Here is a 54,795-nt window from a genome sequence, read left to right as displayed (position 1 = left end):
ACGCTGTTGAAGACGAAGAAGACGTTGCTGCGCGGGTACGGCGTGATGTTGTCGCCGGAGCCGTGCATCGCGTTGCAGTCGAACCAGGTGGCCGAGCCGGCCTGCCCCGTGAACAGCCGGATACCGCAGGCCTCAGCGAATTTCGCGAGGGCTTCCTTCGAGGGCGTGCCGGCGTCCTGCATCTGCAGGGACTTCTTGTAGTTGTCCTTCGGCGTCTCGCCCGCGCACCCCAGGAAGGTCCGGTGCGAGCCGGGCATGATCATGAGCCCGCCGTTGGTGGGGTAGTTCGGTGTCAGTGCGATCGACACCGAGACGGTCCTCATGCGCGGCAGTCCGTCCTCGGCGTGCCACGTCTCGAAGTCGGAGTGCCAGTAGAAGCCGCGGGCTCCGAAGCCGGGCTTCACGTTGATCCGGGACTGGTGCACGTAGACGTCCGAACCGAGGATCTGGCGGGCGGTCCCCACGACCCGGGGGTCCGCCGCGAGCCGGGCGAAGACCTCGCTGATCCGGTGCACTTCGAAGACCGAGCGCACCTCCTGTGACGTGCGCTCGACGATGGAGCGCTCGTCGGCGCGCAGGGCGGGGTCGGCGACCAGGCGGTCCAGCTCGCGCCGGTAGACGTCCACTTCTTCGGGCGTGATGAGCTGCTCCACTGTGTGGAAGCCGTTCTGCTCGAATCCCTCCAGTTCACGCCTCCACAGGGGCCCGGGAGTACCGGGATCGGACCATATGACGGGGTCCTTGCGGCCGATCAGGGCCTCCTGGGCGCCCCTGGTCGGGTAGACGTCCGCGATGCGCTCGGTTGTGGTGCTCATGGTGTTGCCTGCCTCTCCTCTCTCGTCTTCCTGCCGGTGTCCGCGTACCCTCGTCGGCCGTCAGACGGGGTCCGGCTCGGTGAGCAGCGGGTAGACACCCTTCTCGTCGTGGTCCTCCCGCCCCGTGACGGGCGGGTTGAAGACGCACAGGCAGCGGAAGTCCCGCTCGACGCGCAGGGTGTGCCGCTCGTGGCCGTCGAGCAGGTACATGGTTCCGGGGGTGATGCGGTACTTCTCGCCCGTCTCCTCGTCGGTGAGTTCCGCATCGCCTTCCATGCACACGACGGCCTCGACGTGGTGCGCGTACCACATCGACGTCTCCGTCCCGGCGTAGAGCACCGTCTCGTGCAGGGAGAAGCCGACGCGTTCCCGTGCGAGGACGATGCGCTTGCTCTCCCAGGTTCCGGAGGCGGCCTTCACGTGCCGCTCGGTGCCCTCGATGTCCTTGAATGAACGGACGATCACTGTGTTGTTCTGCCTTTCTGCTGCTCCTGCGGTCAGGCCGTCTCGCGGACCGAGCGCGTCAGGATCTCCAGTCCCTCGTCCAGTTCCGCGGACGAGATGGTGAGCGGCGGCAGCAGTTTCACCACCTCGCTCTCGGGGCCGGAGGTCTCGACGAGGAGGCCGTGCTCGAAGGCCCGGCCGCAGACCTCGCCCGCCCGGTTCCTGTCCTGGAACTCGATGCCCCAGACCATGCCCTTGCCCCGGTGGGTGGCGCCCAGGGCCGGGTCGGAGCAGAGCTCGCCGAGGGCCTCGTCGATCCGGTTGCCCTGGGCGAGGGTGCGCTGGCGCAGGACGCCGTCGCGCCAGTACGTCTCCAGGGCCGCGGTGGCGGTGACGAACGCCGGGTTGTTGCCGCGGAAGGTGCCGTTGTGCTCGCCGGGCTCCCAGATGTCCAGCTCCGGCTTGAACAGGCAGAGCGCCATGGGCAGTCCGTAGCCGCTGATGGACTTGGACACCGTCACGATGTCCGGTGTGATGCCCGCGTCCTCGAAGGAGAAGAAGCTTCCGGTGCGGCCGCAGCCCATCTGGACGTCGTCGACGATCAGGAGCATGTCGCGGCGCCGGCACAGGTCCGCCAACTGCTGCAGCCATTCGGGGCGGGCGACGTTCACGCCGCCTTCGCCCTGCACGGTTTCCACGATGACGGCGGCGGGCTGGTTCAAGCCGGACCCCTGGTCTTCCAGGAGGCGTTCGAACCAGATGAAGTCCGGTACCCGGCCGCCGAGGTAGTTGTCGAACGGCATGGGGGTGGTGTGTACCAGGGGGATGCCCGCTCCGGCCCGTTTGAAGGCGTTGCCGGTCACCGCGAGCGAGCCTAGGGACATGCCGTGGAAGGCGTTGGTGAAGGAGACGACCGCTTCGCGGCCCTTGACCTTCCGTGCGAGTTTCAGTGCCGACTCGACGGCGTTGGTGCCGGTCGGCCCGGGGAACATGACCTTGTACGGGAGGCCGCGGGGGGCGAGGATCGCGGACTGGAAGGCCTCCAGGAAGTCCCGCTTGGCGGTCGTCGACATGTCCAGGGCGTGGGTGATGCCGTCCCGGCCTAGGTAGTCGAGGAGTGCGCGTTTCAGTACGGGGTTGTTGTGGCCGTAGTTGAGTGACCCGGCTCCGGCGAAGAAGTCGAGGTAGTCACGGCCCCGCTCGTCGCGCAGCCGGCTGCCGCTCGCCTGCTCGAAGACGGTCGGCCAGGCCCGGCAGTAGCTGCGGACCTCCGACTCCACGGTCTCGAAGACACTCAGAAGCGGCTCTGTGATGGTCAATGCGCTCTCCAGACGTTGTGCGGCGTGGCTCCGCTCTGCGGGAGCGCCACGCGGGGTGGTGCGGTGAACGGCGAAGAAGGCCTGCGGGCCCTGATGTCAGGCGCCGGGCAGCGCTATGCGGTGGAGCACTTCGGCGGCGTGGGCGTCGCTCCCGGGGAAATGGCCGGGCTCGAAGAGCACCTCGCGGGTGAGTGAGGCGCCGTGGCGGGCGGCGTACGAGCTGAACAGCCGCTCCGAGGCGGTGTTCCCCCGCTCGATGGTCGTTTCCAGACAGCGCAGGTCGCCCTGCCGCTGCGCCTCGCGGGCGGACAGCCCGTCGAGCAGCGCTCCGGCCACTCCCCGCCCGCGCAGGGCTTCGTCGACGGCCACCTGCCAGATGAACAGGGTGCCGGGGTCCGCCGGCCGCCGGTATCCGCTGACGAATCCGACGGGCCGCCCGCGGGGGTCGCGGGCCACCGCGGAGGTGGCGGCGAAATCACGGCACCAGAGGAGGTAGCTGTACGGGGAGTTCAGGTCCAGGACTTGGGAGTCACGGGCGATACGCCAGAGGGAGGCTCCGTCTCCCACGTCAGGGCTGTCGAAACGCAACTCCACGGGAAGGTCCAGGAGGGCGCTTCGGCTGCGGGCCAGGTCTGCGGGTGCAGTGGTCATGCGGAGGGAAGTTACCCAGCACGAGCTGACATTGCATCGGGCTGGAGGGTTCCGTGCCGGCGCTGGGCGTGATAGATGGCGGAGCGCGACGAAGCCCCGAGTTCACCCGCGTCGGTGGACTGAATATGGCGATTTGGCAGGAAATATCCACCCACAGCGAGCGAATGTAACGAGACTATAACTCCTTCCGATGGGCCGGAACTGCCCTTGTAATCGTCGCCACTTCACCGAACGAAACCGTTTCACCCGCGCCGGACGGGGCAGGAGGGGCGGGCACGGTCGGCCCCCGGCCCCGGCCCCGCGGTCCTGCCGCTCAGCGCAGTACGGCCGCCAGCAGGTCGGTGCCCAGCGCCGTCAGATCGGGCAGGTTGAGGGTGTAGCGGACGTAGCGACCGTGCCGCCGGGCCGTCAGCAGGCCCGCGCGGCGCAGGACGGCGAGGTGGCGGGACACCTCCGGGGGTGAGAGTTCCCAGGTGTGGGCCAGCTCGCCGGTGGTGTGCGGGCCGCGGGCCAGGGTGCGCAGCAGCCGCAGCCGTACCGGATGGGCCAGTGCCTCCAGCCGCAGTGTGACCGTCTCCAGCGATACGGGCTCCGCTGGACCCGGCTCGGCCACGGGGTACTGCACCACCGGCTGCCACCCGGGTGCGTGCACCGCAATCAGGTGCGGGCGGCCGAAGACGCTGGGGATGAAGGTGACGCCGGTGGCGTGGGCGGCGGTCGCCTTGTCCTGCAGCTTGTCCACGATGATGCAGTCGCCGTCCGGTGCCAGGGTGACCGCGCCGGAAACCGAGGCGAGTGCCGCCCCGATGCCCTGGCGCTTCAGCAGGTCGTTCTTGACGCGCAGATCGGTGGCGAGCCGTACGGCCACGTCCGTCCAGGCCGCGTCGAAGAAGGCCTCGGCGCACTGTTCGAGGGTGTGGCGCACCCGCGCCCGCACAGCGGCCGGGTCCGCGAGCAGCCGTTCCGCGAAGGCCTCTTGGCGCGCGCCGCGGGCCTGTGCGAGGTCCAGTGCCCGCTCGCGTGCCGTCGCGTCCGTGAGCGGCGACGGCACGGCGAGGTGGACCCGGCTGCCGCCGCAGGTGGTGACGAGCGCGGCGGTCACGTACGTTTCGTCGCTGATCCGGTCCACGTCGTCCAACTCCTCGGCGAGGGTCGGCCGCGGCCGGGCGGGGAGCAGGAAGTCGGCCTGTGAGGAACGCCAGAGGAACTCCGCCTCCCGCAGCCGCTCGGCCAGCTCGGGCCGCAGCCCGGCCCAGACGTCCCCGGCCCATCCGGCGAACTGCGGATGATGCCCTGGTTCGGCCAGCACGTGCAGCATCGCGGTCAGCTCGGCCAGCGGGGAGGCGGCGAACCGCAGCCGCTCGGACGGCAGGCCGCTGATGTCGATCCTCAACGTCACCTCCTCATCATCACCGACGGGACGGCGGGCGAAGGCGTCGATTGACGGTGTCCGTCAACCCGCGCGGCCGGTGCGGCGGCCCGAACGCACCGTTGGGGCCATGACAACCATGACCAAGATCCGGCCCCGTGCCCTCGTCCGTGCCTCCGGAGGCTCCCGCTATGCCGTCGCGCTGGCCGTGGACGCGCTCGGCACCGGCCTGCTGCGGCCCTTCCTGCTGCTGTACGGGGTGACGGTGCTGAGGCTGTCCGCGCCCGCCACCGGCATCGCCATGACGGTCGGTGTCGTCGTGGGTCTGGTGTGCATGCCCGCGGTGGGCCGATGGCTGGACGGGGGCGCACGCAGCACGGTCGTGGCAGCGTCGATGCTGGTGCGGGTGCTGGGCGTGGCGCTGCTGCTGGCCGCTCCGCAGGGGCACGTCTGGCTGTTCGGGGCGGCGGCGCTGTTCCTCGGCATCGGCAACCAGGCATGGCCGGCCGCCCACGCAGCCCTCGTGGCCACGGTCGCCCACGGCCGGGAACGCGACGCCGCTCTCGCGGGAGGCCGGGCGCTGCGCAACGCCGGACTGGGCGTGGGCGCGCTCCTCGCCACCGCATGCCTGGCGGGCGGCACCACCGCTCTGCAGGCGCTGGCAGCCGTCACCGGGCTCGCCTATCTCGTCGCGGCGGGCCTGGCGTGGTCGGTCCGCCTGCACGCGCGTCCGGCCGCTGCTCCGGGCGAGGACGCGGACGCCGGGGCCGGCGCCGGGCCGGCACCCCGCATGCGGGCGCTTCTGGCCGCCAACGTGATCTATGTCTTCTGCCTCAACGTCCCCGAAATCGCGCTGCCCCTGGTCCTGGTGACTCAGCTGGACGCATCCCCGATGTGGTCGGCTGCCCTCTTCGTGGCCAACACCGTGCTGGTGGTCACCCTGCAGGTGCCGGTCACCGTCCTGATGTCCCGGTTCTCCCGGCGGAGCGTGCTGGCCCTGGCCGGCGTGGTGCTCACCGCGTCCTACCTCGGGTTCCTGGCGGCCACCTCGCTGGGACACGGCTGGGCCGCCCCGGCCGTCGCCGCGGTGTCGGTACTCTGCACCCTCGGCGAGATCATCTATGCCGGCAGCGCCACCGCGCTCGTCACCGCCCTCGCCCCGGCCCGCGTCCTGGGACGCACCCTCGCCCGCTTCGAGCTCTCCACCGGCTTCGGCCTCGCCGTCTCCCCGGCGGCCATCACCGCTCTCGCACCGCACGGCCCGGCCGCCCTCTGGGGCAGCCTCGCCGCGGCGACGCTCCTGTCCGCCTCCGCCGTTGCCGCCGAGAAGGATCAGGGGACGGGGCTCGGCGGTGGCGACGGACCCCGTGCCGCCGGCCCGTGCATGGCGCCCTCAGGGGCGGGCACCCGCGCCTCGAACGTCCCGACGGACGCGCCGCACCGCACGGTGCGGGGCTGCCGATGACACGGAAGGGGTGCGCATGTCGCACGTCGAGGAGTACGTCGAGGTCAACGTCCCCGTACGCACGGCCTACAACCAGTGGACGCAGTTCGAGGAGTTCCCCGCCTTCATGGAGGGGGTCTTGCGCATCGAGCAGCGCACGGACACGCTCACCCACTGGGTGACGAACGTCAACGGTGTGCGGCGCGAGTTCGACGCGCGGATCACCGAGCAGCTCCCGGACCGGCGCGTCGCGTGGATGACGGTCGACGGTGAGGCCCGCCAGGCCGGGCTCGTCACCTTCCAGCCGATCGACGCGACCACCACCAAGGTCGTCCTGCACATGAACTGGGTGCCCGACGGCCTGGCCGAAACGGCGGCCGACAAGCTCGGCTTCGTCAAGCGTCAGGTCGTGGGCGATCTGAAGCGGTTCAAGCTGTTCATCGAGTCGCGCGGGGTCGAGACGGGGGCCTGGCGCGGCGAGGTCTGACCGCGGCGAACGGCGTGGCCCCCCGGGCGGGGCGGGCGGGTCGGACGGGCGCATCCGGCCAGATGCGCGGACCGGGAAGGGCCGGCGGAAGGACGCGGGGGCGGACAGGGCCGATCTTCAAGGGGGTAACCCGCCTAAGCGAAGCGGAATCCTTGGGAATCTCGGCCAAGTTGCCCGTACGCCCCTCCGCGCCCCCCGCAGTGACGTTCCATCACCCCTGTACGGGGGCACCCGCGTTGGTGCTGTTGGTTCGTCTACCGAGGAGAGCGCACGATGACGAAGGTCCTCGTCCTGCACAGCGTCAGCCTGGTCAGGTCGGCACTGGCCGCCCTGCTGAGATCGGAAGGGCCCTTCGAGGTCACCTCGGCAGGCTGGCGGACCGCTGCGCGCCAGGCCGAGTCCTTACGACCGGACGTGACGGTCGTCGACCTCGACTGTCCGGGGACGACGGCCGTCCTGGCCGACGACCGGCGCGCGGACCGCCAGGTCCTCGCCTCCCCCTCCTCGGTACTGGTGCTCGCGTCGACCGGCGCGCCCGGTTCTCTGCACCGGGCCTTCCGGGCCGAGGCCCGCGGCTACGTGGACAAGGACGGCTCGCCGGGGCGCCTGGTACGGGCCGTGCGGAAGGTCGCCGCCGGGGAACGGTTCATCGACGCCTCACTGGCCTCGGCGTTCATGGAGGCCGACCCCGTACCGCTGAGCCCGCGGGAAGTCAGCGTGCTGGCCAGGGCCGCGGAGGGCGATTCCATCGCCGAGATCGCCCGTACCCTGCACCTGGCGAGCGGGACCGTACGCAACTACATGGCCGCGGCGACCCGCAAGACCGGCGCGCGCAATCTCATCGACGCGATCCGGATATCGCGGCGGGAGGGCTGGGTCTGATCCGCCGCGGACGGGGCCGAGGACCGCGTCAATCGTCCGCGGTCCCGTTCCACTTCCCCACCAGATCCCGGTACAGCGGTGACCTGGCCGGGAGTTCCGCATGGGTGCCGCACACGGCGCGGGTCCCGTCGAGGACGAGGACCCGGTCGGCGCGGGCCGCGGAGGAGACGCGGTGGGCCACGACGACGAGGGTGCCGGGACGCTCGGCGAGGGCCCGTTCGGCACGCTCCTCGGTACGCGGGTCCAGGTGGCAGGTGGCCTCGTCGAGCAGCAGCAGCGGCGCCGGCGAGAGGTAGGCGGCGGCGAGCGCGAGGTGCTGGCTCTCCCCCCGGGACAGCTGCCGGGGGGACACTTCGCCGTCCAGACCGCCCAGGCGCTCCACCAGGTCGTCCAGCCCCAGGGCGCCGACGGCGCGCCGTACCTGGGCGTCCCCGGGTACGGGAGCCCCTCCCGGCCCCGGGGACAGGTGGGTCAGGTTCTCCCGCACGGTGCCGGTGAAGACGTAGGCCTGCTGCGGCAACAGGGTCCGCCGCGGGTCCGGTCCCGTGGCACCCGGCCCCCGGCGGGCGGCCGCACCGGCGACGAGGACCGTTCCGGCGTCGGGTGACAGCATCCCGGCGAGCAGCGCGGTGAGCGTGGACTTGCCGATGCCGCTCGGCCCGACCACGGCGAGGTGCTCCCCCGGCCGCACCACCAGGTCGAGGGTGTCGAGCACGGGCACCGCGCCGGGGCCGTAGGCGAAGGTGACGCCGCGGAGCTCGGCCGCGGCGGAGGTCCGCCGACCGGTCTGGGCGTGCGGCTTCGCCGCGCGGCCGGCGTCCGGGGGGCCGGGGTCCGGGGGGCCGGCGTCCGGGGCGGGCGGCAGCGGATCACAGAAGCGTTCGAGGACCACCACCAGTCGGGTGCCGGCGGAACCCAGTGCCGTCATCAGGGAGTTGAGGGCGGGCAGCAGCGCCGTGACCACGTACGTGAGACCGCCGGCCAGCGTACCGGCGGTGATTCCCCGCCCGAGCAGCCAGGGGGTCGCGGCGACCAGTGCGATCACCGGCAGCCGGCCCGCCGTTCCCAGGGCCGCGGTGCGCAGGGCCGCCCAGCGCGCGAGTCTGCGCGTCAGCCGCTCCTGAGTGGCGATCAGGGGTTCCACCCGGGCCCGTGCCGCTGCCTGTCCACCGCAGGCGACGATGTCCCGCAGGCCCTCCCCCAGCTCCGCCACCCGGTCCGCCAGCGCCTCGTCGGTGTCCAGGGACAGCCGTTGTACGGACGCCATGGGGTGGAGCGTGGCCAGGAAGGCGGCCACGCCCAGCAGCAGCGGGGGCAGCACGATCAGCAGCAGCACGGGGGCCAGGGCTGCCATCCCCGCGAAGGCGCCCACGGCGGTGAAGACGAACGAACGCGTCGTCAGGACCAGCCCGGCGAAGGAGTCCCGGGCCATTTCCGTCTGCTGCGTGAGCCGGGACACGGCGCCCGTGCCGGGAGCGCGGGCCGGGTCGGCGACCGCGCGGTCCAGTGTCTGCCGGACCGCCCGCCGGACCAGGCCGTCGCGCAGCGGCTCGACGAGGTCCGCGAGTCCGGCGAACACACCCCGCAGCGCGAACCCGCCGAGGAGCGCTCCGGCTCCGGCCGCGGCCAGCCACGCGAGACCGGTGGCGGTGCGGCCGGCGAGGAAGCCGTCGTCGAGGGCGCGGGCCACGCCGTAGCCGCCGAGGAAGGTGTGCGCGGACTCGAGGAGCGACCATGCCGCCAGCCGTCCCGCAGCGCCCTTGCGGCCGCGCAGGAACCGGCGTCCCTCCGGGGCCACTCGGCGCCAGGCCTCGCTCTCGGTCACCGGGCCGCCTCCGCTGCCGTCTCGCTCGCCGTTTCGCTTGCCGTCTCCGCCGCCGGCCCTGTCGCAGACTCCGGCACCGCCTCCGCGCCGGCCTCGAACACCGCCCGGTAGGCGGGTTCGTGCCGCCACAGCTCGCCGTGGGTGCCCGCCGCCCGCACCCGCCCGTCCTCGAGCCACACGACGAGGTCGGCGCGGACGGCGGACGAGAGGCGGTGCGCGACCACGATCCGCGTGCCGGGCCGGATCTCGTGGGCGAGCGCCCGCTCGACCTCACGGGCCGTGACGGTGTCGAGGCTGGAGGTGGCGTCGTCCAGGACGAGGAGCCGGCCCGCACGGCAGAACGCCCTGGCCAGCCCGAGGCGTTGCACCTCGCCGCCGGACATCGGGGCGTCGGCGAGGCGGGTGCCGTACCCGTGGGGCAGCCGCCGTACGAACAGGTCGGCGCCCGCGGAGCGGGCCGCGGCGCGGACGGCTTCCGGGCCGGGATCCGGGCCCGCGCCGAACGCGATCGCGTCCTCGACCGTGTCCCCGAACAGCACGGGCCGGTCGAAGGCATACCCGACCTCCCGGCGCAGTGCTTCGGCGGTGAGCTCGCGCAGGGGTACGCCGTCCAGCAGGACCTGGCCGGCGTCGGGGTCGGTGAGCCGTCCGGCCACGGCGGCCAACAGCGTCTTGCCGGCGCCGGACCGGCCCACCACCGCCACCGTGCTGCCGCCGGGGATCACCAGGCTGATGTCGTGCAGGACCGTCGATCCGCCGCGCACGAGCCGGACGCCCCGCAGTTCCAGGGTGCCCGGACCGCCCTCCGGCAGCTGGGACCGGCCGTGGCCGAGAACGGGCAGGGCCAGGACGGCGGCGGTCCGCCGGGCGGCGGCCCGGCCCCGGACCACGGCGGCCAGCCCGCCGGTCACGGCGCCGACCCCGGCCGCGAGGGCGGCGTACCGTACGGCGGCGAGGAGGTCCCCGATCCCGATGGCCCCGGCCGACAGGCGGATGCCGCCGACGGCGAGGACCGCGTACAGGAGCATCGGCATGAGGGCCGCGGACCGGGCCGTCGTTCCGCCGTAGACCTGCCACATCCGCCTGCCCTCAGTGCCGAGCTCCGGCAGCTGGGCGAGGATCCGCGTGCGTTCGCGTGCGGCGGTTCCGGCGGCGGCGATCGTGCGCGCCCCGGCCAGTGCCTCGACGAGACGGCCGGCGGTCGCGAGCTGCACCTGCTGGTAGCGGGCGACGCTGCCGAGGGTGTCGCGGGCGAAGGCCCGCAGCAGGAGCACCAGCAGCGGAACGCCCATGAGGAAGGCGAGCGCCGTCCACAGGTCGATGAGGAAGAGTGCGGTCACCGCGCCGATCGGCGGCAGCAGTGCGGCGGCGGCGTGCGCGACGGCGGCCGGTACCTTGCCGGCCTCGGCGGCGTGTGCGGTCAGCCGCGCGGCGGTTTCGCCGGGTGCGTGGCGGGCCGCGTGGTGCGGGGCCGTCCGCAGCAGCCGGCCGAGCCCGAGCCTGCGCAGTCGGGCGGTCGAGCGGCCGTCCACCTCGCCGGTCAGCCGGGCGGCGGCGGCGTCCAGCGCCACTTCGGCCGCGATGACCGCGGCGCACAGCAGGGTCCAGGCGGGGCCGGACGGGGCTCCGCGGAGCAGCAGGTCGAGGGTGTGGCCGAGGACGGCGGGTTCGGCGAGTGCCGCCGCGGCTGCCGTGACGGTGCATCCGAGGACGGCGGCGGTGCGCCCGGCACTGTGCCGGGCCACTGCCGCGAGCGCCTGGTCGGCGCCTCGGTCCACGGCCGGCGTCTCGGCTCGGTCGACCGCCGCGTCGGGGGGCCTCATCGGCGGATGCCTCCAGGGATGGGGTGCGGGCCCGGGCGGTGAACCGCCCGGGCCCGAGGTGACCTACGTCAGTTACAGGTCGTGATGCTCAGGCTGCTGTCACCGCAGAGGAGCAGGCTGGCCCGGCTGCCGCCGCCCGTCATCGCGACCTCGGCGGTCTCTTCCTTGGGGGTCTCCATCGACTGCAGGTCAAGAAGCGTCATGTCAGATTCCTCTTCTTCTCTCGAGTGGTGCGATGGGTCACGGTCCCGGACGGGACCGGCTCGGGGGCCGCCGCGCGCTCGCGCAGCGGCGGGAGGAACGGCAGGTGCGCGCGCCCGCCGGGCGCGGCGCTGCCGAGGGCGAGGAGAGCGCCGGCCGTGCCCGTGGCGAGGTCCATGGACAGCCGCATCATCTGCTCGCCCGGGAAGGCCAGATGCCCCTGGTACGGCACGGCGTGCCGGGCCAGTGCGTCGATCTGGCGCGCGAGGGCGCCGGGCCCGGTGCCGGGGCCCGGTGTGGTGGTCCGGGCCAGGTAGAGGATCATCCCGGCGGCCCCGCGCAGCAGCCCGGGCTGTGCGTAGAAGGTCGCCTGCGCGGCCCGTACGATCTCGCGCCGGGCCTGTTCGAAGCGCTCGTCGGGACCGTGCTCCAGCCAGTCGTCGAGCACCATGCCGATGCCGACACTGCCCTCGCCGAGGTACGGCATCGTGCGCCAGCCCTCGTTCACCTGGAGGGTGCCGTACGCGCTGGTGACGCAGCGGTCGAGGTCGCGGTGGAGCGCGTGGGCGGCCTGGATCAGCAGTTCCTTGTCGCCGGTGCGTTCGTACAGCCGCACGAGGAGCAGGGCGGGGCCGGAGTTGCCGTACAGCAGTCCCGCGCGGGTGGGCCGCTGCTCGGGCCGGGTGATCAGTTCGGCGCAGCGCAGGGCCGCGGCGTGCAGCTCGCTCTCGCCGCTCGCGGTGCCGAGCGCGTCCAGGGCGAGGCCGATGCCGGCGAGGCCGCTGTGCAGGTCGGGGCCCGCGCTCTGCCAGGGCTGGTGCAGCAGTTGGCCGGCGAGGGCGAGGGCGCGTTCGTGGTGGCCGAGCCGGTGCAGCGTCCAGGCCGTGCCGGCCAGGCCGTCGTAGAAGCCGAGGGGGGTGCCGGAGAGCGGCTCGGCGGTCCGGTCGAGCAGCCACTGCTCGGCCTCGGGCCAGGGTCCGGCGCCGGTCTCGGCGAGGGCGTGGAGGACTCCGGCGATCCCGTAGCCGAAGCCGACGCCTCCCCCGGCGGTCGCGAACTGGGCGATGTCGCCGGGGACGAGGCGGTCCTCGCGCTCCGGGGTGGCGCTCGCGCGCAGCGCCGCGGCCATCGAGGTACGGGCGGCCGGCCATTGCCGTGGTTCGACGGGAAGGTAGGGCCCGGCCGGTGCGGGCAGGCGGTCGCCCGGTGCGCCCTGCGGGACGCCGGACAGGATCTCCTCGACGGCTTCGTCGAGGAACCGCCGCGGTACGGGGAACTGCTCGGCGGCGACGGCGGCCAGATGGGCGGCCTTGGTCCGGTCCAGGACGAGCAGGCTGGTCAGGGGGAGGAAGAGGGCGAGGCGCAGGCAGGCGAGGGCGTAGCGGTCGACGGAGAAGCCTCGGCGTTCGGCAGGGGCGACGAATGCCGGGTTGGCCACGGTCTGCCGCAGTCCTTCGTCGACGTGCGCGGCGGCTTCGAAGTCGAGGAGTGCGACGGAGGGTTCGCCCGTCTCGTCCTCCGCCACCATGATGTTGAAGAGGTGGAGGTCGTTGAAGACCACGCCGCGGGCGTGCACGGCGTTGACGGCCTCGGTGACGCGCCGGTGGACCGCGAGGGCCCACTCGGTGTACGAGGCGAGCTCCGCCGGGTCGGGATCCGCCTCGATCAGTGGGTGACGGCGCGCGAAGTACGTGTTGAGCGGTTTGCCTGCGAGGTGTTCCAGCACCAGGAAGTGGTGGTCGCCGACCGTGAACGCGCCCCGGACCGCCGGGACGCAGTCCAGGCCCGCCAGCCGCTCCAGCGCGGCCTGTTCGCGGTGCAGCCGGGTCACGGCGTCGGCGCCGTCGGCGGCGAGTCCGGCGTACGGCCGGGCCTCCTTGAGGACGACGGCTTCGCCGGTGCGGCTGTCCTTGCCGAGGTAGACGCCGCCGCCGTTGGAGAAGTGCAGCGCCCGCTCCACCGTGAAGGGGATGCCGGTGAGGGTGACCGCGGAGCGGGCGGCGAGGTGCGGCTCCAGGAAGTCGGGCAGTTGGAGCCACTCGGGCGGCTGGAAGGCCGGTCCGCGCCGGTCCGGTACGAGGCTCCCGTCGGGGGTCTCGATGGCCGGGACCAGTTCGCCGTGCTCGTCGTAGCAGTGCCGCAGGGTGAAGCTGCCGTAGCGCAGGTGGACCGGTCCGGCGCCCCAGCGCAGATCGCTGAGGATGTACGGACCGGCCGCTCCCCCCAGCGCGGCGTCGAGGTCCTCCGCGATCCGGCGGCACTGCTGTTCGCCGGCCGGGTACACGGTGATGAACTTCCCGCTCGCCGCGCGGTCGGCGTACTTGGCGTTGCGCAGGTGCAGCAGGTACCGGCTCGGTATGAACTTGAAGGCGATGCTCCGGGCGGTGCAGTACTCGTACACCGTCGTCAGCAGTGACTCGGCGTTGTCGAGCGTGGCCGAAACGTGGATCTTCCAGCCCTGTGCGGGCAGTTCGGCGCCGTCGGGGCGCAGTGCGAGCCAGTCGCCGCTCCGGTGCGAGCGCCACCCCGGCGGGACGGGGGCGAGCGCGGCCGGGTAGCTCTCGCCGGCCCGCCGGTACGGCGCGTCGTAGAACCAGCGGTCGGCGTCGCAGAAGGCGGCGTACCCCTTGTTCACACCTGCTCCCTCGGTCGGTGGCAGACCTGACCGTGTCACGCCCGGCGGACGCGGCGACAGTCACGGCTGTCACCGGTGCGGTGTGCAGTACTCATGAGTCACGACGACGGCCGGGGCGGCAGGCGTCCGGCGACGGCTTCCGCGGCAGGCCGCGGGGAGGGCTCGGGCAGGCCGCGGGGAGGGCGAGGGAAGGCGCGGGGGGCGGTGTGGTGTCCGCGTGCCCCCGGTGTGGCGGCGGTGTGAAGATCGGGTGGTCGCGAAGTGTCCCTTAGCGGGAATACCGGTCCAGACGGTGTCAGCCCCCTGCCGGGCACGTCCTTCGGCTACTTCTGAGTCACCCACGGGGTCATGTAGCGTCCGGAGCCGCTTGATCCGTTTCACCGTTCCAGCCCCACCGTGAGGACTCATGCCCGCCGCCTTCGACCCCACGACCACCGCTCCTACGAGACGGCGGAGCGCCGCCGCGCCATGGTCCGCCGGCGGGAAGCCAGCCCGAATACCGGCTGGAGGAGCGCTGGTCCTTTGAGATTCCGGATCAATCGCCCAGGCCACGGCCACACGTCCGCGCCCCCGTACTGGGAGGTCCCGGCACCCGCTCCGGTGGCCCCTCCCGTCGAGCCCGAGACCGTCGGACCCGAGACCGTCGAGCCGCCCTTGTCGGCCCACGAGATCGACCTCATCCGGGCCTCCGTCGCGGTGGTCGAGCCGCTCGCCGCGGACATGACGGTGTACTTCTACGCGATCCTCTTCGCCCGGTACCCCGAGGTCCGTCCGATGTTCCCGCCGGGGATGGACGCCCAGCGCGGCCGCCTGCTGCGCGCGCTGCTGCGCATCGTGGACCTCGTCGACGACCCGGAGAACCTGGTCCGCTTCTGCGGACACCTCGGTCGCGATCACCGCAAGTTCGGCACGCTCAGCGCGCACTTCCCGGCCGTCGGCGAATGCCTCCTCGCCTCCCTCGCCCGCTACGCCGGTCCCGCCTGGACCGCGGACATCGCCGCCGCCTGGACCAAGGCCTACGGCGCGGTCGCCCAGGTCATGATCAGCGCAGCCCAAGCGGACGAAGCGGTACGGCCCGCCGTGTGGCCCGCCACGATCGTGCACCACCTCGCGCGCGGACACGGCATCGCCGAGGTCACCGTGCGTCCCCACATGCCCTACGCCTACGCCGCGGGACAGTTCGTGAGCGTCGAGACCCCTTGGTGGCCGAAGCACTGGCGCTACTACTCCCCCGCCAACGCGCCGCGCGAGGACGGCACCCTGACCTTTCACGTGCGGGCGGTGACCGGCGGCTCGGTCAGCAGCGCCCTGGTCCACCGGGCGGCGGTGGGCGACGTGGTCCAGCTCGGTGCGCCGATGGGGGACATGGTGCTGGACGCCGCCGTCCACCGCGAACTGCTCTGCGTCGCCGGCGGCACCGGCCTCGCGCCGATCCGCGCACTGGTCGAAGAGGTCGCCCGGCGCGGTGGGCGCCACCAGGTGGACCTCTTCCTCGGTGCGCGCACCGGCGCCGAGCTGTACGGGGTCGACGACATGCTCCGGATGGCGCAGCGCCACCACTGGCTGACCATCAGGGGTGCGGTCTCCCACGAGTACATCCCCGGAATCCGGGGGTCCCTGCCCGAGGTGCTGGCCGAGTACGGACCGTGGTACCAGCACGACGTCTATCTCAGCGGCCCGGCCCAGATGGTCGCCTCCGCCAACGAGACGCTCACCCTCAGCGGCACCTTGCCCGAGCGGATCCACCACGACCCGTTCGAGACGCCCGTCCTGTCCATGCCCTGAGCCACTCGCTCGCCCCGTCCTGCCAGGAGAACGCCCCGTGACCTTGCCCCCGCCGCCCTTCGGATCAGCAGGCGAACACCGACTGCAGCAGCACATGGGCACCGCCGAGCGCGCCGCCCGGTTCTACGACCAGCAGGTGCGGCCCTGCCTCACCCCCGAGATGCGGGACTTCATAGGGCGCCAGGCCATGGTCTTCCTCGCCACGGCCGACGCCCATGGCGAGTGCGATGCCAGTTTCCGGGCAGGTCCGCCGGGATTCGTGCACGTCATCGACGACCACACGCTCGCCTACCCCGAATTCCGCGGGAACGGGGTGCTCGCCAGCGCCGGCAACATGACGGAGAACCCCCATCTCGGCATGCTGTTCGTGGACTTCACCCACCACCACGTGGGCCTTCACGTCAACGGCACGGCCCGGCTCTACAGCGACACGGCCCTGCGTTCCCTGCATGCCGGCCTCCCCGTCGGCACGGCGCCCGGCCGCAGCCCTGAGATGTGGGTCCACGTGAGCGTCGAAGAGGCCTACATCCACTGCTCCAAGTACATACCCCACCTGGAGCCTGCCCCCCGCCCCGCCCGACACGACGCCTCGCGTCCCAAGGACTCGAGCTACTTCACCGGCCTCGGTGCGGCGCTGGGCACCAGCCGCCCGATGTGAGCGTGCCCGGGTTTGCCTCAGACCTCGTGTGGAACCATGCAGGGACGGCTCGTCGCTGATCAACGGCAGGACGCAGCCGGCTCAGGGGTGTCGGGGGAGCTGGGGAGGAACGGCGCGTGGGGTGGAAGTACTGGCGCAAGGTCATCTTCTTCTTCTCGATATCCGCGCTGTCCGGTGCCGGCCTCGTGGCGGTCGGCACGTACGGCGAGGGGTTCGCCCGCCATGACGACAAGAGCTCGATCTACCTGGTCGGCATGTCGCTGGCCATGGTCGCGGTCCTCGGCACCTTCGTGGAGAACCACCTGGCCGAGCGGGCCCGGGCACGGGCCCGCGAACGGGCGATCAAGGCCGAGACCGAACTGACCGTGCTCTACACGGCCGTACTGCCGGCGGTCGCCGCGAGCCTCAAGTCCCAGGCTTCCCGGCACCGGGCGCTCAACCCCACGCCCGCCGCTCCGGGTACGCCGCCCGACCCGGCGCTGACCGGCGAGTTCGACAGACTGGTCGAGACGGTACTGGAGGCGGCCGTGGACCTGACCGTACCGCCGGTCACCCCGCTCTCCGGGGCGCGGGCGAGGAGCGCGTACTACGAACTGACGCCCTCGGGGGACTTCCGGCTCCGCGGGTTCCGCCCGACCAACGCCGCTCCGCCCCGCTCGGTGATCCCCGGCAACAGCACCGGCGGCACCCACATCACGACGGAGATCCTGGACGTCGACCAGGTGTGGGCCGTGGACGGGACACCGAGCCGGATCAGCCACCTGCGGCCGACGTCCGCCAACAGCTACCAGGCGGTGATCGCCGCTCCGGTCGCCGACGGCACCCGGCACTTCGGCATGCTGTCCGTGGACGCCCCCGAGCACGGCCAGTTCGACGACGACCACCGCACACTGATCGAGGCACTGGCGAAGGTGCTGGCAGCCGGCCGGGTGCCCCTCGTCCCCTGACCGGGGACCGAGCGAGAGAAGGCGGATCATGGCCTCGAATGCGGACGGCACGAACGGCGACGGCGACGGCGAAGACCCGCGCCGTGACGAGCCGAGCAGCGCGGAGATGAGCAGTTCGGAGATGAGCAGTTCGGAGCAGCCTGAGGAAGGGCCGCGCGCACCGCGGGACGTCCTCGCGATGGACGCCCGGCGCAGGCGCGCCAGGGAGAGGGCGACGCGGCGGGTCGACGGCGATCTGGCACGCGAGGAGGACGAGGCGCTGCCGCACCTGGCCGTGACCGCGCTGGCCACGTCCGCGTTCCTGGTCGTGGCCTTCGCCCTCGCGCGCCTGACCGGCGGACTGTGGTGGATCGTCCTCGTGGTAGCGGCCTCCGGAACAGGAATCACCGCTGCCGGATACGCCCGCACGGCCGCCGGCCGCCCCCTCCTCGGCGCACTGTTCCGCCGGCTGCTGCGCCGATCCGGCCGGAACCGGCGCTAGCTCCAGGGGACGGCGGCGAACACCGGGCCGCCGGCGGCCCGGTCCAGGCGGTACCGCCGGAGTTCCCGGTCGAAGCGGGCGCGGCTGCCCGGTGCGGCTCCGCGGAGGTCGGCGATCAGTGCGGCGTCCGGGACCCGCGCGGCGAGCCCGGCGACCAGCGGGTCCGTGCCGGGTCGCGCCCGGAGTTCGGCGGCGGGGTACAGGGGCAGTTCGGGGCCGTCCAGGTGCAGCAGGTCCCAGAAGTCGTCGGCGTACGGCTGGGCGCCCTCGTCGAAGCCCGTCGTATCGACGAGGTCCTCGGCGGCCCCGATCAGGCGGTCGAGCCAGTGCGGCAGCGAGTCGGCCTCCACGAAGAGTCCGCCCTCGCGGTACTGCATCAGCACCTGGCCCCACCCGCCGTCGGCTTCGATGTCGACCCAGGTGACGCCGCCACCGCCGTCGTCGGTGACCAGCCAGTGGAGGTGCGGGATGCCGTGGTCGCCGGCCTGCCGGGGGTGGCCGGTCAGTACGAACTCCACCGGCGGCACCGCGAAGCCGCCCAGGCTGCCGAGGAGTTCCCGCGCCGCGCCCGGTACCGGGACGGGCCAGCGGTCGAAGTCCGCGGGCGTCGCCCCGGGTTGTACGTCGAGGTCGAACGGGACCCGGGCGGCCAGCGCCCGGAGTCGTTGCACGAGGGCGTCACCGGAGATCACCCGGCCACGCTACCGGACCCTCCGAGGCGATCACCGGCCGCGGGCCGGCCCCCGCTCGGGAAAGGCCGAGCCGGATATTCCGTGCAGTGCGGTCAGTGGGGATGCAGACTCCCTGCATGGCGGATATGCAAGCGTTCCAGAACGAGGTCACGCGCCGAGCGGCCTGTAATCCCGACGGGCCGGCGCGCGGCCTGGCGGTGCCGCCCGGGGTACGGACGGCGGTACTGCTGGAAGGACCGAGCGACCTCGCGGCCGTCGAGGCGCTGGCCGCACGGCGCGGCCGGGACCTGGCCGCCGAGGGGGTGTGCGTGGTGCAGATGGGCGGGGCGATGAACGTGGGGCGCTACGCCCGCCTCCTCGGTCCGCCCGGGCTCGGCCTGCGCCTGGCAGGACTGTGCGACGAGCGCGAGCGTCCCTTCTTCGACCGCGGCCTGAAGCAGGCCGGGGCCCCGCACGGGGACGTGTTCGTGTGCACGGCGGATCTGGAGGACGAGCTCATCCGGGCACTGGGAACGGCGAAGGCCGAGGAGATCATCCGGGCCGAGGGCGACGACCGTGCCTGGCAGACCTTCCTGCGCCAGCCGGCGCAGCACGGCCGCACCAGGGAGCGGCAGTTGCGGCGCTTCCTCGGCACGAAGAAGGGCCGCAAGATCCGCTACGGCCACCTCCTCGTCGAGGCCCTCGACCACGCACGGGTACCGGCCCCCCTCGAGGACCTCTTCACCAGCCTGTAAGTCCCTCAGAGGACCGGCTCGCCTCGCGGCGCGGACCCGGCACCGATCAGACCAGATGGCCGGCGACGAGTTCGGCGAAGGCCTCCGGTGTCAGGACCGTGACGCCCAGTTCCCCGGCCTTGAGGGCCTTGGAGCTCGGCTTGCCGTTCGGGGACGGCGCGCAGACCAGGTAGGTGGTCTTGGAGTTGACGCTGCTGCCCGCTTTGCCGCCCGCCTTCTCGATCAGGCTGTTCATCTCGGAGCGTCCCAGTTTCTCCAGCGGGCCGCTCATCTTGCCGGTGACGACGACGGTCGCGTTCGCCAGCGGTCCTTCGCCGGCCGGCTGGACCTCCTGCGGTTCCTTCATGTTGACCCCGGCCTCGACCAGTTTCTCGATGACCGGGCCCAGGGAGGCGACCTGCTCGACGATGACGGGAGCCTTCTCCCCGCCTATGCCCTCGACCTCCTGCATGAGGGTGGCATCGGCCTGCCGGATGGCGTCCATGGTGCCGAAGTGCGCGGCGATGCGGCGGGACATGCTGCGTCCGGTGCCGAGGACGCCGAGGGCGCAGAAGATCCGGCTGAGGGGGCGGGACTTGGCGGCGGCGATCTGCTCGGCCAGCTTCGCTCCGCGCTTCGCGCTGCCGGAGGCCGCGGTGAGCTGATCCTCGGTGAGGGTGAACAGGTCCGCGACGTCCGTGACGGCGCCGGCCTCGATCAGGGCGTTGACGTACCGCTTGCCGAGGCCGTCGATGTCGAGCATGTCGCGTCCGGCCGCGTACTCGATCAGTGCGGGCAGGGCGCAGGCGGTTCCCTTCGCGCAGCGCCACCGCTCCTGGTCCTTGTTGATGTCCCCGCCGCAGTGGGGGCATGCGGTGGGCAGCGGCACCTGCTGTGCGCCGGCCGGGCGCAGGCCGGCGACGGCGGCCTGGACGCGGGGAATGATGTCGCCCGCCTTGTAGACCGTGACGGTGTCTCCGAGGTGGAGGTCGCGGCGCCGGATGTCGGCGGGGTTGTGGAGGGTGGCCCGGGTGACCGTGGAGCCGTCGATGTCCACCGGTTCCAGGATGGCCGTCGGTGCGAGCACTCCGGTGCGGCCCACGTCCCAGACCACGTCCTTCAGTACGGTCTGGCGCTCGACGGCCGGGAGTTTGAAGGCGATGGCCCAGTACGGGAACCTGCTGCCGAAACCGGCCGCAGCCTGCTCGGCCGCGTCGTTGGCCTTGATGACGACCCCGTCGATCCCGAACGGCAGGGCGGCCCGCATCGCTGCCATCGCGGCGACCTTCTGCCGTGCCTCGTCGAGGGTCGTGACCACGTGCAGGCCGGCGGGTGTGTCGGCCGTGGTCTGCACGCCGGCCCCGGCGACGGCGGCCAGGACCTCGGCGTGCGTGGCCCCGGACGGCAGGAACGCGATGTCGTCGAGCTCGACCGCTCCGTACGCCCAGAACGTCATCGCGAGCCGGTAGGGACGGTCCTTCGCGCGCAAGGTGCCGGCCGTGCCGTTGCGCGGGTTGGCGAAGACCTGCGCGCCGTGTGCCGTGCGGACCTCGTTCGCGGTCTCGAACTGCTGCTGGGTGAACAGGACCTCGCCGCGCACTTCGAACGTGGCCGGCACGGGCAGGTGCTCGGGCAGGCCCTCGAGGGTGCCGATGACGTGGCTGACGTCCTCGCCGTGGGTGCCGTTGCCGCGGGTGATGATCTGCTCCAGGCGCCCGGCGCGGTAGCGGGCTGCGACGGCCGCACCGTCCATCTTCGGCTCGACGGTGAACCCGCCGGCGGGCGCCTGTCCCAGGCGGCGCTGGAGCGAGGCGCCCCAGGCGAGCAGGCCGGCCGGGTCGAAGACGTTGTCCAGGCTGAGCAGCCGGGTGGTGTGCGCGACGTCACCCACCGGAGCGGCGCCGTCCGCGACCTGGCCGGTCGGGGAATCCTCGGCCGCTTCCTCCGGGTGCGCCTCCTCCCAGGACAGGACGGCGATCCGGAGCCGGTCGTACGTGGCGTCATCGACGGGGCTGTCACCGTCGCCGTAGTACGCCCGGGAGGCCTCGCGCAGGCGGGCGACGGCAGCCTCGTATTCCTCGCGGCTGGACATGGCGGACAGCGCCTCATCGGCGGGGATGTTCTTCATGGCCATGATCCTTGCCCAAGGGTCTGACAATGGCGGCCGGGCCGGGTCGCCGCCGGCGGTGTCAGCCGCGCGCGGCCGGTCGCGGCCGGCCCCCGGCAGCCGGGTGCAAGTTGGCCAGTACATGCCTCAACACATTGACTCTTCGTCAGTTAGCCTCTCAGGCGCCGGATATTACGGAAGATCGTTCCTAAAAGGGGGGAACTTTCACCATGCACATGCGAGTCAAGGCATTGACGACGATCGCGGCAGGGATGCTGGCCGCCGCCGGGATGGCTGCGCCCGCTGTCGCGGCGACACCGCCCGTCGACCGGCCGACCACCCAGAACTCGACGGCCGATGTGGGTATCAACCAGGTGGTCACCACCTGGACCTCCGCGAACGTCCGCAGCTGTGCGTCCACCAATTGCGGCATCGTCTACTCGGTGGGCGCCAACACCGGTCTCAACGCCTCGTGCTGGAGCCACGGCCAGTGGGTGAACCAGAACGGCGTCGCCCACGACAAGTGGGTCCGGCTCTACTCCGGCAACTGGATCTGGGGCGGCCTGCTGAAGGGGAACGAGACGGGCGGCGTATCCACGCGCTGCTGAACGCCGCGTGAGCACGGCCGGGGCCCGGACCGAGTCAGTCGGTCCGGGCCCCACCTCGTTAGACGCCGGGCCGGTGAACGCGCCTTCGCCTGGTCAGCGGACGGAGCGGTGGTCGTACACGGTGAGGGACAGGGCCTTCATCGCGGCCTGGGCGTGTTCGGAGTCCAGTCCCTGGTCGAGGGCCTCCAGCGCGGCGGCCGCCGACACCCGTACCGCGAGGGGCAGGCCCTCGTAGGCGGCGACCCGGTAGGCGACGGTACGGCGAGCGTCCCGTTCCTCGTCGCTCACGCCGTCCCGGGTCAGGGGGAAGGCCGCGGCCTGGTAGGTCGCGATGCTCACGAGGACCGCGTCGGCGATCCCTTCCGCGTATCCGTCGGCCCGGACGACGGCGTGCTCAGGCTGGAAGAACGCCGTCACCTGACGGCGGGAGAGCAGCGCGCCGATCCCCGCTCCCACTCCCGCCGCGCCCCCGGCGAGCAAGGCCGTCATCCGGCCACCCAGGAGATACCCGAAGCAGGCCCCGCCGACCGCCCCGCACACCACCAGAACGAAGGTGATCAGCAGGTACATGCGGGTGGCGAGGGAAGACGTCATGCCCAGCAGTATGCACGGCGCCCTCCGCCACTCGTCGGGCCCGTGGTCGTGGGCGGCCTGCCACCTGCACTCATCGTGTCGCTCACCGCGGCGTCGCGGCGGTCGCGAGTACGCCCCGAGCAGCCGTTCCGTCCGGCCAGGTCCAGTCGGCGACGAGGCGTCCGGACGTGCTCCGCGCCACGTCCGCCGGCTCCGCCGCCCCCGCCCCCGTCTGCCGCAGGACGCGGTTGACCCGCACGGCGGGGCGGGCGTCAGGGGCGGTTCCCTCTACGGTCACGGTCGGGTCGGGGGTGTCGCTCTCGTCCTGGTGCTGCGGCGTCGCCTCGCCGCGCAGGAGCGCGCCCAGCTGGGCCATCACCACCGGGTCGTGGACGCCGTCGTAGATCCACCGGGTGCCGAGCACCCCGTGCTCGGAGGTGCCGATCAGCGCCTCGCCGGGAACGCCCTCCAGCGCCTCGCCGCGGTAGCCCATCGGGACCAGGTAGGCCACCGGCTCCCGCGCGGTGGAGTCCGCCACGACCATGAACTCGATGCCGACCGCACCGTCCGGGTCGTCCAGGCGGAACCCGCCGGCCTTGACCAGTTCCGGCGTCGCCGCGTCACCCGCGTACCAGCTCTGCTTCGGCAGCCAGGCGGCGAGCAGCTCCAGCTTGGTGGGCGTCATGGTGGTGTGGTGGATGGCGGCCATGCGGGCTCCCTCACGCGTGGGTGGGTTCGGGCCCGTCTCCGACGGGATGCGTCGAACCTACAGGAGGGGAAGCGGCCGACATCAGACGCTTCCCGCCGGTCCCGGAACGGGGAGCGGCGGGAAGCGAGGGTCCGGGGCGTGTCTGCCGATACGCCCCGGTCCGACCCCCTGAGGTCGGAGGCGCCGCAGGGGCGGGTGGCGTCTTCGTTCAGCCACCCCTGCGGCGCTGCCGGGCTGCTGCTAGGCGCCCAGGTGACCGGCCTCGGCCCACTCCTTCTCGCCCTCCGCGGTGCAGTTCGAGGTGTAGACGGGACCGACCGCCGCCGGAACGGCCGCGAGGGAGGCGCAGCTGGACGAGAAGGCCTTGTGGCCGCCGGAGAAGTAGTCGATGTCGACACCGTCGTCGGCCAGGGCGGCGCCGGCGCCACCGAGCAGGATGCCGGCGGCCAGGGCAGATGCGGTCAGAGCGGAACGGATACGCATGACTCTCCTAAGGATTCCTCGAAGACGCACTGGTGAATGCGCGCGTCGGCCGGTGCAACATCACGATGGGGCGGCAGGCAACGGCGATTCACTCCATTGGCTCCGGGAGTGCCCTCGACTGCAGGAACGGGCTTCTCGTACCCCGTCGACGCGCTTCAGCGGCACAGGGCCGTATCCACGGCGCTCTCCAGATGCCTCGTGGCCGCCCCGTCGGCGGGGACGCTGGTCACCGCGATGTTGGCGGTGCGGCCGTCGTCGGTGGCACCGCCGCGGGTCTCGAACCCCGGGATGTCACCGCCGTGGCCCCAGTAGACACCGCCGCACGACAGCGGCCTGCTCATGAGCCCCAGTCCGTAGCCTGCGCCGGTGGTGCCGATGGGGACGGTGGTGCGCATCTGGGTGAGCTGGGCCGCCGGGAGGAGGTCGCCGGCGAGGAGCGCGGTGAAGAACCGGTTGAGGTCGGAGTTGGTGGAGATCATCTGGCCTGCCGCCCAGGCCGCGGAGGGGTCTATCTCCGTGACGTCGCGGAGGGGCGCCCCCGCCGCATCGCGGTGGTAGCCGCGGGGATGGGGCGCTCGGATGGTCAGGTCGCCGGGCGCCGGGAAGTAGGTGTGGCGCAGGCCGAGTGGCTTGATGATGCGCCGGTCGATCTCCTCCGCGAGGGGCCGGCCGGTGACCTTCTGGATGATCAGGCCGGCCACCACGTAGTTGGTGTTGCTGTACGCCCACTTCTTCCCGGGGGCGAAGTCGGCCTTGTGCCGGAGGGCGAGGTCCAGGAGGTCGCGGGGTTCGAGGTACCGGCGGTGCAGGATGTCGTCGTTGACGAGGTGCTCGTACTCGGGGAGTCCGCTGGTGTGCTGGAGGAGCTGGCGGACGGTGATGACGCGTCCGTCGATGCCCTCTCCGCGGACGAGGCCCGGCAGGTGGGTGTCGACCCGGGCGTCGAGGCCGATCTTGCCTTCGGCGACCAGTTGCAGCACGACCACCGCGGTGAACACCTTGGTGTTGCTGCCGATCCGCACCTGGCCGTCCCCGGGCACCTTCGACCCGGTGGCCAGGTCGCCCGTCCCCGCGGTGAAGGTGCGGGTGCGGCCGTCGCGGCCGGTGACGCTCGCGAGCGCGGCGGGCAGGCCGTCGGTGCGCACCAGCGCGTCCAGGCTCTGCTGTATGGTGTCCGGCCGGGCGGCGGCGGACGCCAGGGGCGGTGCGACGGCGCCCAGCGTCATGACGCCGAGGGCCATCGCCGCCAACGCGGCCACTGTTCCGCGTCGGCCGCCCTGATGCCGCCCGGATGAACGAAGCGTTTGCCGAACTTGCTCGCGCACGAGTCAACTCCTACGGAATTCATGGGGAAACCGGCGACATGGACCGGGCCCAGCTTGTCCGTATTCGGCTGCCTTGGACGATCCTGCTAGCGGCCCTGCTCCCGGTAGGGCTAACCCCCGTCCCGTTCCCGGGCAGTTGTCCTGGAGCGAGCCGGAACTCCGGCGAAGGACCTCGTGCGGGTGGGACTCAGCGCAGGCGGAGGACGCTCCTGACGCCGGCGTGGTCGGAGGGCCACCGGCCCGACGGGGTGCGGTCGGCCGGAGAGGCGCCCACCCGGTGGGTGGACACTGCGGTGATGCCCCGGCCGCGGTAGAGGACGTAGTCGATGCGCTGCGTGAGGGTGGACACCGTGTTCAGCAGGTTGGCGGCCTGGCAGCAGGTGAAGCCGGGGCTCCGGCCGCGGTGGGCGGTCCAGGCGTCGGTGAAGCCGGCGGCCAGGAGGTTGCCGTAGGTCCGGGTGGCGGTGCCCGGCGTGGCACCGACTCCGCCGGCGGCCGAGTTGAGGTCGCCGAGGAGCACGGTGGGAAGTTTGGTGTTCAGCGGGCCTGCGAGCAGTTCATTGCCCTGGAGTTCCTGGACGGCCGGCGAGACGGGCTCCAGATGGGTCGTGACCACGCGGCTGGTGTGACCGCGCAGGGTGGCGTCGGCGGCGACCCAGCCGCGCCGCAGGACGATGGGCGGACCGGGCGGGCAGCCGAGCCCCGTGACGCACAAGGACACGGCGTTCTCGAAGGTGGCGGCCTGCGCGTTGGCCACCGAGAAGACACGCGCCGGCAGGTCGGTGCGGGCCAGGAGCACGTCGCGGTCCGTGAGGCGGATGTCCTGCAGGCCGCCGGCGGGGTTGATCCGAGGGGCCTCGAAGTCGCTGCCGACGGTGACGGTCTTCACGGCCGCGTAGTGCTTGCCCCGCGCGGAGAGCTCGTCGAGGAGGATCTGCAGGAAGTCGTACTCGACGTGGGTGGCGCTGCCCGGTCCGGCGGGCGTCTGGCTGCGCCACAGCACGGCTTCCTGGAGCCCCACGAGATGCGGGTTGCTCTCGGCGATCTCGTCGGCCAGCGCCTCGGCGCGCTCGGGGAAGTTCGTCGCCTGGACGTTCCGGTACACCGCGGTCACCGCGTCGATGAGCGCCGGCGGGTTGGCGGCGCGGAGGACGGGTGTGAGATCGGCGCCCAGGTAGAGGTTGCGGGTCATGACCCGCAAGGTGGCAGCGGGGTTTTCGGCGGCCGAGGCGGCGGTTGGGGTCCCGGGCGCGAACAGCGCGAGCGCGCACAAGGCGGCTGTGAACCAGCGGCGAGTCATGCAGGCAGACCTTTCGGTGAAAGACGGGTGAAACCTCACATCGTCACCGAAACCTAAGGCGGTCGGCGGGACACGGCGATCCAGGTGTAGGCCGGGCGGCCGATCACCCGTGCCACCCGGCTCACGGTCGGCTGCGACGAATTCGGCGAGCTCGGCGAGTTCGGCGAGTTCGGCGAGTTCGGCGCGGGCGGCTCGCCGGGGCCGGCAGGGGAGGCCGTAGGGTTCTGCACCGTGCACCGACTCGAGATATCCGATCTGATCACCGCGATCGATCCACACGGCGGCCACCGGCTCCCGGTCCGGCGCGCCGAGGTGATCCAGCGGCTGCGCGAGAGCGGTGACGAGCGCGCGGCCGGGATCGTCGCCCGGCTGCCCGCGGACCACGACGGCGTACTCGACCCCCACGCCGTGGACCGCCTGCTCATCAGCGTGCACACCGAGCTCCAGCGCCTGAGTGAGGAGCTCCGGATCGGCGAGCGCCTGCTCCACCTGCTGGGCCCGCTCTTCACCGCGATCCGCACGGCCACCGGGCAGCCCGGGCCGTACCGCCTGGTCGACGTCGGTTGCGGGCTGGGCTACGCGGTCCGCCGGCTGGCGGCCACCAACGCCCTCGGCCCGGACGTCGAGCTCGTCGGGGTCGACCTCGATGCCGCGCTGGTCGGCGAAGCCGACCGGCTCGCCCGCGCGGAGGGCCTCGACTGCCGCTTCGTCCACGGCAACGCCTTCGACCTTGCGGAGGCGGCGACCGTCTACATCTCCACCGGTGTGCTGCACCATTTCCGCGGTGCCGCCCTGGCCGAGTTCTTCCGGGCCCAGGCCGCCTCACCGGCGCTGGCCTTCTGCCACTTCGACATCGCCGCGACCCGCCTCGCACCCATCGGCGCCTGGGTCTTCCACCGTGCCCGGATGCGCCACCCGCTCGGCCGCCACGACGGCGTGGTCTCCGCCCAGCGCGCGCACAGCGACGAAACGCTGCTGCGCGCCGCCGCCGTCCCCGGCATCCGGCCCCTGCTGTACGAGCCGCGGGGCGCGGTGAACCCGTTCTGCACCACGCTGCGGCCCGTCATCGGAGTCCGCCCGCACCTGGAGGCTCCGCTCCGCCAGGCCCTCGGGCGGGCCGAGCGCCGGCTCGTCGGCCCGGAGCACCTCGCCGAGGCGGTCCGATGACGCCGCCCGCCGCCGTGCTCGCCGTACTGCTCGTGCTCCTCGGTCTGGTCGACGCGACGTTCAGCGGCTTCCGTGCCTATGCCGGCCGCGACGCCCGCATCCGCAAACACCGGGCCACCGCCCGAGCAGCCCTGCGCGGGCTGGCCGTCGGGGCCGTCCTGCTGCTCGCCCCCGCGCTGACCGCCGCTCTGCTGCTGCTGACCGCACCCGACCCGGCCCGGACGTACGCGGCCCTGGCGGCCGGAGGCCTCGGCTACCTGGTCCCGCTCACCGTCTACGCCGCCGCCGTACTGCTCTCGCTCGCCGCCTACTTCGTCCTGCCGTTCCGCGCCAGCACCCTCGCGATGGTCATCGGTCTCGGCCCGCTGACCCTGCTGCGCCCGCTCGCCATCGCGGCCGCCTGCCTCGGCGCGCTCCTCAACGGCGGCGGAGGGCCGGGCCTGCTCGTCGGTGCGGTCGCGGGCGCCGCCGTGCTGTGCGTGGAACCTGCCGTGCACCGACGCTGGTACCGCCCCGCGCTCTGACACCCGGGGCGGGGGCCGCGCGCCCGCGGAGCACCTCACATTTGTTGCGCGGCCCGGAATGCGGCTCTCGGGCCCCGGGGATGCTGTGGGTGCGGTGCGAGCGGTCGCTGCGGCCCGGTGCGCTGCGCCGCCACGGCAGAAGGGACCGCGCGATGACGACAGACGTGGTGGTGCTGGAGCGGGACATCGCCGCCCGCCCTCGGACGGTGTTCTCCTTCTTCGCCGAACCCGACAAGTGGCTGGCCTGGATGGGCCAGGACGGCGCGTTCGCCTTCGAGCCCGGCGGCGCCTTCCGGACCACGCTGCACGGCGGCAACGTCGCCGAGGGGCGGTTCATCGAGATCGACCCGCCGAAGCGGCTGGTGTTCACCTGGCGGTGGACGCGAGGCGTCATGTCCGTACCCGCCGGCACCTCCACCGTGGAGATCAGCTTCGAGCGGGTCGGCGCGGGGACCGTGCTGCGGCTGGCCCACCGGGGTCTGCCCTCCCCCGATGCCTGCGCCGCGCAGGCGGAGGCGTGGACGCACTACGTGCGCCGCCTCGTGGTCTGGGCGGAGGGCGGCGACCCCGGCCCCGACGACTGGACGTGACCGCGGACGTCCGCCGGCTGCCCGTATTGCTCAGGCGCGCTCCCCTCCGGGCGACCGGTCACCATGGGGGAGGAAGGAGATCCGCCATGCCGACACAGGGAAAGCAACCCACGACCTCTCTCGACGCCCGCTACAGCTCCGCGCTCACCCCGCGCCCCGGCGCCGCGGACGTCACCGCCACCGACTGGGCCGAGGCCCAGCGGCAGCTGGAGTCCGCCGAGATCTTCTGGGTGTCCACGGTGCGGCCCGACGGCCGACTGCACGTCACTCCCGTGATCGCCGCCTGGCACGACGGGGTGCTGTACTTCTCCACCGGCAAGGAGGAGCAGAAGGCGAGGAACCTCGCCCACGACGGGCACTGCGCGCTGACCACCGGGGGCAACTCGCTCACCGAAGGGCGGGACCTCGTGGTCGAGGGCACGGCCCGGCCGGTTGCCGATCCGGCGGTGCTGGAGGAGGTCATCGCCGCGTACGAGACGAAGTACGGGCCGCACATCACCTCGCCCGAGGGCACCTTCCACGGGATCGGGGACGCGTTCCGCAAGGGAGACGCGGTGGTCTTCGCCGTGGCCCCGGCCACCGCGTACGGCTTCGGCCGGGACGGCGGGGTCTACACCCATACGCGGTGGACGTTCTGAGCGGCCGGGGAACGGCTGCGCGCCGGCGGCGCCCGCCTCGCGCCGGTCACCGAGAACACCTCCCGCCTGCTGGTGCCGGTTCTGGATCCGGTCCGCCCTCGCGCGCATCATCGGAAGGGGGGCACCTGGGAGCACGTGGAGGACCTGGGAGTGGTGATGGGGCATGAGGCTGTCGTTCCTGGAACCCCTGTACACGGAGCCCGGCCCGTTCGCCTCGGTGTACCTGGACACCTCGCGCGACGTCGAGCAGCCGGACCGGGCCCTCGACCTGCGCTGGCAGCGGCTGCGGGCGGATCTGACCCGGCAGGGGGCGGACCGTGCGCTGCTCGGCGTGCTGGAGGAGGCGGTCGGCGCGGACGCGGAGGTGCCCGGGACGCACGGGCAGGCGATCTTCGCGGCGCACGGCTCGCTCGTCCTGGACGGGGAACTGCCCCGGCCGCCCGCCCGCGACTCGGCCCGCTACAGCACCCTGCCCGACGCGATGCCGCTGGTCACCCAGCATCTGCCGGAGATCCCGTACCTGGCGGTCGTGGTGCACTACGGCGGGCTGCCGACGGCCGAGGCGCACGGCTGGGTGACGGTCGAGGCGGAGTCCGGGACCTGGCCGGCTTCCGCGGTGGCCCCGGGTGAGCGGCTGCGCCACAGGGTGCCCGTGGCCAGCTGGCACCACAGCGCCACCCGGCTGGGTCGTCGGCTGGACGCCTGGGCGCGTCGCACCCGCGCGGACGCCCTCGTCGTCGCCGGGGACGAGTGGGCGGGCAACGTGCTGGTCCGCCGGCTGCCGCACACCCTGCGCGACAGGGTCGTACGGGCCGGGGGTCCCACCCCGACGGACACCGGACGGGCCCTGCTCGAGCCGCAGCTCGGCAGCGTCTTCCGCGGCCGGATGGCCGGGCACGACCGGGACCTGGTGGACCTCTTCATCGGCCGCCGCGCCCTGGGCGGGCCCGCGGCGGAAGGGCTGGCCGCCGCCGTCGCCGCTCTGCAGCGCGGCCAGGTCGCGGCCCTGCTGCTGAACCACCCGCCCGCCGCCTCGCTGCGCCTGTGGACCGGCCCGCGGCCCACGCAGCTCGCCCTGAGCGAGGAGGAGCTGCTCTCCTGCGGGGTACGGGCGCCCCGCGAGGAACCCGCCGACGAAGTCCTGGTGCGGGCCCTCGTCGGCACCTCCGCCGAACTGGTCGTCGTACCGGACGACGAACTGCTGCTGGACGAGGGCGTGGGGGCGTTGCTGCGGTACGCCGACCCCCTCACCCCCTAGGCCCTAGAGCCGCTGGTAGGTGCCGACGAGCGTGCCGCTGGCGAGCTCCTTGCCCTGGACGGCGCTGTGCACGGCTTCCACGCTCGGCCGGTCGGGCAGCCGGACCGGCTGGGACAGCGCGTACAGGCGGAAGAAGTAGCGGTGCGGCCCGTGCCCGGGCGGCGGCATCGGCCCGCCCCAGCCCATCCGTCCGAACCCGTTGGGCCAGGGCGTCCCGCCGTGTGGGTCGTGGCCCTCCTCCACCCCGCCGGTCCACGGGTCGATGCCCGTGACCAGCCAGTGCAGGAAGGTGGTCCCCGGTGCGTCCGGGTCTTCGCACAGGAGCAGCAGCTCGGCGGTGCCCTGGGGCGCTGCCGTCCAGGTCAGAGGGGGTGAGACGTCGTCCCCCTCGCCGCTGTAGCGGCGGGGGATCTCGGCGTGGTCGGCGAAGGCGGAGCTGGTCAGCTGAATTCCGGTCACGGCCGCCGCACTACCCGGCCCGGCCTGGCCGGTACCGCTCCGGGACCGCAATGCACCCGCGTGGTGCACAGCCGGGTCGACGGGCGTGGGGCGGTGTCCGGTGCCACGCTGGGGTCGTACTCGACCGCGAAAGGCATTCGTCATGATCACCACTGACTTCGCCCCCGGCTCCCCCTGCTGGCTCGATCTCGGCGCTCCGGACGTCCGTGCCGCCGCCGCCTTCTACGGCGCGGTGCTCGGATGGGACTACGAGTCCATGGGCGAGGGGGAGGACATGGAGGGCGGCATGTTCCGGAAGGACGGCAAGACCGTCGCCGGACTCGGCAAGCTCACCGAGGAGGGTGCGCGCTCGGCCTGGATGATCTACTACAGCGTCACCGACGCGGACGCGACGACCCGGGCCGTCGAGAGCGCCGGCGGCACGGTGCGGGTGGCGCCCAGGGACCTCGACGAGTGGGGCCGGATGGCCCAGTACACCGACCCGCTGGGAGCGCAGTTCGCCGTCTGGCAGCCCGGGACGAACAAGGGTGCCGATCTGGTGGACGAGCCGGGCTCGCTGTCCTGGACGGAGCTGTACACGAGCGATGCCTCGGCCGCGAAGGAGTTCTACGGTGGGGTCTTCGGCTGGCAGTTCAGTGACATGGAGCTGCCGGGCGGCGGGGGCACGTACGCCCTCATCACCCCGGCCGGGCAGCCCCAGGAGCGCATGCACGGCGGCCTCATGGAGCTTCCCGCGGAGAACCTCGCCCTGAACGCCGGACGGCCGTACTGGCACCCGGTCTTCAACGTCCCCGACTGTGACGCCGCGGTCGCCAAGGTCACCGAGAACGGCGGCAGCGTCCAGATGGGGCCGGACGACGCCGAGGGCGTCGGCCGCCTGGCCGTCTGCCTCGACCCGTCGAACGCCGACTTCGTGGTGCTGACCCCCGCTCCGGCCCCGTAGGACTGCTCCGCGCTGCTGCAACCCGACGGCGTCGGCGTCGGCGTCGCCTCGACGCCGGCGCCGTCGGGTTGCAGGTGGAGGTCGAGCGCCCGCCTGCGGGCCGCCGCCTCAGGCCCTGCGCGCGCTCCAGCGGAACTTGCCGCCGCCGACCCACCGGACCTCGTCCGGGTCGTCCAGGTCGTGGATCGTGATGCCTGCCCGCGCGGCGATCAGGAGCACGTCCGTCATGGAGCGGGCGGTGCTGACCATCTCGCCGTCGATCTCCACGATCCGGAACGGTGGGTCGGAGGGGTGCACGCCGAGTACCGTGACCCGCGCCGTGGAGATATGGGGACTCGCGCTTTCGGTCATGCGCCACTCGCCTCCACTTCATGACCGGGGCACCGGGATGCACCGGATCCGTATGTGCGCCTGCCCTGATGGGGGCGGTTCATTCCGTCAGTACGGGCGTCCCTCGCCGGGGCCGGGAGCATCCGGCGCGCAGGCGGGGCACAGCCCTCGGTAGGTGACCTCTGCCTCGGACACGGTGAAGCCGAACCGTTCCTCCGGCGGGAGGCCCGCCAGCGGGTCGCCGGTCGGGTGGACGTCGCGGATGGTGCCGCACCCGGAGCACACCAGGTGCTGGTGCGGGTGGTGCGCGTTGGGGTCATAGCGTTTCGCGCGGCCGTGGGCGGAAACCTCCACGACTTCACCGAGCAGGACCAGTTCGCCCAAGGTGTTGTAGACGGTCGCCCGGGAGATCTCGGGCAGCCGCCGCGCCGCGCGGGCGTGCACCTCGTCGGCCGTGAGGTGCACGTGCTCGCCGTCGAGGATCTCCGCGACGACGCGCCGCTGGGACGTCATGCGCCAGCCGCGTCCTCGCAACCGCTCCAGCAGGTCACTCATTTTCGGTTCACCTGTTCACGATCCGGCGGGAATGACAGAAGTCTAACGGCCTGTGTTCGGGTTATGGCGGGAAGCGGACACGGGTGGTGTGGCCGGAACACTTCGCATTCCGGTCGCCTTCATGGAGGGCCGAATGATCAGAAGATCCGACTGCTTGTTGTGCGGGGATGCCCTGCGTGTTCTCGTGGCTGTGCGGTCTGCGGTGCGAAACCATACGGACGCCGGTTGGCCGCCCGTGCCCGAGTCGGAAAAGCGGACAGGGTCAGGAGCGGGCGGCCGGCAGATGGAAACACCGCGACAGGAAGAAGGACGGACGTGTCCGGCAGCGAAAGCGAGAACCCTGCAATCCCCTCCCCCACCCCCACGCCGACTCGTCCCAGGACGAACCGTGACTGGTGGCCGAATCAGCTGGACCTTCAGGTTCTCCACCAGCACTCGCCGCAGTCCAATCCGATGGGTGAGGGCTTCGACTACGCAGAAGAGTTCGCGAGCCTGGACGTCGACGCGCTGAAGCGGGACGTCTTCGAGGTGATGACGGCATCGCAGGACTGGTGGCCCGCCGACTACGGCCACTACGGGCCGCTCTTCATCCGCATGAGCTGGCACGCCGCCGGAACGTACCGCATCGCCGACGGCCGGGGCGGTGGCGGCTCCGGCGCCCAGCGCTTCGCCCCCCTCAACAGCTGGCCCGACAACGCGAGCCTCGACAAAGCGCGCCGTCTGCTCTGGCCGGTCAAGAAGAAGTACGGCCGGAAGATCTCATGGGCCGACCTCCTGGTCTTCGCCGGAAACTGCGCCATGGAATCGATGGGGTTCAAGACCTTCGGATTCGGATTCGGGCGGGAGGACATCTGGGAACCCGAGGAGATCTTCTGGGGTCCCGAGGACACCTGGCTCGGTGACGAGCGCTACAGCGGCGACAGGGAACTCACCGGTCCTTTCGGGGCGGTGCAGATGGGGCTGATCTACGTCAATCCGGAGGGCCCCAACGGAAACCCGGATCCGATCGCCGCCGCGAGGGACATTCGCGAGACGTTCGGGCGCATGGCGATGAACGACGAGGAGACGGTTGCGCTCATCGTCGGCGGCCACACGTTCGGCAAGTGCCACGGCGCGGTCGGTCCCGAGTACGTCGGTCCGGAACCGGAGGCCTGCCCGGTCGAGCACCAGGGGCTCGGATGGCTCAACTCGTACGGCAGCGGCAAGGGCGCCGACACCCTGACGAGCGGGCTGGAGGGCGCCTGGACCACCGAGCCGACGAAGTGGGACAACGGCTACCTGGACAACCTGTTCCGGTACGACTGGGAGCTGACCACCAGCCCGGCCGGGGCGCAGCAGTGGACCCCCAAGGATCCCGCGGCCCAGGGCACGGTGCCCGATGCGCACGATCCGTCGAAGCGGCACGCTCCGATGATGCTGACCACGGACCTCTCGCTGAAGCTGGATCCGGTCTACGGGCCGATCGCGAAGGGCTTCCACGAGAACCCGGCCAGGCTCGCGGAGGCGTTCGCCAAGGCCTGGTACAAGCTGCTGCACCGCGACATGGGGCCCCTCTCGCGCTACCTCGGCCCGTGGATCCCCGAGCCTCAGCTGTGGCAGGACCCCGTGCCCGCGGTGGATCACGAACTGGTCGGGGACGCGGAGGTCGCCGACCTCAAGGCCCGGATCCTCACTTCGGGACTGTCCGTCTCCCAACTGGTCACCACCGCTTGGGCATCGGCGTCGAGCTTCCGCGGCACCGACAAGCGGGGCGGGGCCAACGGGGCCCGGATCCGGCTCGCGCCACAGAAGGACTGGGAGGTCAACGCGCTGCCCGAGGTGGCCGAGGTGGTGCAGGTCCTGGAGCGGATCCGCGAGGAGTTCAACGCCTCACGGGCCGGCGGGATGAAGGTTTCGCTCGCCGACCTGATCGTCCTCGGCGGGTGCGCGGGCGTCGAGCAGGCGGCGAAGAACGCCGGGCACGCCGTCACGGTCCCGTTCGCGCCGGGGCGCACGGACGCCTCGCAGGAGCAGACCGACGTGGAGGCGTTCGCCGTGCTCGAACCCAGGGCGGACGGGTTCCGCAACTACCTCCGGGCGGGAGAGAAGCTGTCGCCGGAGACCCTCCTGCTGGACCGCGCCAACCTGTTGACGCTGACCGCACCCGAGATGACGGTTCTGATCGGCGGGATGCGGGCCCTGAACACCGGATTCGCAGGCTCCGCGCACGGTGCCTTCACCGACCGGCGGGAGACGTTGACCAACGACTTCTTCGTCAACCTGCTGGACATGGGTACGGAGTGGAAGGCGTCGACTTCTGACGAGAACGTCTTCGAAGGCAGGGATCGCGCCACGGGCGAGGTCAGGTGGACGGCCACCGCGGTCGACCTCGTCTTCGGGTCGAACTCGCAGCTCCGAGCCGTCTCGGAGGTCTACGCGTCCGAGGACGCGGGCGAGAAGTTCGTCCGCGATTTCGTGGCGGCGTGGGACAAGGTGATGAACCTCGACCGGTTCGACCTCGCCTGAGTCGGGTGTCCCGGCCGGCGGGCCGTTCGCCGGCCGGCCGGGACATCCCTCGTCCGAGGGCGATCTCGCTTTCAGAGGGCCTGGGGGTGGCCGAAGAGCACGTCGTACCCCACCGGCAGCTGGAGCAGGATGCCCTCCATGAGGTCCTCCCCGGCCGCCTCGGCCACCACGCTCAGTACGGCGCTGACGTCCCAGGCGGCGGTCGCGTCGGTCGCACCGTCGATCCACGCGGCGGTCGCGCGGACGAAGCGCTGCGGATCGAGGGGCTCCCTGGCCTGGAGCGGATTGAGCAGAACCAGCGCGAAGGTCTCCGGCAGCCGCGCTGCCAGTTCGGATCGGACCTCGCCCACCAGGTGAGCGCCCAGCAGGCCGAGCACGACGCGCGCCGCGCGCTCGGCCTCGTCCTCCGAGCGGTATTCGCCGCGCTCTGCGACCTCCTTCAGGAACGCTTCCCACCTCATCGCGGCCTCCGCCTGACGTCGGGAGCGGGGGTGGGGTCGGAAGGAAGGGGGAGGGGCCCCACACCCGCGGCTGGATGACGCGGCCGGATCAGCCGCTGATCTGCTTTCGGTCCCCGCCACCACTGATGCTGACCTTGCGCGGCCGTGCGCGCTCGGCGATCGGGATCCGCAGGGTCAGCACGCCTGCCTCGTACTCCGCTTCGATGCTCTCCGTGTCGAGGGTGTCGGCCAGCATGATCTGGCGCGAGAACACGCCGAGCGGACGCTCCGAGAGTTCCCTCTCCACGGTGTCGGTCTGCTCCACGGGGCGGCGTTCGGCCTTGATCGTCAGCATGTTCCGTTCGACGTCGATGTCGATCGCGTCGGTGGAGACACCGGGCAGGTCCAGGGCGATGACATACGTCTCGCCGTCCCGGTAGGCGTCCATCGGCATGGCGGTCGGCCGGGACCACGTGCCGTTCGCGTTCATCAGCTGGGCGGCGAGCCGGTCGAGCTCACGGAACGGGTCGGTGCGCATCAGCATCGTGAAGACCTCCTGTCGGTTCGGGCGAACACGCCCATGCGCCTCAACGTGTTTCCGTTGTAGCATGTCATCGAAACGATGACAACTTCCGATGTCACTGGAAGGACGACAGGTCCACACTCCCCCACCTGCGGGCGGCCCACCCGGACCCTCGCCGACCGCGTACAGAGCCCTGGCATCCGGCTCAGTCGGCTGAGCACAACGAGCGCTCCGGACCGTAGGGCCGTTTTCCACCCGAAAGCACGGGTAAGCGATGTTCCGTCGGAATCTCGTCGTCTCAGCGGACGACCTCACGGAATGGAGATGCTGTGGCCATCGTCAAGAACGCCCTCCCGGAAGCCGACCTGAAGATCGTCGGTGACGCCCTGCAGGGCGCTCTGGTGGACCTGGTGGACCTGGCACTCGTCGCCAAGCAGGTGCACTGGAACGTGGTGGGCCCCCGGTTCCGGTCCGTACACCTTCAGCTCGACGAAGTCGTCACCTCGGCCCGCACCCACTCCGACGTGGTCGCCGAACGCGCATCCGCTCTCGGCGTGACCCCGGACGGCCGAGCGGCCACGGTGGCGTCGGCCCGCGCGATCCCGGGCGTACCGGAGGGGTGGGTGAAGGACACGGACGCGGTCCGCATCCTGGTGGACGCGCTCGGCGTCGTGATCACCCGCATGCGCGAGCGCATCGGGGCCACCGGGGAGCCCGACCCCATCACCCAGGACCTCCTGATCGGCCTGACCGGCGACCTCGAGAAGCACCACTGGATGTTCCAGGCCGAGACCGCCTGACCTTCCCCTCCCCCGAGCCCCACCGACATGAGAGCGACGGCTCCCGTACCCTCCGGGTCCTCCCGCTCGTGGCGAACAGGGCCTTACCATGCGCATGCGAGGCGCGTGGAGCGCACAGCGGGGCGTCAGGGGGAGGCGCGGTGGCCGCACGACCGTACGACCGCATATCCGGATCGCGCGGCCTGTCCGCGGGCCTGTCCGACCACGCCGGGCGCGGGCTGCCGGGGGGCGTGGAGCTGTACCACCTGCAGCCGGACGGCGGCATCGTGCGGGCCGACCGGGAGGGCGCCCGGGAGCTCGGGCCGGAGCGGGAGTTCCTGCGGTTCATCGACGACGGGCAGTTCGCGCACTACCTCGTGGGCGACGGCGGCACCTCGCCGGAGCGGCCCTCCAACGCCACCGTGAAACTCGGGGTGGTGGGCCCCCGGAGCGCCTTCACCCCGCACGCGCACGGAGGCGAGCACTTCGTCCTCAGCCTCGGCCACGCCGCTTGCGGACTGTACGACCCGGACCGCGACCGGGTCACGGAAGTCCGCCTGGCGCCCGGCATGTTGATCCGTATCCCGGAGATGATGCCGCACTCCTTCGCGAACCGGGGTGACGCCCCGCTGACGATCCTCGCCGCGAACACCGGATACGGGATCGACCACGAGGACTACGCGATCACCGCGGCGGAAGCCGAGCAGCGGGCCGCCGCGAGCGCCCCGCGCCCCGGACCGGCGGCGGCGGGACGCGCCGTTCCGACCGCCACCGCCATCGCATCCGCCACCGACTACCGGGCCCTCGCCGCCGCGCTGCGCGACATCGAGCGCGCCCAGCGGGTCCACGGCATCGCCGGCACCACCGTCCGCGAGCGGCTGGCCGCCCGGCTGCGCCGCGTGGCGGCCGCGCTGGAGGTCACCCGGTGATCTGCCCGCACTGCGAACGCAACCTGCTCCGCAAGGAGCGCACCGGCAACGTCTGCAGCCACTGCAAGCGCCGCTATGCGCTGGACCCCAAGACCAACCCCCTGCGCCTCAGCGATCTCCGGGTCCGCCGGATCGTGACCGTACTGACGGACAACGGCCGGATCCCGGTCACTCCGGGCCAGTTGTGGTACGCCCTGTCGCGCAAGCGCATCAGGGAAGGCGAGTTCGCACCCGGATGCGCGGGCGGGGCGCTGTTCGGCGGCGTACTCGTCGGCTTCTGGGGCATCGTCGGCGGGATCCCGTTCCTGCTGTACCTCGCCGCGGCCCTGCTGACCACCGCACTCGGCATCGTGATCGCCCGGCTCACGGGAGCCGGCCGCGGCATCCCGCCCATGAGCCGGGCGGCCTTCCGTACCGAGGCGCTCGCCGAGTGGCTGCGGGTGTACGGGAGCCTGCCGCCCGGCGTGGTCGACGACACCGGCCGCCCCCGGCCCCCGTGGCCGGCCGACGCGCCACCACCCCACGCCGTCATCGTCTGCGCCGACCCCTCCATCGCCGCCTTCCTCGCCGCCGACGGCCTGCCCGAGCGCCACGGCATCGCGCTCGTCACCGACCCCGGGCACGTCACGGCCCTGCTCCCCGCTCTGCCCCCGCGCGGCCCGGTCCTGGTGCTCCACGACGCCGACGCCCCCGGCGAACTGCTGCTGCGCCGGCTCCGCGAGGGCCTTCCCGACCGCCCGGTGGTCGACGCCGGAGTGTCGCTGCGCTCGGTCCACGGCCTGCCGAAGGCGGTGGCGTACCGCGACCCCGCCCGGAAGCCCACCGCCGAGGAGATGAGCCGCCTGACCGCCCTGGGCGAGTTCACTCCGGAGCAGCTGAAATGGCTGGCACAGGGCTGGCGGTTCCCGCTCGTCGGGCTTCCTCCGGTCCGGCTCCTCCGCGTGCTCGACCGGCTCGCCGAACGGATCGGCCGCAGTGTCGACACCGAACGGCGCCACGCCGCGGAGATCGGCTTCATGACCTGGCCCGGAGCGGCCGGGACCGGCCCGGATCCGGCGGGTGGGCGGTGATCTGCCCGAACTGCTCGGCCGAGCTGAAGCGCACGGAGCGCACCGGCCAGGCGTGCGCCCACTGCCACCGCCGTTTCGCCCTCGACCCGAAGGTGCACGGCCGGGGCATGAACGACCTGCGGATCCGCCGCCTGGTGGAGTCCCTCACCGACCACGGCCGGCTCCGGGTGACCGTCACCCAGCTCTGGTACGGGGCCCGTACGTCCAGCGGTGTCTGGGGGGCGCGCGAGGCGCGCGGGGTCCCGCCGCGCATCAGCCGGCTCGCGGGTCTGACGGTGTGCGCCGGGCTGGTCGTGTACGCGTTCCTCAGCAGCGGTACCGCCTCCGGCGTGGCCGGAACCGCTGCCGTCCTCGTCCTCCTGGTGCCGGGGCGCATCCCGTACGAGCCGGCCCGGCCCGCGGGCTCGTACCTCAACCCCACCGAGGAACGCTTCCGGCAGGCGATGACCGGCGCCTGGCGCTGGGCGTACGGAGAACTCGCGCCGGGTGTGGTGGACGACGCGGTGGGCGGCCCCGGGCACGCCGCGCGGCGGCCGCACCGGCCCAGGGCCGTGATCCTGTGCACCGACCACGCCGTGGCGGTGTTCCTGGAGGCCAACGACATGCCCGAGCGGCTGCGTGCGGTGCTGGTGGAGGCGGACCCGGTCTCCGGCCACGACGCCCTCGTGGACCTCCCGGGGCGGCTCCCGGTCGTCGTGTTGCACGATGCGAGCGCCCTGGGCGCGCTGCTGGCGCCGCTCCTGCGGATGACCCGTCCGGACCGGGTCGTCGTGGACGCCGGTCTGCCGGTGGCCGCGGTCCGGCGCAGGCGCGACGCCGTCCACCGGGTCTCCCCCGTCCCGGCCGTGGACGCCGGGGAACTGCGGGCCGTGGCGGGCCTGTCGGAAGAGGACGCAGCGTGGGTGGCCGAGGGGTTCTGGAGCCCGATCGCGGCCGTGCCCCCGCCGCTGCTCGCCTCCGTCGTCGAGGAGGCGGTGGAGCGGGCCGTGGCCGCCGCGGCGCCCGGCGTCAGCCCGGAGTACGGGTTCATGACCTGGCCCGACGCGTACGGCACGGCAGGCGCGGACACCTCCGGCACGAAGGGCACGCCCACCGCATGAGCACGAGCACGAGCACGAACACGACGATGAGGAACGCGGGTACACGTACGCGTACGCGTACGCGTACCGCCTTCGGCGACCGGCTGCTGGATCGCGCGATCGGCGCGGCAGCCGCCCGCGCGGCCGACCCCGGCGGACTCCGGTTCACCGAGCGGCAGCTCTACTACGAGACCTGCCGCGTGCTGAGCCCGGCCGCGCCGCTCCTGCGCCGCATCCCCGGCACCCCGCCGCCGATGCTGCGCCTGCCCTCGTTCGCCCGCGCCCTGGACGCGCGGGGCCGGGAGACCGTACCGGGACTGCTGCCGGCCGCAGCGCCCCCTGCGGATCCGGCAGACCTCGCACAGTACGGGCCCTCCGCCCCGGACCTCTACGACTACGGACTCCCCCGCCTGCTGCTCTGCCAGGACCGGTCGATCGCGGCGATGCTGCTCGCCAATCACGTCCACCTGGAGGCGGCCTGCCCCGTCCTCGCGGCACCCGACGCCCTGCCCCTGGACCCGCGCCTCCGCGCGGCCCTGGAACGGGCGCAGGGCGCCACGGTGCACGTCCTGCACGACGCGAGCCCCGAGGGCGTGACGCTCCCGGCGCGCGTACGAGCCGCCCTCGGCCCCGTCCCGGGGGTACGGGTCAGCTCCCTGGGGCTCGTACCGCGGCACGCCGCCGCCCTGCGGCTGCCCTCGGGACGCGGCCCGGCTCCCGCCCCGGCCGCGGGCGGCGACTGGCCGGGTGCGCTGCGGCCGCGCGAGGCCGCGTGGCTGGCACAGGGCCGGTTCGCCCAGGTGGCCGCCGTACCACCGGCCAGGCTCGTACGGACGGTGCTGCGCCTGACCCGGGGTCCGCGGCCGCCCCGCGAGTCCCTGTGGGGCGAGCTGAGCGGTCTGCGCACGGCCGGCTTCATGACCTGGCCCACCGCGTGAACGACCCCCGTGACCCCTTCCACACACGCGAGGTACGCACACGATGATCCGTCCCCAAGAGATCGGCTACGCGGACGAACTCCTCGCCGACGGCACGGTCCACCGCAGGTACGAAGACGGCCTCGAGGAATGGCGCAGCCGTATCCCCGACCGCCCCCAGGTGGTGCGCTGGCACGACAACCGGGGTGGCTCGGGGACCGACGAGCTGCTCGGCAACCGCGTCATCAAACGGACCCTCGCCGACGGCACCGCCATCTATGCCCGGGACATCGGCTACGGCCGCACGGTCTGGCCGCGTGGTGAGCGGGTCACCGTCAACCGGAGTTCTTTCGGCGGCCGGATGGGGGTGCTGCTCGCGGGCCTCGGGGTGGCGGCCCTGGCCGTCACGGCAGCTCATCTTCCGCCGCTGAACATGACCCCGGAGGAGGAAGAGGCACTGCGCCGCCAACAGGAGCAGAGCCAGGCCTCGTCGTCCGGCGGCGACGGCGGAGGCGGGGACTCCGGTGGCGACGGGGAGTCCGGCCAGGACAGCTGGGAAGCGGGCTGGGACGGCGACGACGACGCCTGGAGCGATGACGACTTCGGCTGAGCCAGAGCAACGCAATGCACTGCAATGCGCCAGCCCTGCACCAGCCCGACGCGAGCACCAAAGGAAAGGAGCCAGCCGTGGCACGCTTCTGCGCCTGCCTGGCCGACACCACCGGGCAGGCCCTCGCCCACCTCGAGGCGATGGGCGCCGCCGGAGCGGGCCGGCTCCCCGTGGACGTACCGGGCGCCGGGCTGGGCCTCATCACCGGCGAACCCGGCCGGGCCGGCGGCCCGTTCACGGCGCACGGGCGCACCGCGGTCGGCGAGGTCACGCTCCACAACCGCGGGGTCCTGTTCGCCGCCCTCGCGGCCGGGGCCGCCGCCGCGCCGCCGCGTCCCGACTGTTCCGACGGCGAACTCCTGCTCCACTGCTGGGCGGTGCTCGGCGAGGCCGGAGTGGCGCTCGCCGAAGGGATGTTCGTGCTGGCCGTGCTCGACGGGCCCGACCTGGTCCTGATCCGCGACCACGTCGGCGCCCGGACCCTCTACTACGCGCGGGCCGGCGGCGCCTGGGCCGCCTCCACCTCGCTGCGGGCACTGCGCCGCTGGCCGGCGCTCGGCACGTCCATGAACCTGTCGGCCGTCCGCTCCTTCCTCACCTTCGCCTACCTGCCCGGAGAGGAAACCCTGCTCACCGGGGTCCGCGAGGTGCTGCCCGGCCGGGTACTGCGCCTCGCGCGCGAGGGCCGGGTCACCGAAACGGTCCACTGGGAGCCCCGGGAGCAGGTCGAGGACACCTTCCCCGGCGGCCCGGACGGCCATGTCCTGGCGCTGCGCGCCCTGTTGGAGCAGGCCACGGCGGCCCGGCTGCCCGTGGCGGAGCCGGCCGCGGTGCTGCTCTCGGGCGGCATCGACAGCTCCCTCGTCACGGCCCTGGCGGCGAAGCTCCACAGCCACCCCGTCCACACGTACTCCATCAGCTTCGGCGACGACCTGCCGAACGAGCTCGGCTACTCCGGGCTGGTGGCTTCCCACTGCCACACCCGGCACCGGATCCTGAACGTGTCGGGGGCGGCGGTGGCGGCGCGGCTGGCCGAGGCCGCGGCGCTGCTGGACAGCCCGGTCGGAGACCCGCTGACGGTGCCGAACCTGATCCTGGCCGAGGCCGTGGCCGCGGACGGGGCTTCCGTGGTGCTCAACGGCGAGGGCGGCGATCCCGTCTTCGGCGGGCCCAAGAACCTCCCCATGCTGGTGCAGGAGATGCACCGGACGCCGGGCGCGCCCTGGGACGAAGACCGGGCGACCGCGTACCTGCGCTCGTACCGCAAGTGCTGGACGGATCTCCCGGTCCTGCTGACGACGCCCGTCCTCGACGCGCTGCGCGACGCCCCGCGCCTGGAGCGGCACGTGGAGCCGTACCTGCTGCCCGGGGCCGGCGGCGGAGGCCCGTACGCCATGGAACACCTGCTCAACCGGCTGCTCCACTGCAACCTGCGGACCAAGGGGGCGCACCACATCCTGACGAAGGTGGAACGCCTCACCTCCTCCCAGGGCGTGGAGGGCCGCTCCCCGCTCTTCGACCGGTCGGTGATCGACCACGCCTTCGCCACGCCGCCGGGCTACAAACTCCGTGGCACGGCCGAGAAGTGGATCCTCAAGGAGGCCGTACGGGACCTGCTGCCGGGGACGGTGGTCGACCGCCCGAAGAGCGGGATGCGCGTGCCGGTCCAGCAGTGGCTGACCGGTCCGCTGCGCGATCTCGGCCGCGAACTCCTCCTCGGCCGCCGCTCCCGGCAGCGCGGCCTGTTCCGTCCGGAGACCATCCGGACCTGGCTGAAGGGCGAGGGCACCTTGCTGCCCCGCCAGGGCGGCAAGCTCTGGCTGGTGCTCACGCTGGAGCTGTGGCTGAGGTCGTACGACGTATGAGTTCCGCTGACGTCGTCCTCCCGCCGGTCACAGCACGTGGTGCGGGCGGCCCGTGGCGGAGGCGAAGCCCAGCCAGGTGTGGCGGTTGCCCCACCAGCACCAGCCGACCTTGGGGGCGTTGCGCCGCTCGCGGCCGTCGCGTCCGGTGCCGTTGCTGAGCCAGATCGCCGGGGTGCGGGCGTCCAGGGTGCCGTTCGCCTTGCGGAGCCGGGAGGCGATGGTCATGAAGCAGTGGTTGCGCTCGAGGGCGGCCGGCTGCTGGAGCACCCAGTGGATGCCTTCGGTGAGCAGCAGCGGGGTGCGGCCCTCCTTGGTGAGGGCGGGTAGTGCCTCGTCAGGGCTCCAGTTGGCCATGTGGTCGCCGCGGTCGATTCCGGTGACGAGGTAGAGGGGTGCGTCGGGCAGTTCGACGGCGCAGGGGGCGAAGTCGTCGACGTCGGGCATGTCGGTGACGACGAAGCCGGGCTTGCCGTCGTGGCGCAGCAGCGGCGCGAGGGCGGAGGCGGGGACCCGGTCCGGGTGGACGGCGAGCAGGGCACCGCCTTGCCCGCTGCCGGCGGCCTCGGCGAAGGCGCGGAACTCATCGGCGGTCATCCCGGCGAGTGCGGGCACCCCGAGCCCGATGAGGTGTTCTGCCTGGGCGGGAAGCGGCGGGAGAGGGGGCAAGTGGGCGGTGGACAAGACGTCGGACACGGTACTCATCACTCATCACTCATCGGCTCGCGGTGTGGATCAGCGGACCTGAGGCCAACGGGGCGGCCCGCCGGAAAATTCCCGTCGGGCTGCCCTTACCGGTGGGCGCGGGCGCGCAGCAGGAAGGCGATCCAACTGCGGTACGGCTGCCACCTGTCGGCGATGCGGGCCAGCGCCGGCAGGTCGGCCGTCCGGGGCTCGAGACCGTAGGCGTCGGTCATGGCCGCGTGCAGCCGGGGTTCGTGGCGGGGGAACACGTCGGGGTGGCCGGCTCCGCGGATCAGGATGAGCTCGGCGGAGAACGGGCCGATTCCCGGCAGCTCCCGCAGGGCCGCGAGGGCGTCCCGGACCGGCAGGGCGCGCAGGCGGGCGGCGTCGAGTTCACCGGCGGCCGCGGCCTCGGCCACGGCGTGCAGCCGCTGAATCTTGACCCCGGTCAGGCCGGGAAAGCTCGTGATCGTCCGCAGGACCTGCGGGGCGGGGAACGCGAACAGCTCGTGGCCCGCGACCTCGACGCGGTGTCCGTACCGCTGGGCGACCAGGGTTTTCACGGCGGCGGCGTGGCTCATGCGGACCCGTTGGCCGATGACGGCCCACGCCGCGGCCTCGTAGGGGGAGTGGAAGCAGACGGGACGCAGGCCGGGGAACTCGCGCAGCAGCCGGGCGACCACCGGTTCGGCAGAGCCCAGCGCGGGAAGGCGCGTGCCGTCCACGTCGACGGACAGGATGCGCGCCACGTCGGCGGCGGCCTTGTCGTGCGGGCCTCCGTGCGGCTCCGCCCCGGGGGCGCCGGTGGGGTGAAGAGCGACTTCGGCCCGCACCGCGCCGGCGGGAGCGGCCGCCGGGTCGGCCGGGTCCGCCGCCCTCTCGTCCTGTCGCACCGCGGCCGTGACGGTGAAGCGGCCGTCGTCCGAGGGGAAGGCCAGCCGGAGGATGCCGTCCTGCCCGCGGTCGTACGGGGCCGGGGTGAAGTCCTCCAGGAACCGCAGGGCGGCCGCGAGTGAGAACGGGCCCCGGGGGGTGAAGACGACGGCGGTCACGCTCAGCCCCCGTGCACGGTGAGGCGGTAGCCCTCGGGCCCGGTGAAGGTGAACGTGGGCCCGAACGGGCTGTCTTGGAGCGCGGTGGCGGCGACGCCGGCCGTCAGGAGCTGCTCGCGCAACTGCGCCGCATTCGTGCTGCGCAGCCACAGCGCCACGCCCAGACCGGGCCGTGCGTCGCCGTCCAGGTCGACGCCCGGAAGCGGCTCGCGGACGGCGAACGGAATCGGGCCGCCGGCGAAGACGACCGCGCCGGGCGGGGAAGAGGGCGCACGGCGCATACCGAGCTGCCCTTCGAAGAAGGCCGCTGCGGCCTGTACGTCCTTCACCTGCAAGGCGATGAAGTCGGGGCCGTCGACGGTGGCGAGCATGGTTCCTCCCGGAACGTGGATGTCAATGCTTTGACATTCCGAACCGTAGGCGGCAGTCCGCGGATATGTCAAAATGCTGACATGGAAGACCGTGCGCCCGTCCCCCCGCCCCACCCCGCTCAGGACATCACCGAGCACGTGGGCTACCGCCTCAAACGCGCCTCGGCCGCGCTCCGCGGCGCCATGGACAAGGCCCTGCGCGCGCACGACCTCACCGTCCCGCAGTACTCCTGCCTGGAACTCCTCGACCAGACGCCGGGGCTGTCCAATGCAGACCTGGCCCGTGGCACCTTCGTCAGCCGGCAGTCCGCGAACGTCGTCCTGCGCGGCCTGAAGGAAGCCGGTCTCATCAACCGGCCCGCCACCACCGACCACGGCCGCACCCTGCCCGTCCACCTCACCCCTGCCGGACAGGAGCGTCTGGACGCCGCCCGCGCCGCCGTCTACTGCATCGAAGAACGCATGATCAACGCCATCCCGGAAAAGCGCCTTGCGGCGCTCCTCGCGGACCTCGACACCATGACCGAGGCGCTCGGCGACTGAGCGGGCGGGACGCTGCGGGAGTGCCGCGTCCACGGTGGCAACCGCCATACCGGTCCGCCCTGTTGTGGCACTCGTGACCGTGCGTACGGGATGTGGCCGGAAGTTATCGTCGCAGCCATCCGAAACCAGTGAGCTGATGCACACCATGGGAGGGTGGATGTATCCAGTTCTCGGCAGGCCCGGCAGGCTCGGCGGGGCGGCCGCGGCCCTGCTGCTCGGCGTCGGCGTGCTCCTCGGCGGCCCGGCCTCCGCTGCCGGCCCGGGCGCCACGGCCGCCGTCCCGCCCGTCGCCGGCGAGCTCAAGGCGTACAACGTCGACGGCGTCTACAGCGCCGGTGTCTCGTCCGGCGGGTACATGGCGACCCAGTTGCACGTCGCGTACTCCGGCACGTTCAAGGGCTCGGCCGCCTTCGCCTCCGGACCGCAGTACTGCGCGCAGAACGACCTGGGCAAGGCCCTGAACGCCTGTATGGAGGTCTTCCAGGACCTCCAGCTCGCCACCCTGAAGCAGACCACCGCCGACTGGTCGGCGCAGGGCTCCATCGACGACGCGTCCGGACTGAGCGGCGACCCCGTCTACGTGTTCAGCGGTTCCAGCGACTCGACCGTCGAACGCCCCGTCTCCACCGCACTGAGCGACTACTACCGGCACTTCGGCGCGAACGTGCTCTACAACAAGAGCACCGCCGCGGGCCACGCCTGGATCAGCCCGCTCGGCCCGAACGCGTGCACCGTCACCGCCAGCCCGTGGATCAACAACTGCGGCTTCGACGCCGAACGCGAGTTCCTGGGGCACCTCCTGGGCTCGGTCAGCGCGCCCGCGGCCGCGCCCGGCGGCAGTCTGATCCGGTTCGACCAGAACCGGTACGCGCCCGGCGGCGCCGCCAAGCCGATCTCCATGGACGAGAACGGGTTCGTCTACGTCCCCACGAGCTGCGCGAACGGTGCGGCCTGCACGGTGGTCGTCGCCCTGCACGGCTGCAAGCAGGGCTACGCGTACCAGGGCTTCGGCACCCAGTTCATCGACAGGGCGTACCTCAACGAGTACGCCGACACCAACCACCTGATCGTCCTGTACCCGCAGGCCGTCCCCACCACGACGCTCGACAACCCCAACGGCTGCTGGAACTGGTGGGGTTACCTCGGCGACCCCGCCTACGCGCGGCACGGCGGCCGGCAGATCGAGACCATCATGGGCATGGTCAGGGCCCTCGGCGCCACCGGCTCGACGCCGCCGCCCGCCGGAACGCTCGTACTGCCCAGCCTGGACGCCGAGGACGGCTACATCAAGGCCGCGGGTGACGGCTCGGGCCCGGCCGTCGGCACCCTGGAGGACACCTACGGCCTGGCCCTGGGGCGCGGCGCCGACGGCAAGTTCAACCGGAGCGTGCTGTCCTTCGACACCGGTGCCGTTCCCGCCGGGAAGGAGATCACCCGGGCCTGGGTGACCCTGACCAGGAGCGGCGGCTCGGGCGACCCCTGGGCCGATCCGGCCGGCAACCGGCTCCTGGCCGACGTCCACACCGGCTGCCTCGGAGGCTGCGCGGTGGAGAGCGCCGACTGGGCCGCGGCCACGACGGCCGGGGGCGCGGCCGAGCTCGGGCCCTTCACCTCCGGCGGCAAGACCTCCGGCCATCTGTCCGCCGCGGGCCTGTCCGCGATCAACCGCTCCGGGCGGACCCAGGTACGCCTCCGGTTCGAACAGAACCAGCCGGCCACGGCCTACCTGTTCGTCAACAAGGACACGCAGGCCACCCTGACCGTGGAATACCGGTAACAGCTTTCCGCGGTCCGCCGCAGGATCCCAGCCCCTCCGCACCAGCGCCGCGGACGCGGATCGCCCGGGTCACCGCCCGGGCGAACCCGCGCGCAGCCCGTCCATGACGAGGTCGAGGAGCCGGGCGGCACGGGGTTGCCATGCTCCGCGGGGGTCGATCTGCCAGAGGCCGGCGATGGCGAGGAGGAAGTCCTCCGCGGACACGCCCGCACGGATGGTGCCGGCCCGTTCGCCGGCGCGGAGCAACGTCTCGGCCGCGGAGGTGATCGGCTCGTGTCCGGGCTTCGCCGGGCCGCCCGGTGCGCTGGTGGCCTGCCGGATCGCGTCCGCCATGCCCGCTTTGGCCATGGCGAACTGGGCGAGCCGGTCCATCCACTCCCGCAGGGCCTGGTCCGGCGGCCGTGTCGCGACGAGGTGGGCGGCGGAGTCGGCGACCTGCTGCATCTCGTGGCGGAAGATTTCGAGGACGAGGGATTCGCGGTTCGGGAAGTTGCGGTAGAAGGTGCCCTGTCCCACGCCCGCCTTCCTGGCGATGGTGCTCAGCGGCACGTCCGCGGAGCGGGTCAGCTCGATCAGCGCCACGTCCAGGATGCGCTCGCGGTTGCGTTGCGCGTCCGAGCGAACGGGCGCGTTTCTCTTCTCGTGCACTCGTCCTCCACGCGGGTACGCCGACGAACCAGGCCTTGCTGACCGGACAGCTGTCCGGTACGTTCCCCGTAACGGACAACTGTCCGCTTGAGTTCACTCTAGCTGCGTATGCGGTGGGCGGGGGCCGCCGCGACGCCGGCCGCCGACCCGTCCGGCCCCCGCATCCTGCCTGCTTCCCGGCCGGCACCGCCACGTACAGCGCCATCTCTTCACCGCCCGCAGGGTTCCGCCTCGACGCGCCCCTGATTCGCGAAGGAAGGCTGATCATGGCCGCATCGACGTCCAGCGCCATCGTCCTGGACATCAACGGCGAGAAGTACCCGCTATCCGTCGACCACCGCACCACGCTGCTCGACGCCCTGCGCGAGCGACTCGATCTGACCGGCACCAAGAAGGGCTGCGACCAGGGGCAGTGCGGTGCGTGCACCGTCCTGCTGGACGGCCGGCGGGCCGTCTCCTGCCTCCAGCTCGCCGTGGCGGCCGAAGGCCGCGAGATCACCACCATCGAGGGAATGGCGGACGGCGACGGGCTGCATCCCGTGCAGCAGGCGTTCCTCGACCTCGACGGTTTCCAGTGCGGCTATTGCACACCCGGGCAGATCTGTTCGGCCGTCGCGGTGATCGAGGAGCACGCCGCGGGCTGGCCGAGCGCGGTCACCGACGACGTACGGCCCGAGGCGGGGCCGCCGCCGCTGACCGCCGAGGAGATCCGGGAGCGGATGAGCGGCAACCTGTGCCGGTGCGGCGCGTACGTGTCGATCGTGCAGGCGGTCGCCCGGGCGGCCGGGGCCGACGCGGCGGCGGACACGGAGGAGGCGGCATGAGGGAGTTCGGCTATCAGCGCGCCCTCGACGTGGCGGGTGCGGTCGCCCTGCTCGAGGCCGACCCGGACGCGCGGGTCCTCGGCGGGGGCACGAACCTCATCGACCTGATGAAGAGCGGCGTCGAGCGGCCGGCCCGGCTCATCGACGTCCGCGAACTTCCGCTCGACCGCATCGAGTTGACCTCGGCTGGCGGTCTGCGGATCGGGGCGACGGTCACCAACAGCGACCTCGCCGCCCATCCCGAGGTCCGCCGCCGCTACCCCGCGCTGGCACAGGCCGTGCTGGCCGGCGCCTCCGGGCAACTGCGCAACATGGCGACCGTCGGCGGGAATCTGCTCCAGCGCACCCGCTGCGGCTACTTCACCGACGTGTCCCAGCCCTGCAACAAGCGGGCCCCGGGCAGTGGTTGCCCCGCCCTCCTCGGCGAGCACCACAACTCCGCGATCCTGGGCGCCTCCGAGCACTGCGTCGCCGTCCACCCGTCGGACATGGGCGTGGCGCTGTCCGCCTTCGACGCGGTGGTGTCCTACGCAACCGCCGACGGGACCGGGGAGTTGCCCCTGGAGGGCTGCTACCTGCCGGTCGGCGGAACCCCGCACCGGGAGACCGCCCTGCCGCAGGGCGCACTGATCACCGGCGTCACCCTGCCGCCCGCCCCGGTCGCCGCCGCCTCGCGCTACCGGAAGGTGCGCGAGCGCGCCTCGTACGCGTTCGCGATCGGCTCGGTCGCCGCCGCGCTCGAGGTCGAGGCGGGCGTCGTACGGGACGTACGCCTTGCTCTCGGGGCCGTCGCGTCACGGCCGTGGCGGGCCCGGGAGGCCGAGCGGGTACTGCGGGGCGCACCTGCCGACGCCCGCACCTTCGCGGCCGCCGCGGACGCCGAACTCGCCGCCGCGCAACCGCTGCCGCACAACGGGTACAAGGTGGCTTTGATGCGCAACCTCATGGTGACCGTACTGACCGAACTCGCCGAGGAGGCCGCGCGATGACGACCGTGACCCGCCCGACCGGATCCGTCGGCACCGCGCACACGCGCGTGGAGGGACGCGCCAAGGTCACCGGCGCCGCCCGCTACGCGGGAGAGATCCCCTTCGCCGAACTCGCCCACGGCTGGCTGGTGTTGTCCACCGTGGCCCGCGGCCGCATCCGGGCGGTGGAGGCGGACGCCGTCCTCGCCATGCCCGGCGTCCTCACGGTCCTGCACCACGGGAACGCCCCGCGGCTCGAGACCGACTACCCGGGCCTCATGGGGATGCCGCCCGACCTGTCCGTCGCGCTCTTCCAGCACGACCGGGTGCCGCATGCGGGCTGGCCCGTGGCGCTGGTCGTCGCCGAGACGAGCGAGCAGGCCAGAGAGGCCGCCGAGGTGCTCGTGGTGCGCTACGAGGAGGAGTCCCACGACGTCGCGTTCAGTGCCGGCCGGCCGGGTACGTACACGCCGCCGGACGTTCCGCACGCTCCGACGACCGCTGCCAAGGGCGACCTCGAGGCCGAACTCGCCCGCTCCGCCGTCGTCGTGGACGCCGAGTACACCACACCCGAGGAGCACCACAACCCGCTGGAACCGCATGCGGCGACCGCCCGCTGGGAGGCCGGCCGGCTCGAGGTCGTCGACTCCAACCAGGGCTCCGGATGGGTGCAGAGCGAACTCGCGGGCATGTTCTCGCTCGACCCGGGATCGGTGCGCGTACGCTCCGAGCACATCGGCGGCGGCTTCGGTTCCAAGGGGGTGCGCGCGCACCAGGTGGCCGCCGTCATGGCCGCGACCGTGCTGCGGCGCCCGGTCCGGGTGGTCCTGACACGCCGCCAGATGTTCTCGCTCGCCGGCTACCGCAGTCCCACGGCCCAGCGGGTCAGGCTCGGCGCCGACGCCGACGGGCGGCTGCGGGCCCTGGGCCATGACGCCCTGAACCTCACCTCCACGGTGCACGAGTACCTGGAGCCGAGCGCCACGGCGGGCCGCGTGCTGTACGACGCCGACGCGCACCACACCACCCACCGTTTGGTACGGCTGGACGTGCCGACCCCGACCTTCATGCGCGCGCCGGGCGCTGCGCCGGGTTCGTTCGCGCTGGAGTCGGCGCTCGACGAGCTGGCCGAGAAGTGCGGGGTCGACCCGATCGAGCTGCGCGCCCTCAACGAGCCCGCGGCGGGTCCGGTGTCCGGACTGCCCTTCGCCGGCCGCGATCTGCTCGCCTGCTTCCGCGAAGGTGCCCGCAGGTTCGGCTGGGCGGACCGCGATCCGCGTCCCGGTCTGCGCCGGGACGGCCGGTGGCTGCTCGGCACCGGCACGGCGTCGGCCACCTACCACGCGGGGGTCGCCCCGTCGACGGCGGCGGTGACGGCGGAGCCGGACGGCACCTTCACCGTCAGGATCTCGGCGTCGGACATCGGAACCGGTGCGCGGACCGCACTCACGCTGATCGCCGCGGACGCGCTGGAGGTGATCCCTGACCGGGTCCGCGTCCTGATTGGGGACAGCGACTTCGGACCGGCGATGATCGCGGGCGGCTCGATGGGCACCAGCTCCTGGGCCTGGGCGATCCACGCGGCGGTGGCAGAGCTGCGCGAGCGGCTCGCTCCGGGCGGTCCCGTGCCGCCGGAGGGCATCACCGTCCGCTCGGACTCCATGGCGGCGATCGCCGCCCTCCCCCCGAAGGAACGCCACTCCTACGGCGCCCAGTTCGCCGAGGTCGCCGTGGACGTCACCACCGGCGAGGTGCGCGTCCGCCGCATGCTCGGCATCTTCACCGCGGGCCGGATCGTCAACCCGTTGACCGCCCGTGGCCAGTTCGTCGGCGGCATGACCTGGGGCATCTCCATGGCCCTGCACGAGGAAGCGGTGCGTGACCCGGCCTCGGGGGCCCACGTCGGCGCCGACCTCGCCGGCTACCACGTCGCGGCCCACGCCGACGTTCCGCACATCGAGGCGGACTGGCTGGACGCAGAGGGGGACGAGGACGACCCGATCGGCATCAAGGGCATCGGCGAGCTCGGCATCGTGGGCGCTGCGGCGGCGGTCGCCAACGCGGTCTGGCACGCGACCGGCGTACGCCACCGCCGGCTGCCGATCCGCCCCGACCGCGTACTGTCGGCGGCCGGCGGGGACGGGGACCCGCGCGCCTGATCTCGCGGGAGGAGCACGCGTCAGGGGGTCGGGATGCCACCGGGGCGGCGCGGCGGGCGCCCGAAGCGGACGGCGACGCCGGGCGAGTACAGGACGCTCACGGGCGGCTCGGTCGGGGCGGGCAGGCCCGCGGCGGCGACCAGGTTCTCTTCGCAGTGGAGGAGTTCGGCACGGTGCAGCGGCCAGCAGGGGTGGGCGTTCGGGAGGTAGAGCGGCCGTCCGAAGAAGGCGCTGTGCATGCCCCAGCGGGCGGTGAGGAAGTGCTCGAGCGGCGTGGGGTCCTCGATCCGCTCCCCGATGCGCACGGCGATCCTGCTGTGCGCACCCCGCGGGCCGGGCCGGCGCCGGGTGCTGGTGTACGTCACGGTGGCCCCGTCGTGGCGTACGGCCATCCGCGACCAGTGGTACGGCAGGCGGAAGACGGACCGGGCGACGGCCACGGGGATCAGGCGGGCGGCGTCGAGCGAGAGGAAGACCACGCCGCGCCGGCCGCGGGCGTCCACGGAGTAGAGCCGGACGTTGGTCTCCGGGAAACTGCCGAGGTAGGGGACGCCGGGCAGGCGGAACCATCCGACGCGGTGCATCCGGAACGCGACGAGGCCGACGTACGTGACGCCGTCCAGCGTGTCGGGCACCGTGCCGGGCGCGAGCAGCGGGGCGACGTCGGCGGGGTCCGCGGCCCAGTGCAGGAAGGCCAGGTCGAGCCAGGACTGCGTGATCAGCGGACGGTCCGCGGCGTGCGGCGGATCGGCCGTGATGGGCTGCGGATCGACGGCGGGCGGCGTCTGCGGCATCGTTCCAGTATCGCGCTGCGCGCCGTCATCCTCTCGGGTAGGCGTCGTGCCAGTTCCACCACTCGTACGGCGGGGTCTGGGGGTAGCCCTCGGGCGAGTCCTCCCAGGTCTCCTGGCGCCCGAGCGCGGTCATGTCGAGGTAGCTCCACGTGCTCCCCAGCGCCTCGTCACCGCGGACGTTGATGAAGTAGGTGCGGAACACGCTGTCGCCCTCGCGGAGGAACGCGTTCGTGCCGTGCCACTCGTCCACACCGAAGTCGGCGTCGAACTCGTCGGTGATCGTGTACCAGCGCATGGTCCAGCCCATCCGCTCCTTCACCCGCCGGATGTCCTGCTGCGGGGCCCGTGAGGCGAAGACGAGAGCGGTGTCGCGGGCGTTCAGATGGGCCGGGTGGCCCACGTGGTCGGCCACCATGGAGCAGCCGACGCAGGCGTGGTCGGGCCAGCCGGACACGCCGGGCTCGAAGAAGGCGCGGTAGACGATCAGCTGGCGACGGCCCTCGAACAGGTCGAGCAGACTCGCCCTGCCCTCGGGCCCGTCGAACGCGTACTCCTTCTCCACCGCCTGCCACGGCATCCGCCGGCGCTTCGCGGCCAGTGCGTCACGGGCGCGGGTCAGCTGCTTCTCCTCCACGAGCAGCTCCTGGCGTGCGGCCTCCCATTCCTGCGGCGAAACGATCGGGGGTGTCTTCATGGTGACGTCACCTTCCGGTCCGTGTCGGGCGGTCTCCCCCTGTCCAGGGTCGGCCGCCTCCGGCAGGGGCGCACGTCCGCGCCGTGCCGGTCCGCAAGCCGGCGGGTTCCCGTCCGGCTCCGTCTTTGCGGCCGTGCGGCGTGGCGCAGGGCTGCGGTCCGGTACGCAGGGTGACCGGCGCGGCTTCCCGGCCGGCGCCTCAGCGCCCGGCGCCGCCGAGCAGGAGGGTCAGCAGCCGCCCCGTGGTGGTCTCCGGTTCCTCGCCGCGGCCGGGAACACGGGTCATCAGCAGGTGGTGGACCGTGCCGACGAGCGCGAGCGCGATCGTGGCCGCGTCGGCTTCCGCGGGCAGGCGGCCGCCGCGCTGCTCGGCCTCCAGGTACACGGTGAACGCCCGGTGGATCGCGTCGAACGCGGGTGCGCCGGCCTCGAAGCCCTCCCGGGTGTGCAGCGCGGCTCCGGGGCGGGTCAGCGCCAGCCCCACCACCGCCGGGGGCAGGGACTCCAGCAGGCCGAGGACGACCTCCTGAAGGTTGGCCGCCACCGTGGCCCGCCCCACCTGCGCCTCCAGTGCCTCGGCCCGGCGGGCGCTGCGGGCGAACCGGTCCAGGACCAGCTCGGCGACGAACTCGTCCAGCCCGGCGAAGTGCGCGTGCAGCACGCCCTTGCCGCAGTCCGCCTCCGCAGTGATCGCGCGGCTGGTCAGGCCCGCCGCGCCGTCGCGGGCCACCACCCGCTCCGCGGCCGCGAACAGCCGCTCGCGCAAGTCGGTAATCGCCACTCCACGAGGTGACACAACGGCCCCTTTCCTCAAGCCCATTGCATGT

57 protein-coding genes (1 of these 57 only partly in view) are annotated in these 54,795 nt (G+C 72.7%); 29 read left to right on the top strand and 28 right to left on the bottom strand.

Annotated elements, in window-relative coordinates; all coding sequences use genetic code 11:
• From thpD to ACZ6I1_RS01790, 5 genes are all read right to left on the bottom strand, one after another.
• Positions 1–815: the 5' portion of an ectoine hydroxylase gene (gene thpD / locus ACZ6I1_RS01810; RefSeq protein WP_469281965.1), read on the bottom strand. Its footprint begins 85 nt before the window's first position; only the first 815 of its 900 coding nucleotides appear in the window; its start codon is at positions 813–815; its stop codon lies beyond the left edge, outside the window.
• Between the two features lie 60 nt (positions 816–875).
• Positions 876–1,280 (bottom strand): ectoine synthase, encoded by a 405-nt coding sequence (locus ACZ6I1_RS01805; RefSeq protein WP_469281964.1) that lies wholly within the window; start codon positions 1,278–1,280, stop codon positions 876–878.
• Between the two features lie 32 nt (positions 1,281–1,312).
• Positions 1,313–2,578 (bottom strand): diaminobutyrate--2-oxoglutarate transaminase, encoded by a 1,266-nt coding sequence (gene ectB, locus ACZ6I1_RS01800; RefSeq protein ID WP_469281963.1) that lies wholly within the window; start codon positions 2,576–2,578, stop codon positions 1,313–1,315.
• 96 nt (positions 2,579–2,674) lie between these two features.
• Positions 2,675–3,229, bottom strand: coding sequence for a diaminobutyrate acetyltransferase (gene ectA, locus ACZ6I1_RS01795; protein WP_469281961.1), 555 nt, complete (start codon positions 3,227–3,229; stop codon positions 2,675–2,677).
• Positions 3,230–3,542: 313 nt separating this feature from the next.
• Positions 3,543–4,628 carry a DUF5937 family protein gene (locus tag ACZ6I1_RS01790; protein ID WP_469281960.1) on the bottom strand — a complete coding sequence of 362 codons (1,086 nt, stop codon included), beginning with the start codon at positions 4,626–4,628 and terminating at the stop codon, positions 3,543–3,545.
• A 100-nt stretch (positions 4,629–4,728) separates the two neighbouring features.
• Between ACZ6I1_RS01790 and ACZ6I1_RS01785 the strand changes: the two genes are divergently transcribed.
• The 3 genes from ACZ6I1_RS01785 to ACZ6I1_RS01775 all read left to right on the top strand — a co-directional run bounded on the left by ACZ6I1_RS01785 (position 4,729) and on the right by ACZ6I1_RS01775 (position 7,411).
• Positions 4,729–6,063: an MFS transporter gene (locus ACZ6I1_RS01785; RefSeq protein WP_469281959.1), complete on the top strand. Its 1,335-nt coding sequence runs from the start codon at positions 4,729–4,731 to the stop codon at positions 6,061–6,063.
• A 16-nt stretch (positions 6,064–6,079) separates the two neighbouring features.
• Positions 6,080–6,529 carry an SRPBCC family protein gene (locus ACZ6I1_RS01780; protein ID WP_469281957.1) on the top strand — a complete coding sequence of 150 codons (450 nt, stop codon included), beginning with the start codon at positions 6,080–6,082 and terminating at the stop codon, positions 6,527–6,529.
• A gap of 273 nt (positions 6,530–6,802) precedes the next feature.
• Positions 6,803–7,411 carry a response regulator transcription factor gene (locus tag ACZ6I1_RS01775; RefSeq protein WP_469281956.1) on the top strand — a complete coding sequence of 203 codons (609 nt, stop codon included), beginning with the start codon at positions 6,803–6,805 and terminating at the stop codon, positions 7,409–7,411.
• A 28-nt stretch (positions 7,412–7,439) separates the two neighbouring features.
• Here ACZ6I1_RS01775 and ACZ6I1_RS01770 read toward each other — a convergent pair whose 3' ends face one another.
• From ACZ6I1_RS01770 to lanKC, 4 genes are all read right to left on the bottom strand, one after another.
• A complete protein-coding gene (locus tag ACZ6I1_RS01770) occupies positions 7,440–9,236 on the bottom strand; it encodes an ATP-binding cassette domain-containing protein (protein WP_469281955.1) in 1,797 nt (598 codons plus the stop codon).
• Positions 9,233–11,059 (bottom strand): ABC transporter ATP-binding protein, encoded by a 1,827-nt coding sequence (locus ACZ6I1_RS01765; RefSeq protein ID WP_469281954.1) that lies wholly within the window; start codon positions 11,057–11,059, stop codon positions 9,233–9,235. The genes ACZ6I1_RS01770 and ACZ6I1_RS01765 overlap by 4 nt, the downstream gene beginning before the upstream one ends.
• A 68-nt stretch (positions 11,060–11,127) precedes the next feature.
• A complete protein-coding gene (locus tag ACZ6I1_RS01760; RefSeq protein WP_030962357.1) occupies positions 11,128–11,262 on the bottom strand; it encodes a SapB/AmfS family lanthipeptide in 135 nt (44 codons plus the stop codon).
• A complete protein-coding gene (gene lanKC, locus ACZ6I1_RS01755) occupies positions 11,259–13,895 on the bottom strand; it encodes a class III lanthionine synthetase LanKC (protein WP_469281953.1) in 2,637 nt (878 codons plus the stop codon). Before lanKC ends, ACZ6I1_RS01760 begins: the two co-directional genes overlap by 4 nt.
• A gap of 600 nt (positions 13,896–14,495) precedes the next feature.
• Here lanKC and ACZ6I1_RS01750 point away from each other — a divergent pair.
• The 4 genes from ACZ6I1_RS01750 to ACZ6I1_RS01735 all read left to right on the top strand — a co-directional run bounded on the left by ACZ6I1_RS01750 (position 14,496) and on the right by ACZ6I1_RS01735 (position 17,766).
• The gene (locus ACZ6I1_RS01750; RefSeq protein ID WP_469281952.1) at positions 14,496–15,680 is read left to right on the top strand and encodes a globin domain-containing protein; all 1,185 of its coding nucleotides are present in this window, start codon (positions 14,496–14,498) and stop codon (positions 15,678–15,680) included.
• A 94-nt stretch (positions 15,681–15,774) separates the two neighbouring features.
• A complete protein-coding gene (locus ACZ6I1_RS01745; RefSeq protein WP_469282018.1) occupies positions 15,775–16,338 on the top strand; it encodes a pyridoxamine 5'-phosphate oxidase family protein in 564 nt (187 codons plus the stop codon).
• A gap of 116 nt (positions 16,339–16,454) precedes the next feature.
• A complete protein-coding gene (locus ACZ6I1_RS01740) occupies positions 16,455–17,285 on the top strand; it encodes a GAF domain-containing protein (RefSeq protein WP_469281950.1) in 831 nt (276 codons plus the stop codon).
• Positions 17,286–17,313: 28 nt separating this feature from the next.
• Positions 17,314–17,766 carry a hypothetical protein gene (locus tag ACZ6I1_RS01735; protein ID WP_469281948.1) on the top strand — a complete coding sequence of 151 codons (453 nt, stop codon included), beginning with the start codon at positions 17,314–17,316 and terminating at the stop codon, positions 17,764–17,766.
• On the opposite strand, the gene ACZ6I1_RS01730 is transcribed toward ACZ6I1_RS01735, so the two are convergent.
• Entirely contained in the window at positions 17,763–18,458 is a 696-nt protein-coding gene (locus tag ACZ6I1_RS01730) for a hypothetical protein (protein WP_469281947.1), read from the bottom strand. The two genes, ACZ6I1_RS01735 and ACZ6I1_RS01730, sit on opposite strands and share 4 nt — an antisense overlap.
• 116 nt (positions 18,459–18,574) lie before the next feature.
• On the opposite strand from ACZ6I1_RS01730, the gene ACZ6I1_RS01725 reads away from it, so the two are divergent.
• On the top strand, positions 18,575–19,192 hold the full coding sequence (locus ACZ6I1_RS01725; RefSeq protein WP_469281946.1) for a TOPRIM nucleotidyl transferase/hydrolase domain-containing protein: 618 nt from the start codon (positions 18,575–18,577) through the stop codon (positions 19,190–19,192).
• 46 nt (positions 19,193–19,238) lie between these two features.
• Here ACZ6I1_RS01725 and ligA read toward each other — a convergent pair whose 3' ends face one another.
• A complete protein-coding gene (gene ligA / locus ACZ6I1_RS01720; protein WP_469281944.1) occupies positions 19,239–21,299 on the bottom strand; it encodes an NAD-dependent DNA ligase LigA in 2,061 nt (686 codons plus the stop codon).
• 209 nt (positions 21,300–21,508) lie between these two features.
• Here ligA and ACZ6I1_RS01715 point away from each other — a divergent pair, with 209 nt between their 5' ends.
• Positions 21,509–21,886 (top strand): hypothetical protein, encoded by a 378-nt coding sequence (locus tag ACZ6I1_RS01715; RefSeq protein ID WP_469281942.1) that lies wholly within the window; start codon positions 21,509–21,511, stop codon positions 21,884–21,886.
• Positions 21,887–21,979: 93 nt separating this feature from the next.
• Here the strand turns inward: ACZ6I1_RS01715 and ACZ6I1_RS01710 are convergent, their stop codons facing one another.
• From ACZ6I1_RS01710 to ACZ6I1_RS01690, 5 genes are all read right to left on the bottom strand, one after another.
• On the bottom strand, positions 21,980–22,480 hold the full coding sequence (locus tag ACZ6I1_RS01710) for a hypothetical protein (RefSeq protein WP_469281940.1): 501 nt from the start codon (positions 22,478–22,480) through the stop codon (positions 21,980–21,982).
• 82 nt (positions 22,481–22,562) lie between these two features.
• The gene (locus ACZ6I1_RS01705; RefSeq protein WP_469281939.1) at positions 22,563–23,168 is read right to left on the bottom strand and encodes a maltokinase N-terminal cap-like domain-containing protein; all 606 of its coding nucleotides are present in this window, start codon (positions 23,166–23,168) and stop codon (positions 22,563–22,565) included.
• 240 nt (positions 23,169–23,408) lie between these two features.
• The gene (locus ACZ6I1_RS01700) at positions 23,409–23,651 is read right to left on the bottom strand and encodes a hypothetical protein (RefSeq protein WP_469281937.1); all 243 of its coding nucleotides are present in this window, start codon (positions 23,649–23,651) and stop codon (positions 23,409–23,411) included.
• A 155-nt stretch (positions 23,652–23,806) separates the two neighbouring features.
• The gene (locus ACZ6I1_RS01695) at positions 23,807–24,910 is read right to left on the bottom strand and encodes a serine hydrolase domain-containing protein (protein ID WP_469281935.1); all 1,104 of its coding nucleotides are present in this window, start codon (positions 24,908–24,910) and stop codon (positions 23,807–23,809) included.
• Positions 24,911–25,163: 253 nt separating this feature from the next.
• Positions 25,164–26,168: an endonuclease/exonuclease/phosphatase family protein gene (locus ACZ6I1_RS01690; RefSeq protein ID WP_469281934.1), complete on the bottom strand. Its 1,005-nt coding sequence runs from the start codon at positions 26,166–26,168 to the stop codon at positions 25,164–25,166.
• On the opposite strand from ACZ6I1_RS01690, the gene ACZ6I1_RS01685 reads away from it, so the two are divergent.
• The 6 genes from ACZ6I1_RS01685 to ACZ6I1_RS01660 all read left to right on the top strand — a co-directional run bounded on the left by ACZ6I1_RS01685 (position 26,167) and on the right by ACZ6I1_RS01660 (position 30,453).
• Complete coding sequence (locus tag ACZ6I1_RS01685; RefSeq protein WP_469281932.1) at positions 26,167–26,307, top strand: hypothetical protein; 141 nt, start codon at positions 26,167–26,169, stop codon at positions 26,305–26,307. The two genes, ACZ6I1_RS01690 and ACZ6I1_RS01685, sit on opposite strands and share 2 nt — an antisense overlap.
• 200 nt (positions 26,308–26,507) lie before the next feature.
• Complete coding sequence (locus tag ACZ6I1_RS01680; protein ID WP_469281930.1) at positions 26,508–27,443, top strand: class I SAM-dependent methyltransferase; 936 nt, start codon at positions 26,508–26,510, stop codon at positions 27,441–27,443.
• Positions 27,440–27,967, top strand: coding sequence for a hypothetical protein (locus tag ACZ6I1_RS01675; protein ID WP_469281928.1), 528 nt, complete (start codon positions 27,440–27,442; stop codon positions 27,965–27,967). Before ACZ6I1_RS01680 ends, ACZ6I1_RS01675 begins: the two co-directional genes overlap by 4 nt.
• A 152-nt stretch (positions 27,968–28,119) precedes the next feature.
• The gene (locus ACZ6I1_RS01670; RefSeq protein ID WP_469281926.1) at positions 28,120–28,557 is read left to right on the top strand and encodes an SRPBCC family protein; all 438 of its coding nucleotides are present in this window, start codon (positions 28,120–28,122) and stop codon (positions 28,555–28,557) included.
• Positions 28,558–28,643: 86 nt separating this feature from the next.
• A complete protein-coding gene (locus ACZ6I1_RS01665) occupies positions 28,644–29,195 on the top strand; it encodes a pyridoxamine 5'-phosphate oxidase family protein (protein ID WP_469281925.1) in 552 nt (183 codons plus the stop codon).
• 163 nt (positions 29,196–29,358) lie between these two features.
• The gene (locus tag ACZ6I1_RS01660) at positions 29,359–30,453 is read left to right on the top strand and encodes a baeRF2 domain-containing protein (protein ID WP_469281923.1); all 1,095 of its coding nucleotides are present in this window, start codon (positions 29,359–29,361) and stop codon (positions 30,451–30,453) included.
• 3 nt (positions 30,454–30,456) lie between these two features.
• Here the strand turns inward: ACZ6I1_RS01660 and ACZ6I1_RS01655 are convergent, their stop codons facing one another.
• The gene (locus ACZ6I1_RS01655) at positions 30,457–30,912 is read right to left on the bottom strand and encodes a YbhB/YbcL family Raf kinase inhibitor-like protein (RefSeq protein ID WP_469281921.1); all 456 of its coding nucleotides are present in this window, start codon (positions 30,910–30,912) and stop codon (positions 30,457–30,459) included.
• A gap of 142 nt (positions 30,913–31,054) precedes the next feature.
• Here ACZ6I1_RS01655 and ACZ6I1_RS01650 point away from each other — a divergent pair, with 142 nt between their 5' ends.
• Complete coding sequence (locus tag ACZ6I1_RS01650; protein ID WP_469281920.1) at positions 31,055–31,855, top strand: VOC family protein; 801 nt, start codon at positions 31,055–31,057, stop codon at positions 31,853–31,855.
• Between the two features lie 108 nt (positions 31,856–31,963).
• Here the strand turns inward: ACZ6I1_RS01650 and ACZ6I1_RS01645 are convergent, their stop codons facing one another.
• Positions 31,964–32,206, bottom strand: coding sequence for a hypothetical protein (locus ACZ6I1_RS01645; RefSeq protein ID WP_469281919.1), 243 nt, complete (start codon positions 32,204–32,206; stop codon positions 31,964–31,966).
• An 87-nt stretch (positions 32,207–32,293) separates the two neighbouring features.
• Positions 32,294–32,740 (bottom strand): Fur family transcriptional regulator, encoded by a 447-nt coding sequence (locus ACZ6I1_RS01640; RefSeq protein WP_469281917.1) that lies wholly within the window; start codon positions 32,738–32,740, stop codon positions 32,294–32,296.
• Positions 32,741–33,055: 315 nt separating this feature from the next.
• Between ACZ6I1_RS01640 and katG the strand changes: the two genes are divergently transcribed.
• On the top strand, positions 33,056–35,245 hold the full coding sequence (gene katG, locus ACZ6I1_RS01635) for a catalase/peroxidase HPI (RefSeq protein WP_469281915.1): 2,190 nt from the start codon (positions 33,056–33,058) through the stop codon (positions 35,243–35,245).
• Positions 35,246–35,316: 71 nt separating this feature from the next.
• Here katG and ACZ6I1_RS01630 read toward each other — a convergent pair whose 3' ends face one another.
• A complete protein-coding gene (locus tag ACZ6I1_RS01630) occupies positions 35,317–35,706 on the bottom strand; it encodes a DUF2267 domain-containing protein (RefSeq protein ID WP_469281914.1) in 390 nt (129 codons plus the stop codon).
• 88 nt (positions 35,707–35,794) lie between these two features.
• Positions 35,795–36,229 (bottom strand): Hsp20/alpha crystallin family protein, encoded by a 435-nt coding sequence (locus ACZ6I1_RS01625; RefSeq protein ID WP_469281912.1) that lies wholly within the window; start codon positions 36,227–36,229, stop codon positions 35,795–35,797.
• Positions 36,230–36,537: 308 nt separating this feature from the next.
• Here ACZ6I1_RS01625 and ACZ6I1_RS01620 point away from each other — a divergent pair, with 308 nt between their 5' ends.
• From ACZ6I1_RS01620 to ACZ6I1_RS01590, 7 genes are all read left to right on the top strand, one after another.
• Positions 36,538–37,008: a Dps family protein gene (locus ACZ6I1_RS01620; RefSeq protein ID WP_469281910.1), complete on the top strand. Its 471-nt coding sequence runs from the start codon at positions 36,538–36,540 to the stop codon at positions 37,006–37,008.
• Positions 37,009–37,148: 140 nt separating this feature from the next.
• Positions 37,149–37,916: a cupin domain-containing protein gene (locus ACZ6I1_RS01615; protein WP_469281908.1), complete on the top strand. Its 768-nt coding sequence runs from the start codon at positions 37,149–37,151 to the stop codon at positions 37,914–37,916.
• Positions 37,913–38,986: a hypothetical protein gene (locus ACZ6I1_RS01610; RefSeq protein ID WP_469281906.1), complete on the top strand. Its 1,074-nt coding sequence runs from the start codon at positions 37,913–37,915 to the stop codon at positions 38,984–38,986. Before ACZ6I1_RS01615 ends, ACZ6I1_RS01610 begins: the two co-directional genes overlap by 4 nt.
• The gene (locus ACZ6I1_RS01605) at positions 38,983–40,086 is read left to right on the top strand and encodes a hypothetical protein (RefSeq protein ID WP_469281904.1); all 1,104 of its coding nucleotides are present in this window, start codon (positions 38,983–38,985) and stop codon (positions 40,084–40,086) included. The genes ACZ6I1_RS01610 and ACZ6I1_RS01605 overlap by 4 nt, the downstream gene beginning before the upstream one ends.
• A complete protein-coding gene (locus tag ACZ6I1_RS01600; protein ID WP_469281902.1) occupies positions 40,083–41,003 on the top strand; it encodes a hypothetical protein in 921 nt (306 codons plus the stop codon). Before ACZ6I1_RS01605 ends, ACZ6I1_RS01600 begins: the two co-directional genes overlap by 4 nt.
• Positions 41,004–41,046: 43 nt before the next feature.
• A complete protein-coding gene (locus ACZ6I1_RS01595) occupies positions 41,047–41,592 on the top strand; it encodes a hypothetical protein (RefSeq protein WP_469281901.1) in 546 nt (181 codons plus the stop codon).
• Positions 41,593–41,669: 77 nt separating this feature from the next.
• The gene (locus ACZ6I1_RS01590; RefSeq protein WP_469281899.1) at positions 41,670–43,457 is read left to right on the top strand and encodes an asparagine synthetase B family protein; all 1,788 of its coding nucleotides are present in this window, start codon (positions 41,670–41,672) and stop codon (positions 43,455–43,457) included.
• A 27-nt stretch (positions 43,458–43,484) separates the two neighbouring features.
• Here ACZ6I1_RS01590 and ACZ6I1_RS01585 read toward each other — a convergent pair whose 3' ends face one another.
• The 3 genes from ACZ6I1_RS01585 to ACZ6I1_RS01575 all read right to left on the bottom strand — a co-directional run bounded on the left by ACZ6I1_RS01585 (position 43,485) and on the right by ACZ6I1_RS01575 (position 45,561).
• Positions 43,485–44,150 (bottom strand): DUF5701 family protein, encoded by a 666-nt coding sequence (locus tag ACZ6I1_RS01585; RefSeq protein WP_469281897.1) that lies wholly within the window; start codon positions 44,148–44,150, stop codon positions 43,485–43,487.
• Between the two features lie 95 nt (positions 44,151–44,245).
• Positions 44,246–45,190 (bottom strand): DNA-3-methyladenine glycosylase family protein, encoded by a 945-nt coding sequence (locus ACZ6I1_RS01580; protein ID WP_469281895.1) that lies wholly within the window; start codon positions 45,188–45,190, stop codon positions 44,246–44,248.
• A gap of 2 nt (positions 45,191–45,192) precedes the next feature.
• Complete coding sequence (locus ACZ6I1_RS01575; protein ID WP_469281893.1) at positions 45,193–45,561, bottom strand: VOC family protein; 369 nt, start codon at positions 45,559–45,561, stop codon at positions 45,193–45,195.
• 81 nt (positions 45,562–45,642) lie between these two features.
• Here ACZ6I1_RS01575 and ACZ6I1_RS01570 point away from each other — a divergent pair, with 81 nt between their 5' ends.
• On the top strand, positions 45,643–46,104 hold the full coding sequence (locus ACZ6I1_RS01570) for a MarR family winged helix-turn-helix transcriptional regulator (protein WP_469281891.1): 462 nt from the start codon (positions 45,643–45,645) through the stop codon (positions 46,102–46,104).
• A gap of 157 nt (positions 46,105–46,261) precedes the next feature.
• Entirely contained in the window at positions 46,262–47,881 is a 1,620-nt protein-coding gene (locus ACZ6I1_RS01565; protein WP_469281889.1) for an extracellular catalytic domain type 2 short-chain-length polyhydroxyalkanoate depolymerase, read from the top strand.
• A gap of 69 nt (positions 47,882–47,950) precedes the next feature.
• On the opposite strand, the gene ACZ6I1_RS01560 is transcribed toward ACZ6I1_RS01565, so the two are convergent.
• Positions 47,951–48,529 carry a TetR/AcrR family transcriptional regulator gene (locus tag ACZ6I1_RS01560; RefSeq protein WP_469281888.1) on the bottom strand — a complete coding sequence of 193 codons (579 nt, stop codon included), beginning with the start codon at positions 48,527–48,529 and terminating at the stop codon, positions 47,951–47,953.
• Positions 48,530–48,795: 266 nt separating this feature from the next.
• Here ACZ6I1_RS01560 and ACZ6I1_RS01555 point away from each other — a divergent pair, with 266 nt between their 5' ends.
• Genes ACZ6I1_RS01555 through ACZ6I1_RS01545 form a run of 3 tightly spaced genes read left to right on the top strand, consistent with a single transcriptional unit; the run spans position 48,796 to position 52,480 of the window.
• On the top strand, positions 48,796–49,353 hold the full coding sequence (locus ACZ6I1_RS01555; RefSeq protein ID WP_469281886.1) for a 2Fe-2S iron-sulfur cluster-binding protein: 558 nt from the start codon (positions 48,796–48,798) through the stop codon (positions 49,351–49,353).
• Positions 49,350–50,342 (top strand): FAD binding domain-containing protein, encoded by a 993-nt coding sequence (locus ACZ6I1_RS01550; RefSeq protein ID WP_469281884.1) that lies wholly within the window; start codon positions 49,350–49,352, stop codon positions 50,340–50,342. The genes ACZ6I1_RS01555 and ACZ6I1_RS01550 overlap by 4 nt, the downstream gene beginning before the upstream one ends.
• On the top strand, positions 50,339–52,480 hold the full coding sequence (locus ACZ6I1_RS01545) for a xanthine dehydrogenase family protein molybdopterin-binding subunit (RefSeq protein WP_469281882.1): 2,142 nt from the start codon (positions 50,339–50,341) through the stop codon (positions 52,478–52,480). Before ACZ6I1_RS01550 ends, ACZ6I1_RS01545 begins: the two co-directional genes overlap by 4 nt.
• 20 nt (positions 52,481–52,500) lie before the next feature.
• Here ACZ6I1_RS01545 and ACZ6I1_RS01540 read toward each other — a convergent pair whose 3' ends face one another.
• The 3 genes from ACZ6I1_RS01540 to ACZ6I1_RS01530 form a co-directional block, all read right to left on the bottom strand.
• Positions 52,501–53,274: a YqjF family protein gene (locus ACZ6I1_RS01540; protein WP_469281881.1), complete on the bottom strand. Its 774-nt coding sequence runs from the start codon at positions 53,272–53,274 to the stop codon at positions 52,501–52,503.
• A 25-nt stretch (positions 53,275–53,299) separates the two neighbouring features.
• Positions 53,300–53,968 carry a DUF899 domain-containing protein gene (locus tag ACZ6I1_RS01535; protein WP_469281880.1) on the bottom strand — a complete coding sequence of 223 codons (669 nt, stop codon included), beginning with the start codon at positions 53,966–53,968 and terminating at the stop codon, positions 53,300–53,302.
• Between the two features lie 199 nt (positions 53,969–54,167).
• Entirely contained in the window at positions 54,168–54,764 is a 597-nt protein-coding gene (locus tag ACZ6I1_RS01530; protein WP_469281878.1) for a TetR family transcriptional regulator, read from the bottom strand.
• Positions 54,765–54,795 lie beyond the last annotated feature (31 nt).

The sequence above is a fragment of the Streptomyces sp. NPDC046303 genome (assembly GCF_055588085.1).
The sequence above is the reverse complement of the archived record's forward strand: the minus strand, read 5'-3'. Positions and strand labels throughout refer to the sequence as shown.

Bases quoted from the DNA above. Each gene is read 5' to 3' on its own strand.
- ACZ6I1_RS01735 (WP_469281948.1), top strand. From the start codon at position 17,314: ATGGCCTCGAATGCGGACGGCACGAACGGCGACGGCGACGGCGAAGAC.
- ACZ6I1_RS01545 (WP_469281882.1), top strand. From the start codon at position 50,339: ATGACGACCGTGACCCGCCCGACCGGATCCGTCGGCACCGCGCACACG.
- ACZ6I1_RS01540 (WP_469281881.1), bottom strand. From the start codon at position 53,274: ATGCCGCAGACGCCGCCCGCCGTCGATCCGCAGCCCATCACGGCCGAT.
- ACZ6I1_RS01565 (WP_469281889.1), top strand. From the start codon at position 46,262: ATGTATCCAGTTCTCGGCAGGCCCGGCAGGCTCGGCGGGGCGGCCGCG.
- ACZ6I1_RS01595 (WP_469281901.1), top strand. From the start codon at position 41,047: ATGATCCGTCCCCAAGAGATCGGCTACGCGGACGAACTCCTCGCCGAC.
- ACZ6I1_RS01550 (WP_469281884.1), top strand. From the start codon at position 49,350: ATGAGGGAGTTCGGCTATCAGCGCGCCCTCGACGTGGCGGGTGCGGTC.
- ACZ6I1_RS01745 (WP_469282018.1), top strand. From the start codon at position 15,775: ATGGGCACCGCCGAGCGCGCCGCCCGGTTCTACGACCAGCAGGTGCGG.
- ACZ6I1_RS01650 (WP_469281920.1), top strand. From the start codon at position 31,055: ATGATCACCACTGACTTCGCCCCCGGCTCCCCCTGCTGGCTCGATCTC.
- ACZ6I1_RS01675 (WP_469281928.1), top strand. From the start codon at position 27,440: ATGACGCCGCCCGCCGCCGTGCTCGCCGTACTGCTCGTGCTCCTCGGT.
- ACZ6I1_RS01670 (WP_469281926.1), top strand. From the start codon at position 28,120: ATGACGACAGACGTGGTGGTGCTGGAGCGGGACATCGCCGCCCGCCCT.
- ACZ6I1_RS01710 (WP_469281940.1), bottom strand. From the start codon at position 22,480: ATGACGTCTTCCCTCGCCACCCGCATGTACCTGCTGATCACCTTCGTT.
- ACZ6I1_RS01765 (WP_469281954.1), bottom strand. From the start codon at position 11,059: ATGAGGCCCCCCGACGCGGCGGTCGACCGAGCCGAGACGCCGGCCGTG.
- ACZ6I1_RS01690 (WP_469281934.1), bottom strand. From the start codon at position 26,168: ATGACCCGCAACCTCTACCTGGGCGCCGATCTCACACCCGTCCTCCGC.
- ACZ6I1_RS01700 (WP_469281937.1), bottom strand. From the start codon at position 23,651: ATGCGTATCCGTTCCGCTCTGACCGCATCTGCCCTGGCCGCCGGCATC.
- ACZ6I1_RS01600 (WP_469281902.1), top strand. From the start codon at position 40,083: ATGAGCACGAGCACGAGCACGAACACGACGATGAGGAACGCGGGTACA.
- ACZ6I1_RS01775 (WP_469281956.1), top strand. From the start codon at position 6,803: ATGACGAAGGTCCTCGTCCTGCACAGCGTCAGCCTGGTCAGGTCGGCA.
- ACZ6I1_RS01640 (WP_469281917.1), bottom strand. From the start codon at position 32,740: ATGAGTGACCTGCTGGAGCGGTTGCGAGGACGCGGCTGGCGCATGACG.
- ACZ6I1_RS01665 (WP_469281925.1), top strand. From the start codon at position 28,644: ATGCCGACACAGGGAAAGCAACCCACGACCTCTCTCGACGCCCGCTAC.
- ACZ6I1_RS01630 (WP_469281914.1), bottom strand. From the start codon at position 35,706: ATGAGGTGGGAAGCGTTCCTGAAGGAGGTCGCAGAGCGCGGCGAATAC.
- ACZ6I1_RS01535 (WP_469281880.1), bottom strand. From the start codon at position 53,968: ATGAAGACACCCCCGATCGTTTCGCCGCAGGAATGGGAGGCCGCACGC.
- ACZ6I1_RS01625 (WP_469281912.1), bottom strand. From the start codon at position 36,229: ATGCTGATGCGCACCGACCCGTTCCGTGAGCTCGACCGGCTCGCCGCC.
- ACZ6I1_RS01575 (WP_469281893.1), bottom strand. From the start codon at position 45,561: ATGCTCGCCACCGTCGACGGCCCCGACTTCATCGCCTTGCAGGTGAAG.
- ectA (WP_469281961.1), bottom strand. From the start codon at position 3,229: ATGACCACTGCACCCGCAGACCTGGCCCGCAGCCGAAGCGCCCTCCTG.
- ligA (WP_469281944.1), bottom strand. From the start codon at position 21,299: ATGAAGAACATCCCCGCCGATGAGGCGCTGTCCGCCATGTCCAGCCGC.
- ACZ6I1_RS01785 (WP_469281959.1), top strand. From the start codon at position 4,729: ATGACAACCATGACCAAGATCCGGCCCCGTGCCCTCGTCCGTGCCTCC.
- ACZ6I1_RS01705 (WP_469281939.1), bottom strand. From the start codon at position 23,168: ATGGCCGCCATCCACCACACCACCATGACGCCCACCAAGCTGGAGCTG.
- ACZ6I1_RS01555 (WP_469281886.1), top strand. From the start codon at position 48,796: ATGGCCGCATCGACGTCCAGCGCCATCGTCCTGGACATCAACGGCGAG.
- ACZ6I1_RS01570 (WP_469281891.1), top strand. From the start codon at position 45,643: ATGGAAGACCGTGCGCCCGTCCCCCCGCCCCACCCCGCTCAGGACATC.
- ACZ6I1_RS01645 (WP_469281919.1), bottom strand. From the start codon at position 32,206: ATGACCGAAAGCGCGAGTCCCCATATCTCCACGGCGCGGGTCACGGTA.
- ACZ6I1_RS01685 (WP_469281932.1), top strand. From the start codon at position 26,167: ATGACCCGCAAGGTGGCAGCGGGGTTTTCGGCGGCCGAGGCGGCGGTT.
- ACZ6I1_RS01760 (WP_030962357.1), bottom strand. From the start codon at position 11,262: ATGACGCTTCTTGACCTGCAGTCGATGGAGACCCCCAAGGAAGAGACC.
- ACZ6I1_RS01780 (WP_469281957.1), top strand. From the start codon at position 6,080: ATGTCGCACGTCGAGGAGTACGTCGAGGTCAACGTCCCCGTACGCACG.
- ACZ6I1_RS01725 (WP_469281946.1), top strand. From the start codon at position 18,575: ATGGCGGATATGCAAGCGTTCCAGAACGAGGTCACGCGCCGAGCGGCC.
- ACZ6I1_RS01715 (WP_469281942.1), top strand. From the start codon at position 21,509: ATGCACATGCGAGTCAAGGCATTGACGACGATCGCGGCAGGGATGCTG.
- ACZ6I1_RS01660 (WP_469281923.1), top strand. From the start codon at position 29,359: ATGAGGCTGTCGTTCCTGGAACCCCTGTACACGGAGCCCGGCCCGTTC.